Source organism: Enterococcus sp. NPDC086594 (assembly GCF_044746145.1).
Classification (GTDB): domain Bacteria; phylum Bacillota; class Bacilli; order Lactobacillales; family Enterococcaceae; genus Enterococcus_D; species Enterococcus_D entomosocium.
On sequence record NZ_JBIVBP010000002.1, the window covers coordinates 1 to 57671 of the forward strand.

At 40.1% G+C, this 57671-nt stretch carries 52 protein-coding genes and 1 pseudogene (1 of these 53 running past the window's edge); 47 read left to right on the plus strand and 6 right to left on the minus strand.

The window, feature by feature from the left end; all coding sequences use genetic code 11:
• A pseudogene (locus tag ACIPK1_RS04395) lies at window positions 1-296 on the minus strand (ISL3 family transposase); the annotation flags it as partial.
• Window positions 297-802: 506 nt separating this feature from the next.
• Window positions 803-2608 (minus strand): LTA synthase family protein, encoded by a 1806-nt coding sequence (locus tag ACIPK1_RS04400; RefSeq protein WP_225869266.1) that lies wholly within the window; start codon window positions 2606-2608, stop codon window positions 803-805.
• 240 nt (window positions 2609-2848) lie between these two features.
• On the opposite strand from ACIPK1_RS04400, the gene ACIPK1_RS04405 reads away from it, so the two are divergent.
• The 16 genes from ACIPK1_RS04405 (at window position 2849) to ACIPK1_RS04480 (ending at window position 17887) form a co-directional block, all read left to right on the plus strand.
• Entirely contained in the window at window positions 2849-3631 is a 783-nt protein-coding gene (locus tag ACIPK1_RS04405; protein WP_061053940.1) for a glycosyltransferase, read from the plus strand.
• A 20-nt stretch (window positions 3632-3651) separates the two neighbouring features.
• The gene (locus ACIPK1_RS04410) at window positions 3652-4377 is read left to right on the plus strand and encodes a glycosyltransferase family 2 protein (RefSeq protein WP_016621275.1); all 726 of its coding nucleotides are present in this window, start codon (window positions 3652-3654) and stop codon (window positions 4375-4377) included.
• Window positions 4377-4733 carry a DUF2304 domain-containing protein gene (locus ACIPK1_RS04415; RefSeq protein ID WP_005229543.1) on the plus strand — a complete coding sequence of 119 codons (357 nt, stop codon included), beginning with the start codon at window positions 4377-4379 and terminating at the stop codon, window positions 4731-4733. Before ACIPK1_RS04410 ends, ACIPK1_RS04415 begins: the two co-directional genes overlap by 1 nt.
• Window positions 4730-5824 carry a glycosyltransferase gene (locus tag ACIPK1_RS04420; protein ID WP_061053941.1) on the plus strand — a complete coding sequence of 365 codons (1095 nt, stop codon included), beginning with the start codon at window positions 4730-4732 and terminating at the stop codon, window positions 5822-5824. The genes ACIPK1_RS04415 and ACIPK1_RS04420 overlap by 4 nt, the downstream gene beginning before the upstream one ends.
• Window positions 5824-6126, plus strand: a complete 303-nt coding sequence (locus tag ACIPK1_RS04425; protein WP_016621277.1) for a glycosyltransferase family A protein — start codon at window positions 5824-5826, stop codon at window positions 6124-6126. The genes ACIPK1_RS04420 and ACIPK1_RS04425 overlap by 1 nt, the downstream gene beginning before the upstream one ends.
• 365 nt (window positions 6127-6491) lie before the next feature.
• On the plus strand, window positions 6492-7391 hold the full coding sequence (locus ACIPK1_RS04430) for a glycosyltransferase (RefSeq protein ID WP_061053942.1): 900 nt from the start codon (window positions 6492-6494) through the stop codon (window positions 7389-7391).
• Window positions 7392-8813 (plus strand): lipopolysaccharide biosynthesis protein, encoded by a 1422-nt coding sequence (locus ACIPK1_RS04435; RefSeq protein ID WP_061053943.1) that lies wholly within the window; start codon window positions 7392-7394, stop codon window positions 8811-8813.
• Between the two features lie 76 nt (window positions 8814-8889).
• Window positions 8890-11217 carry an N-acetylmuramoyl-L-alanine amidase gene (locus ACIPK1_RS04440; RefSeq protein ID WP_400449997.1) on the plus strand — a complete coding sequence of 776 codons (2328 nt, stop codon included), beginning with the start codon at window positions 8890-8892 and terminating at the stop codon, window positions 11215-11217.
• A gap of 153 nt (window positions 11218-11370) precedes the next feature.
• Entirely contained in the window at window positions 11371-12645 is a 1275-nt protein-coding gene (gene mltG / locus ACIPK1_RS04445) for an endolytic transglycosylase MltG (protein ID WP_400450285.1), read from the plus strand.
• A gap of 115 nt (window positions 12646-12760) precedes the next feature.
• Window positions 12761-13240 carry a transcription elongation factor GreA gene (gene greA, locus ACIPK1_RS04450; protein WP_005229556.1) on the plus strand — a complete coding sequence of 160 codons (480 nt, stop codon included), beginning with the start codon at window positions 12761-12763 and terminating at the stop codon, window positions 13238-13240.
• Window positions 13241-13392: 152 nt separating this feature from the next.
• Window positions 13393-14124 carry a cell wall-active antibiotics response protein LiaF gene (gene liaF / locus ACIPK1_RS04455; protein WP_008379602.1) on the plus strand — a complete coding sequence of 244 codons (732 nt, stop codon included), beginning with the start codon at window positions 13393-13395 and terminating at the stop codon, window positions 14122-14124.
• On the plus strand, window positions 14121-15188 hold the full coding sequence (locus ACIPK1_RS04460; RefSeq protein ID WP_008379604.1) for a sensor histidine kinase: 1068 nt from the start codon (window positions 14121-14123) through the stop codon (window positions 15186-15188). The genes liaF and ACIPK1_RS04460 overlap by 4 nt, the downstream gene beginning before the upstream one ends.
• Window positions 15189-15191: 3 nt before the next feature.
• Entirely contained in the window at window positions 15192-15821 is a 630-nt protein-coding gene (locus ACIPK1_RS04465) for a response regulator transcription factor (RefSeq protein WP_005236913.1), read from the plus strand.
• An 87-nt stretch (window positions 15822-15908) separates the two neighbouring features.
• The gene (locus tag ACIPK1_RS04470; protein ID WP_005229566.1) at window positions 15909-16574 is read left to right on the plus strand and encodes a TrkA family potassium uptake protein; all 666 of its coding nucleotides are present in this window, start codon (window positions 15909-15911) and stop codon (window positions 16572-16574) included.
• A gap of 11 nt (window positions 16575-16585) precedes the next feature.
• Complete coding sequence (locus tag ACIPK1_RS04475; RefSeq protein WP_008379609.1) at window positions 16586-16885, plus strand: HesB/YadR/YfhF family protein; 300 nt, start codon at window positions 16586-16588, stop codon at window positions 16883-16885.
• A 57-nt stretch (window positions 16886-16942) separates the two neighbouring features.
• Window positions 16943-17887, plus strand: a complete 945-nt coding sequence (locus ACIPK1_RS04480; protein ID WP_400450000.1) for a glycosyltransferase family 2 protein — start codon at window positions 16943-16945, stop codon at window positions 17885-17887.
• Between the two features lie 64 nt (window positions 17888-17951).
• Here the strand turns inward: ACIPK1_RS04480 and ACIPK1_RS04485 are convergent, their stop codons facing one another.
• Both ACIPK1_RS04485 and ACIPK1_RS04490 read right to left on the minus strand, forming a co-directional pair.
• Window positions 17952-18947: a phosphoglycerate dehydrogenase gene (locus ACIPK1_RS04485; protein ID WP_400450001.1), complete on the minus strand. Its 996-nt coding sequence runs from the start codon at window positions 18945-18947 to the stop codon at window positions 17952-17954.
• A gap of 26 nt (window positions 18948-18973) precedes the next feature.
• A complete protein-coding gene (locus ACIPK1_RS04490; protein WP_400450002.1) occupies window positions 18974-19783 on the minus strand; it encodes a DUF1189 domain-containing protein in 810 nt (269 codons plus the stop codon).
• A gap of 132 nt (window positions 19784-19915) precedes the next feature.
• On the opposite strand from ACIPK1_RS04490, the gene ACIPK1_RS04495 reads away from it, so the two are divergent.
• The 11 genes from ACIPK1_RS04495 to ACIPK1_RS04545 all read left to right on the plus strand — a co-directional run bounded on the left by ACIPK1_RS04495 (window position 19916) and on the right by ACIPK1_RS04545 (window position 32069).
• Window positions 19916-20359 (plus strand): GtrA family protein, encoded by a 444-nt coding sequence (locus ACIPK1_RS04495; RefSeq protein WP_034872204.1) that lies wholly within the window; start codon window positions 19916-19918, stop codon window positions 20357-20359.
• A 76-nt stretch (window positions 20360-20435) separates the two neighbouring features.
• Window positions 20436-21041, plus strand: a complete 606-nt coding sequence (locus ACIPK1_RS04500; protein WP_005236898.1) for a superoxide dismutase — start codon at window positions 20436-20438, stop codon at window positions 21039-21041.
• A 144-nt stretch (window positions 21042-21185) separates the two neighbouring features.
• A complete protein-coding gene (locus tag ACIPK1_RS04505; RefSeq protein ID WP_005229578.1) occupies window positions 21186-21386 on the plus strand; it encodes a cold-shock protein in 201 nt (66 codons plus the stop codon).
• 257 nt (window positions 21387-21643) lie between these two features.
• The gene (locus ACIPK1_RS04510) at window positions 21644-22669 is read left to right on the plus strand and encodes an LCP family protein (protein ID WP_016621289.1); all 1026 of its coding nucleotides are present in this window, start codon (window positions 21644-21646) and stop codon (window positions 22667-22669) included.
• Between the two features lie 407 nt (window positions 22670-23076).
• Window positions 23077-25197 (plus strand): penicillin-binding protein 2, encoded by a 2121-nt coding sequence (locus ACIPK1_RS04515; RefSeq protein WP_016613209.1) that lies wholly within the window; start codon window positions 23077-23079, stop codon window positions 25195-25197.
• 190 nt (window positions 25198-25387) lie between these two features.
• Window positions 25388-25669, plus strand: a complete 282-nt coding sequence (locus ACIPK1_RS04520; protein ID WP_008379625.1) for a hypothetical protein — start codon at window positions 25388-25390, stop codon at window positions 25667-25669.
• 3 nt (window positions 25670-25672) lie between these two features.
• On the plus strand, window positions 25673-27709 hold the full coding sequence (locus ACIPK1_RS04525) for a sodium:proton antiporter (protein WP_016613210.1): 2037 nt from the start codon (window positions 25673-25675) through the stop codon (window positions 27707-27709).
• A gap of 204 nt (window positions 27710-27913) precedes the next feature.
• Window positions 27914-29821, plus strand: coding sequence for an ABC-F family ATP-binding cassette domain-containing protein (locus ACIPK1_RS04530; RefSeq protein WP_016613211.1), 1908 nt, complete (start codon window positions 27914-27916; stop codon window positions 29819-29821).
• A 16-nt stretch (window positions 29822-29837) separates the two neighbouring features.
• A complete protein-coding gene (locus ACIPK1_RS04535; protein WP_005236877.1) occupies window positions 29838-30785 on the plus strand; it encodes a thymidylate synthase in 948 nt (315 codons plus the stop codon).
• 43 nt (window positions 30786-30828) lie between these two features.
• Window positions 30829-31575, plus strand: coding sequence for a hypothetical protein (locus ACIPK1_RS04540; RefSeq protein WP_016621290.1), 747 nt, complete (start codon window positions 30829-30831; stop codon window positions 31573-31575).
• 5 nt (window positions 31576-31580) lie between these two features.
• Entirely contained in the window at window positions 31581-32069 is a 489-nt protein-coding gene (locus tag ACIPK1_RS04545; RefSeq protein ID WP_008379636.1) for a dihydrofolate reductase, read from the plus strand.
• Between the two features lie 63 nt (window positions 32070-32132).
• Here ACIPK1_RS04545 and ACIPK1_RS04550 read toward each other — a convergent pair whose 3' ends face one another.
• Window positions 32133-32786, minus strand: coding sequence for a hemolysin III family protein (locus ACIPK1_RS04550; RefSeq protein ID WP_005236874.1), 654 nt, complete (start codon window positions 32784-32786; stop codon window positions 32133-32135).
• Window positions 32787-32912: 126 nt separating this feature from the next.
• Here ACIPK1_RS04550 and ACIPK1_RS04555 point away from each other — a divergent pair, with 126 nt between their 5' ends.
• The 7 genes from ACIPK1_RS04555 to lepB all read left to right on the plus strand — a co-directional run bounded on the left by ACIPK1_RS04555 (window position 32913) and on the right by lepB (window position 38425).
• Window positions 32913-33755 carry a DegV family protein gene (locus tag ACIPK1_RS04555; protein ID WP_034872242.1) on the plus strand — a complete coding sequence of 281 codons (843 nt, stop codon included), beginning with the start codon at window positions 32913-32915 and terminating at the stop codon, window positions 33753-33755.
• A 213-nt stretch (window positions 33756-33968) separates the two neighbouring features.
• Window positions 33969-34955, plus strand: a complete 987-nt coding sequence (locus tag ACIPK1_RS04560; RefSeq protein WP_086317054.1) for an SGNH/GDSL hydrolase family protein — start codon at window positions 33969-33971, stop codon at window positions 34953-34955.
• Window positions 34952-35602: a YpmS family protein gene (locus ACIPK1_RS04565; protein ID WP_005236869.1), complete on the plus strand. Its 651-nt coding sequence runs from the start codon at window positions 34952-34954 to the stop codon at window positions 35600-35602. The genes ACIPK1_RS04560 and ACIPK1_RS04565 overlap by 4 nt, the downstream gene beginning before the upstream one ends.
• A complete protein-coding gene (msrA, locus tag ACIPK1_RS04570; RefSeq protein WP_008379644.1) occupies window positions 35602-36123 on the plus strand; it encodes a peptide-methionine (S)-S-oxide reductase MsrA in 522 nt (173 codons plus the stop codon). Before ACIPK1_RS04565 ends, msrA begins: the two co-directional genes overlap by 1 nt.
• On the plus strand, window positions 36116-36337 hold the full coding sequence (locus tag ACIPK1_RS04575) for a YozE family protein (protein WP_005236867.1): 222 nt from the start codon (window positions 36116-36118) through the stop codon (window positions 36335-36337). Before msrA ends, ACIPK1_RS04575 begins: the two co-directional genes overlap by 8 nt.
• Before the next feature lie 76 nt (window positions 36338-36413).
• Window positions 36414-37844 carry a S41 family peptidase gene (locus tag ACIPK1_RS04580; RefSeq protein ID WP_086299603.1) on the plus strand — a complete coding sequence of 477 codons (1431 nt, stop codon included), beginning with the start codon at window positions 36414-36416 and terminating at the stop codon, window positions 37842-37844.
• 32 nt (window positions 37845-37876) lie between these two features.
• Window positions 37877-38425 (plus strand): signal peptidase I, encoded by a 549-nt coding sequence (lepB, locus tag ACIPK1_RS04585; RefSeq protein WP_086299602.1) that lies wholly within the window; start codon window positions 37877-37879, stop codon window positions 38423-38425.
• A 133-nt stretch (window positions 38426-38558) separates the two neighbouring features.
• On the opposite strand, the gene ACIPK1_RS04590 is transcribed toward lepB, so the two are convergent.
• The gene (locus ACIPK1_RS04590; RefSeq protein ID WP_086372724.1) at window positions 38559-40052 is read right to left on the minus strand and encodes a helix-turn-helix domain-containing protein; all 1494 of its coding nucleotides are present in this window, start codon (window positions 40050-40052) and stop codon (window positions 38559-38561) included.
• A gap of 344 nt (window positions 40053-40396) precedes the next feature.
• On the opposite strand from ACIPK1_RS04590, the gene ACIPK1_RS04595 reads away from it, so the two are divergent.
• The 13 genes from ACIPK1_RS04595 to hslU all read left to right on the plus strand — a co-directional run.
• Complete coding sequence (locus ACIPK1_RS04595) at window positions 40397-43972, plus strand: SpaA isopeptide-forming pilin-related protein (protein WP_400450008.1); 3576 nt, start codon at window positions 40397-40399, stop codon at window positions 43970-43972.
• Between the two features lie 54 nt (window positions 43973-44026).
• The gene (locus ACIPK1_RS04600) at window positions 44027-45898 is read left to right on the plus strand and encodes a SpaH/EbpB family LPXTG-anchored major pilin (RefSeq protein ID WP_400450009.1); all 1872 of its coding nucleotides are present in this window, start codon (window positions 44027-44029) and stop codon (window positions 45896-45898) included.
• Between the two features lie 22 nt (window positions 45899-45920).
• A complete protein-coding gene (locus ACIPK1_RS04605) occupies window positions 45921-46826 on the plus strand; it encodes a class C sortase (RefSeq protein ID WP_008379656.1) in 906 nt (301 codons plus the stop codon).
• Window positions 46827-47249: 423 nt separating this feature from the next.
• Window positions 47250-48116 carry a ribosome biogenesis GTPase YlqF gene (gene ylqF, locus ACIPK1_RS04610; protein WP_005229614.1) on the plus strand — a complete coding sequence of 289 codons (867 nt, stop codon included), beginning with the start codon at window positions 47250-47252 and terminating at the stop codon, window positions 48114-48116.
• Window positions 48100-48864, plus strand: a complete 765-nt coding sequence (locus tag ACIPK1_RS04615; RefSeq protein WP_016621295.1) for a ribonuclease HII — start codon at window positions 48100-48102, stop codon at window positions 48862-48864. The genes ylqF and ACIPK1_RS04615 overlap by 17 nt, the downstream gene beginning before the upstream one ends.
• Before the next feature lie 68 nt (window positions 48865-48932).
• A complete protein-coding gene (gene dprA, locus ACIPK1_RS04620; protein WP_400450012.1) occupies window positions 48933-49811 on the plus strand; it encodes a DNA-processing protein DprA in 879 nt (292 codons plus the stop codon).
• A gap of 142 nt (window positions 49812-49953) precedes the next feature.
• The gene (gene topA / locus ACIPK1_RS04625; protein ID WP_400450013.1) at window positions 49954-52032 is read left to right on the plus strand and encodes a type I DNA topoisomerase; all 2079 of its coding nucleotides are present in this window, start codon (window positions 49954-49956) and stop codon (window positions 52030-52032) included.
• Window positions 52033-52184: 152 nt separating this feature from the next.
• Window positions 52185-53486: an FADH(2)-oxidizing methylenetetrahydrofolate--tRNA-(uracil(54)-C(5))-methyltransferase TrmFO gene (gene trmFO / locus ACIPK1_RS04630; protein ID WP_008379665.1), complete on the plus strand. Its 1302-nt coding sequence runs from the start codon at window positions 52185-52187 to the stop codon at window positions 53484-53486.
• 119 nt (window positions 53487-53605) lie between these two features.
• A complete protein-coding gene (locus ACIPK1_RS04635; protein WP_008379668.1) occupies window positions 53606-54031 on the plus strand; it encodes a hypothetical protein in 426 nt (141 codons plus the stop codon).
• Window positions 54032-54044: 13 nt separating this feature from the next.
• Window positions 54045-55481, plus strand: coding sequence for a flotillin family protein (locus ACIPK1_RS04640; protein WP_005236824.1), 1437 nt, complete (start codon window positions 54045-54047; stop codon window positions 55479-55481).
• 196 nt (window positions 55482-55677) lie between these two features.
• Window positions 55678-56616, plus strand: coding sequence for a tyrosine recombinase XerC (gene xerC, locus ACIPK1_RS04645; protein WP_086299594.1), 939 nt, complete (start codon window positions 55678-55680; stop codon window positions 56614-56616).
• Window positions 56617-56638: 22 nt separating this feature from the next.
• Window positions 56639-57181 carry an ATP-dependent protease subunit HslV gene (hslV, locus tag ACIPK1_RS04650; RefSeq protein ID WP_005229630.1) on the plus strand — a complete coding sequence of 181 codons (543 nt, stop codon included), beginning with the start codon at window positions 56639-56641 and terminating at the stop codon, window positions 57179-57181.
• 14 nt (window positions 57182-57195) lie between these two features.
• A protein-coding gene (gene hslU, locus ACIPK1_RS04655; RefSeq protein WP_005236820.1) for an ATP-dependent protease ATPase subunit HslU crosses the window boundary here: on the plus strand, window positions 57196-57671 show its 5' end (the start). Its footprint extends 922 nt past the window's final position; only the first 476 of its 1398 coding nucleotides appear in the window; the start codon lies at window positions 57196-57198; the stop codon falls past the right edge of the window.

The following is a 57671-nucleotide window of genomic DNA, read 5'->3' on the forward strand; positions in this document are numbered from 1 at the left end:
CAATGGGTTCGGCAGTTTTTACAGGTATAGCGCTGCTTTTTTAGGCGCATAACCAAAGGCATCTGATTGTATTGTTCAAAACGGACAATCGTTTCCTTCTTCCCATTTTTCACTATAATTGTTTTCCCGTTTCCATCTACCACAGTAGAACCACAACTTCTACAAGCACGAGGAGTAGGCGAGAGAACAGCATCGACGACCAACGTCTTTTTCTTCTGAAGGGTCTCGTAAGAGACCTCTGTAATCATCAAATCTTTCTCTGTTATTCTCAACATTTTTTTGATAGAATCATTCATATAGCATATCGTCCTCTCAGTTGTTTATTTTGTGGTGATTTAATCATACTAGAGAACGATATGTTTTTTAATACCTAAAATGAAAATGGGACTGAAGAATCAATTCTGATTCATCAGTCCCATAAATTATAGAGCCCGACAACAAAGGCAACCTTGTCTTTTTTACTTTTTCAGTTAAAAGTTTACTATTTCACGGACCGCTTACTCCTAGAAATAGTAGGGATCGAGTATTAAAGCAAAACATACAAACAAGGCTTTAAAAAAGCTGTTTAATTCTATTAGCAATAAAAATTGCTTGATAGGTGAATATGTCAGAGATTTAATGCTATCATAAACAAAATGATCAGATTTTACGATATCTTTATTGTAGAGTTGTTTCCTCGACCATATCAAATAGTGTCAGTAAAAAATAATTGAGTTTTTACTGACACTACTAAAAGACTGGTTAGTATATTCAATTATATAGTAAAAATTTATCGTAGTAATTGGTGTGATTTAGCAATTCATTATTTAACTTCAAGGTCTGATCCTTGCATAATCTGCTGATTGTAAAAGCTTGATGTCTTACTAAGTTCATTAGAGAATTCATCAAACCCTAATTTTTCCATTAGAGTCATTTCTTCTGAAAATAGATTTGTTCCTAAGCCTAATCGATTTCCCTCAATGGAAACACCTAATGCAGATAAAGTGGTCGGAAACAAATCCAATGTACTGAAAGAACGATTGGTATTATTCAAGGTTGTTACCGGTGAGTTAATAAAGAGATTGAAGACAGTTCGCTCATAGTCTTCAGGGATACCATTAAAAAAAGAGGGATCCATGCTTAGGTGGTCACCGGCAATTACGATAGTGGTATTATCATAAAAAGACTGTTGCTGAACCCATCGTATAAAATTACCTAACATATAATCTGAATAGTGGATGACATTACTATATTGCTGTTCAAAAAATTTAGGTGTATTTTCGGTCATCAAACCATCTGGGAAGTGCATATCAGCTGTTAGAAGCGTTAAATTAAAGGGCTCTTCTGACTGAGAATCTTCTATAAGTATGTTTTTAGCAAACTCAAAAAGTTTCTCATCCTCATATCCCCACCAGACTTTATAGTCAGACGGTATCCATTGATTATCGATGGCATATTGATAATCTTTTATTTGGTAATTTCCATGTTGAGAGTAAAATTTATCTCTGCCACCAAAGCTTGCATCGGAACCGATTAACAGTGTTTGATTGTATCCTTCTTGATCTAAAATGGTACCGATTGTGGTGACACCAGGCATAAAAGATGAAGTATTGCCATATTCATTTTCGTTATAGCCACCAGAGACTCTCAGAGGAACCCCAGAACTTTGAGCAACCATTCCTCCTACTGTAAAACCAACACCAGGAACTTGACGAGCACCGCCGAAAGTACTTTGGTGCGAAAAATTTAGTCCATCTGCATAAGCTGATTCTGTGAGATTTGGTAATAGATTGACTTCTTGCATTCCGCCAAGGTCAATGGATAAGTACGTTGATTCTAATGATTCGACGTAAATATAGATAAGGTTTCTTTTTTGTTCTGGAAAGGTAAGCGCAACATCATTCGGGTCCACATAAAAATCTTCGTAAATCGTTGATTTCTCAAAAAAATATGCTTTTAGTTCTGCATAGCCCAATGTTTGTATACCAAAGAAAAAACCGTATATAGTGAGGCTTACACTAATGAAGGCAAAAAAGAAACTCGTCTTTTTGGTTAACTTAATTTGCTGAAACTTTTTGTAAGATAGAGCATAGAGTAGCAAGTATAGGATTACTAGAAAACTAAGAGTGAGAATAATAGAATTTAATAAAGGACCCAAAATGAACGTATAAATTTGGCCCGCATCTGTTCCTGTCAAGGGTTGAGACAAAGTGTATAGAATTTCACTAATGCCTACATTACCAAAAAAACTTTTCGTCCAAACGGCACTGTTTCCCGCAAGTGCTCCAATGAATACTAGTAATGAAAAAATAAAAAAAGAAAGTTGAAGACGCCAGGTCAAGGATTGAAATATTCTGTCAATCAGACCTGTTTTTTTGATAATCAGCACCGTTGATAAGAGAAAAAGAAAAACAAGGATACTTACACCAGTGACAGCGGACTTGGTTGAAAGGAAACTAAAAGATAAGAGATTTTTTCTTAATTCAGTTAAGCCGAGTGATCGTGCAATAAATGCCGTGAATGACAGATGAGAAACGGCACAAAATAGAGAAAACGAAAATCGGCGATAAAAGCTTCTATGTGCTGTTAAAAAGAGTATGAGAATAAAAAGTAAGATTGAAAAAAGCATCCTGTACCTCCAAATACATATTATATATAGTATACTAGAATAATGACAAGTCTCCAAAAGAAAAACTTAAAAAAAGGCGTGGAATCCTTATTTTTTTTCATTTTTTGCCAATTAATGCGAGTTTGTCTTCTTTAAGTTTTTTAGGGATTTTAATTTTTGTTGAGAATTACTAAAAAGTCGAGTATAATTTTTTAGAATTGGATATTTAAAACTCTTAACAATTCATGGAAAGGGATATTCATGCATACATTTGTTATTTGCGCTTATAAAGAGTCTTCTTTTTTAGAAGAATGTATACTTTCTTGTTTAAATCAGACGAGTCTGAAAAAAGGAAAGTCCAAGCTGATTTTGTACACAAGTACACCAAATACTTATATAACAGAGATTGCCAACTCTTATGAGATACCTATGTTTACTAGTTCAGGCGGAAGTATCGGACGAGATTGGAACAATGCATTGTCTTTTGTTGATACGCCATATGCGACGATCGTTCATCAAGACGACATCTATTTAAAAGAGTATGGTGAAAGCGTCATTGATGCGTTCGAAAATAATAATCAAACAAGTATTGTGTTTACGGATTATAAGGAAATCGATCAAGAAAGTCAAATCAGAAAAAGATCAATAAATCTTAAAATTAAAACGTTCGGTTTAAAAACAATGGGGTTATTAAAATCAAAGTGGTATCAAAGGCGAATATATGCGTTTGGGAACTTTATTTGTTGTCCAGCTGTTTCATATAATTTGCGGGTGCTCAATGACTTCAAATTTAATGAACAGATGCGAATGGCAGTAGATTGGGATGCATGGGAACGAATCATGAAGCGGCCGGAAAACATTTGTTACATCTCAAAAAATGCAATGTATCATAGAATTCACGAAGAATCTGAAACAACTGCAACAACCCTGGATAAAACGAGAGAAGCAGAAGAATTGGAAATGTACAAACGTTATTGGGGAAAAACCATTGCTTCTTTTCTCATGAAATTTTACGTGAAAAATCAAGAAAGCAATCAATTATAAGAAAAGTTAGGGTGTAAATCGTGAATCCAAGAATTTTACTTATTATTCCAGCATATAATGAAGCAGAAGGTATTGTCCAAGTAATCGACAAGGTACTCGAGTATAGAAAAAAAACACCATATAATTTAGATTATCTTGTTATCAATGATGGGTCTACAGACAATGAGGAAGCGGTATTATTAGAAAACAATATTCATCATGTCGAGTTGGTGAACAATTTAGGTATTGGAGGAGCTGTGCAGACGGGATATCTGTATGCATTAGAACACGATTATGATATCGCGATTCAATATGATGGCGATGGACAGCACGATATTGAAAGTTTAAGTCAGTTGGTTGAACCGATTATCAATAATAAGGCTGATTTTACCGTCGGATCCAGATTTGTAGAAGACAGCACGTCGACGTTTAAATCTACTGGTGCAAGACAATTAGGAATCAGGCTTCTTTCAGGACTTATTTACCTTCTGACAAAAATGCGCGTCAAAGATGTAACGAGTGGTTTCAGAGCAGGAAACCGGCAAGTAATCAGACAATTTGCCCATCGATATCCGAGCCAGTATCCGGAACCTGAAAGCTACATGCATTTAGTAGCCAAAAACATCCGGGTGAAAGAGATTGGGGTAAACATGTTCGAAAGAACAACTGGTCGCTCAAGTATTCATTTTTTCGACTCGGCAGCGTATATGGTTAATGTCTCTTTGGCTATTCTGATTGCATCTTTGATTAAAAAGGAGGAATCCTAATGCCGGTTCAATTACAAATTATTGCTATTTTTTTAGCATTTGCTTTTTTTGTCTTAACTGTTTATTTGATTCGTAAAGATCATGCAGAAGTACGTCAAATGAACAAATGGCTTTTACTGGGAATAATAATGTTGATCGGTGCATTATTTCCCAAAGTAGGGACGACAATCGCCCACTTCTTAGGGATCACTACACTCACTTCTTTAGCATTATATAGTTTAACAGCCTTTTTATTGTTTATCACTTTAACAACTAGTATTGCATTGATAAATACGCAAAGACAAGTCAAAACATTAACACAAGAGTTATCTTTCTTGAAAAAGGAAATTAGAGAAATGAAAGAAGGAGAAAAATGAAGGGTATTTATTTTTCCCAAGACTTGACCCATGCTGGTGGAATTCAAAAGAAGATCAATCGACAAATTGAAGAGTTTGAAAAAAATGGTTTTTCCATGAAACCCTTAATAAACCCAAAAAGGAATATAGGTCATCTGTTTCTAAACCTAGTTCCTTTTTTTTCAAGACAGTTTTTTTTAAAAGAGAAAATAAATTGGCAAGAGTACGACTTTGTTTACATTAGAAAAAGTGCGGTTTTTGATAAAAGTGTTATCGATTTATTAAAGAAAATCAAGACAATGAATCCATCAATTATTGTCTTATTAGAAATTCCAACATATCCTTATATGAACGAATTTAAAGGAATTGTAAAATGGGACATTCAAGCCAAAGAACATCTCTGGACACCATATTTAAAACACTACGTTGATCGAGTTCTGACTTTTTCGGATGATGAAAAAATTTTTGATATACCATGTATCAATCTTTCGAATGCGTACGACTTTGCTAGTCCGATTGAAGGTAGTAATGAGGGAGATGGTGCAATCCGATTACTAGGGGTCGCAGCACTTTGTTTCTACCATGGATATGATCGCGTCATACAAGGACTGCACGAATACTATAATTTATCTGACGCTAAGAGAAACGTCATGTTCACTTTAGTCGGTGATGGTCCTGTCTTAAAGGACTATAAAAAGCTGGTCTCTGATTACCACTTAGAAGAAAAAGTGAAGTTATTAGGCAGAATAGAATTTTCTCAATTGGATCAGTTTTATCAGAATGCAGATATTGGGATTGACTCTTTAGCCCGTCATCGATCTGGAGTAACTTATAATAGTAGTCTAAAAGGAAAAGAGTATTTGGCGAAAGGGTTGCCGATTGTTTCTGGAGTGAAAACTGATTTGGATAATTGTGATCTTCCGTTTTATTATCGTGTACCGAGCGATGATACACCAATCAATATTCCAAGCTTAATTGAGTGGTACGATTCGATGCTTGAAAATTCTTCAAAAAAGGAATTAAGCGCAGCTATTTTTCAATATGGTCTTAGTCATTTTACTTTTGAAAAAACCTTTAAGCCTGTAATTGACTATTTGAGGAGTACAAAATAATGGATGAGAAAATCAGTATAATAATTCCAATGTATAACGGAGAGAAATATATAGGTGAATGTCTCACTAGTCTTATGAATCAAACCTATAAAAACATAGAGATCATCGTTGTTGATGATGGCTCAACAGACGATTCAATAGAGGTAGTTAATGAAGTCATAAAGAAAAACACCTCCAGAGTTATTCGATTAGTCAACAAGAGTAACGGTGGCCAATCAAGCGCTAGAAACGCAGGGATTTCGTATGCCAGTGGCAAATTGATTGCATTCATTGATTGCGATGATTTTGTTACACCGATTTAAACTGAAGGAATTATTTATGAGGACGGGCTGTTTTTCTATGAAATGATTGATAAGATAACGAAGATTTCATTGATTGATAGTAAAAGCTATTATTATTGAACAACAGAAAACTCAACTTTAACGAGTAAAATAAGCAAGAAGAATTTAGATGTTTTAAAGAAAAACAGATTAACTGAGAACTTTTTAGAGAAATATCCAGAAGCATTAGGGCAATTCTATCAAGAACACGCAATCTGAATGATTGTATTGCTGTAAAATGTATTTATGATAAAGCCCCATTTTTTGTCAATTGATAAGAGAAATCTTATCAATTTATCAAGAATATTAAAACATCGTATAGTAGCTTAGGAAGTAGGATCAGTGATATGAAGAAAACAATAGGAATCTTAATTCTAAATTATTTAGCTTTTGAAGATACAATTGAATGTGTGGGATCTTTAATGAATCAAACCTTTAAAGAGATAGATATCCTAATCGTAGATAATGATTCACCAAATGATTCATTCAAACGTTTATCAGATAACTTTGAAGATTCAGAGCAGGTTACCGTTGTAAAGATGAAAGAAAATCTTGGTTTTGCAAGAGGAAATAATTTTGGTCTATCACTTTTTAGAAAGAAAGGAATTGAAAGGGTCCTGGTTATAAATGGGGACACTCTCCTTGAAGATAGAACTTATTTAGAAAAACTAGCTTCAATATCGTACAATGAGGATATTGGCATGATTGGTACAAAAATTATCACCAGAGACGGAAAGAACCAAAATACACTAAATGTCAATCTAAAAAAGAAAGCAGATTTGGTTTTCCATAGAATGATATTGTTATTGTTGGAAAGCTCATTGCGTTTAAATATCTATCCGCACCTTAAGAAATTGATGACGCTTCGGGACAACGCGTATCAATCAGCTTCTTTTTCGGATGAAACCCAGGAAATACTTGATCCTTACGAGAAGACACTGCATGGTGCAGCAATCTTTTTTACCGAAAATTATTTGAGATATTACATTGGATTTTATCCGGAAACATTTCTTTATAATGAAGAAGATTATTTGGCAATCCTTTGTCAGCGGCTTGGATACAAACAACTGTATATACCATCGTTGAGCATTTATCACAAAGAAGATGCTTCGAGTGACTTATTATATAATGACAATCTGAAGAAGTCATATCTTTTTAAGTTAAAAAATGTAAAAAAGAACTTATCATTAATGAGCGGATTTTTTTCGTTATCAAATGAAGACTTAAAGAGAAGGATGAGTATCTAGATGAGAAATGCTTTTAGATCAGGTATGATTTTTACAGCAATCGGACAGTACAGCAATGTTTTGATCCAATTGCTGATAAACGTTGTACTGTCAAGATTAATACCAGTTGAAGAATTTGGGGTGGTAGCGAATGTTCAAGTTTTCCTAGTATTTTTCCAAATGTTTGTGACAGCTGGTCTAGGTCCGGCGATCATTCAGAACAAAGAGATGAAGGAAGAAGATTATGGGATTGTTTTTAACTATACAGTTCTGTTTGCTTTTCTGTTAGCTGTCGGTTTTGGGATATTCGGCCATTTTGTTGCGATTATCTATAATAATCCTATCTATAAATCGCTATTTTGGTTTATGTCGATCATTGTATTTTCAGAAGGAATGAACGTTGTACCAACAGCAATTTTAAATAAAGAATTGAAATTTCGAACCCTTAATTTGAGGCTCTTGTTTTGTAATCTTTTTGGTGCAATCTTTGGTATTGCCTCAGCTTTTGCTGGCTTTGGCGTTTATGCATTGATTTTAAGTGCCGCTATTCCTGCAATTGCTACGCTGTTTGCTAATTTTGCTGTAGTTAAGATCAAGTACACAAAAAGTTTAGACCCGCAACCTTTTAAAGTACTATGGTCATTCGCAAAAAACCAATTAGGTTTTACAATATTAAATTATTTTTCCCGTAATTCAGATAATTTACTAATTGGACGATTTTTAGGTCCCGTGCCCTTAGCAAATTATCAAAAGAGTTATCAAATGATTACTATGCCCAATACGGTATTTTTAGGTATTATTTCCCCAGTTCTGCAACCTGTTTTGTCACATCATCAAGATGATGTGAAGTTGATACGAGAAACGTTTTTAAAAATTGTCCATGTCCTAGGATTAATCGCATTTCCATTAACTATTTTTATGGTAATGAATGCTGAGGAAATTATCCTATTTCTCTTTGGTTCTCGCTGGTATGCCGCTGTCGTTCCTTTTTCAATATTGGCATTTAGTATATGGGCGCAGATGCTCACTTCTGCAACTGGAAGCATATTTATGGCAAGAAACCATTCAAAAACATTATTGAAAACGGGAATGATTTCAACTTTTTTGATTCTTAGTTTAACATTGGTTGGAATCAATTTCTCGAAGATAACTTACGTGGCTGCCTTTGTTTGTGTAGCGTACATCTTAAATTTTTTCACCTCCTACTGGATTTTGATGACAAAAGTCTTGGAAGGAAAACTTTCAGATGTTTTGAAGCAGCTGATCAGTCCAGTATGTATCAGTGTCGTTTTAGCAGCTGCTCTCTTTTTGTTCGATCATCTCATCACGATCAACACGAACTATTTTGTCTTACTGGTAATCAAAGGTATTTTATGGTTAATTCTATTGGTTTCATGTTTGTTGATTACAGGGGAAGTCAAAAAAATAAAATCTGTCTTCTAGATTTGCTATACTCAAGAAAAACTTGTGGTATTCAAATAAAAAACCGCATCTAATTAAAAAGGAGTGAGTAATTCATATGAAAAAAAGGTTGGCTAATTTCTTTCTGGTTCTAGTAATCCTTGCGAGCAGTTTCAGTCCAATCATTGGACTTGCTGAAACGAACGTTGTAAGACAAGAAATGACAAGTAACGCTTCAGAGAGTTTGACAAATGAGCAAACCAGCAGTACTGATTCAAATTATCAAAGCGGATCTACAGAAACGACGGAAATGTCGGATAGTACTTCTACAACAAATAGCGAAAGTACAAGTTCAACTTCAGTAAGTGACTCAAGTACGCAAGATATAACAGAATCATCTTCAAGTACGTTTGATTCTACGACAGAGCAGACAACGTCTTCTTCCAGTGAAGAGGATGATATTGAATTAAAATCCGCAAAAGGTTTACCGAACTTGAAACTAATGGTACATATACAAACAGATGGGGAAACAGAAGTACCGCCAGCTAGTAATGTTACTGGTGGTACAGTTGGACAGGCGAAGCGTTTGGAGGGAATGTCGCTCGCTATTGATCCAGACAGCACAGAACTGAAAGGTAGTATCGTTTATTCCACACATGTTCAAACTTATGGTTGGGATTTAGGCGAAAAAAGAGATGGCGAATTTTCTGGAACGATTGGTGAAGCTAAGCGCCTTGAGGCAGTCAAAATTAATTTGACCGATGAGTTAGCGGAGGGCTATGATATTTATTACCGCGTCCATTCACAAACGTTTGGTTGGCTTGGATGGGCGAAAAACGGGAATGAAGCGGGTACTTCTGGATTTGCTAAAAGACTAGAATCTATCCAAATTCAGTTAGTGGAAAAAGGTAGTCCAGCACCCGGGAGCACTGATAAACCTTATGTTTCAACTGACAATGTAACCCAACCTTCGCTTCATTTATCTTCGCATGTTCAAACTTACGGATGGCAAGAGTCCCAATCGAGCGGTCTTGTTTCTGGAGGTGTTACTGGAGAAGCAAAGAGATTAGAAGCGATTCAGCTTCGTTTAGATAATAATATTTATGATGGAGATATCGAATACCGTGCACATGTTCAGAGTTATGGTTGGCAATCCTACCAAACGAATGGTGCAATTGCAGGTACAGCAAATGAAGCTAAACGGATAGAAGCGATTCAGATCCGCTTGACAGGAACCTTGTCTCAATTATTTGATGTTTATTATCGGGTTCACATTCAATCGTTTGGCTGGTTAGGATGGGCGAAAAACGATCAAATGTCGGGAAGTGTCGCGCTCTCACGAAGAGTAGAAGCAATTGAAGTTCAACTTGTGCAAAAAGGAACGGCGCCGCCAGGAGATAGTACGATGCCGTTTATCTCCTACGAAACAATTGAAACACCAAGTATTCATTTGAGTGCACATGTTCAGACTTTTGGATGGTCGACGACGATTAATCCGGGCCAAGCAAGTATTGGAACAGTTGGTCAGGCAAAACGACTGGAAGCAATCCAGCTAAGTTTAGAAAACTCTCCAGTTACAGGTGGAATAGAATATCGTACGCATGTTCAAACCTATGGTTGGCAAGGGTATCAATCTAATGGGAGCACAGCCGGTACAACAGGTGAGGCGAAACGGATCGAAGCACTCCAAATTCGATTGACCGGCAATATTTCATTGCTTTATGATATTTATTATCGAGTGCATTCCCAGACTTATGGTTGGCTTGATTGGGCTCGAAATGATCAGCGGGCTGGAACGAGTTCGTTAGCAAAACGTGTTGAGTCGCTCGAAATAAAACTTGTGCCTAAAAATCAACCGGCACCAGGGTCGACAGCCAAACCGTATATCGAAATGCAAGAGTTTCTATTTGTAATGGGACACGGGGGAATCGACCCGGGAGCAGTGGGAAGCGGGACGAATGAGCGAGACTTTACAAGAAATGAATTGCTTCCATATTTGCGTAAGTATGCCAATCAATTGAAAGAAAGCAGAATTAATTTTTATGATGTGTCACGCGACATGTTTACTGACACTCGAAACGGACAAGGAGCACACCTTGTAAGTAACGCAATCACTTCAGTTACAGAATTTCATCTAGATAGCGGAGGTATCGGAGCTTCTGGGGGGCACGTCATAGTGAGACCAGGGGGATCCAATTCAATTAATATCGGGCTAGCGAATACCATTCGGACCTATGTCGGCTGGCATCCTTCATTTGTTAATTCGAATGGGTTGAGTTTTAGACAAGACTTATTGAATTTAAATATTTTCAGATCTAGAGGGATTGAGTATCGCTTAATGGAACTTGGCTTTATCTCCAATCCTTCAGATGTTGCGAGAATAAGAAACAATTTGGACAATATCGCAAAAAATATTGTGCAAAACGTGACCGGTGAAAAATTATAAAAGTTTTAAATGAGCAGAATACTTAAGTAAAAAAAAGAATGTCATTTCTTTCTGATGAGTTTTCATGTATAATGATACAAGTCAAAAAGAAGATATTAAGGAGGAGTTGTTTTGTCTAAACAACATCCAGAAGATTCTTTTAAGGAGAAAGTTATGGAGTCTTTAAAAGAATCAAGTTCAAAAAAAGAATCGATATCTGAACACAGCTTGTTGGATGACGATTCTGTGGGATCTCGTAGTAATCATCTAAATAAAAGTAAACATATAGAAGAAAAACAAAATCATTCAGCTTCTTCAGAAAGTTTGCGAGAAACTGTTTCTGAAAAAAACCAACGCAGATTGCAGCGCAGCAAGGAAGACAAAATAGTTAATAAGATCGTGTTGATTGTTGTTCTTGTTTTCTTAGTAATCGGCGGAATATTAGGTTTCTCAGCTTATCGATATGTTACTTCAAGTTTGCAGCCATTAGATCCAGATGATACTGAGAAGGTGACGATTGTTATTCCAAGCGGTTCATCGAATAAAGCAATTGGTGAGATCCTAGAGGATGAGAACATTATCAAAAGTGGAATGATTTTTAATTATTACACAAAATTTAATAATCTGACGGGCTTTCAAGCAGGAACATATCATTTTTCACCAAATATGACACTGGAAGCGATAAGTGAGCAGTTGCAAAATGGCGAAGGTTCGGTCACCTCTGATGCAAAAGTGACGATTCCAGAAGGGTTTGATGTGGATCAAATCGGTGATGCTCTAGCGGAAGCAACAAATATCTCGAAAGACGATTTCTTAGCTTTGATGGAAAGCGATGAGTTCTTTGAAAAAATGAAAGAAACCTATCCTGAGCTTTTAGCAAGTGCCGGCGATGCGCAAGGCGTGCGTTACCGACTAGAAGGATACTTGTTCCCAGCGACGTATGACTACTATACAGGGAATACCCTAGAAGAAGTCGTTACCCAAATGGTGGATAAATCAAATTCAGTCTTGTCCAAATATTTCGATCAAATTGCTCAAAAAGAAATGACGGTCCAAGAAGTCCTTACATTGGCTTCACTTGTTGAAAAAGAGGGTAGTAAGCTAGAAGATCGTAAAAATATCGCACAGGTATTCTTCAATCGTTTAGCGATTGATATGCCGCTGCAATCGGATATTTCGATTCTATACGCGTTAGGTGAGCACAAAGAGCTAGTCACTTATGAGGACACTCAAGTTGACTCTCCTTATAATCTCTATGTGCATACTGGCTACGGACCTGGACCATTCAACAATCCAAGCGAAGCAGCGATCCAAGCGGTCTTAGATCCAACACCGAACAACTACTATTATTTCGTTGCTGACATTCAAACCCAAGAAGTTTACTTTGCGGAAACCTATGAACAGCATATGCAATTAGTGGAACAATATGTAAACAATACCTCAAATTAAATTTTCATAGGTTTATAGTTTACATTTAAAAAAAAGCATGGTAATCTTTTGTGGACTCATCGCAAAAGATTACCTTTTGCGATTTATTAGAAGTTACTAAAAGGAGAAAAGAACTATGGTAGAAAAAGTTTACCCAATGACACTTGAAGGAAAAGAAAAGCTAGAACAAGAATTAGAAGAATTGAAAACGGTAAAACGCGGCGAGATCATTGAACGTATCAAGGTAGCCCGCAGTTTTGGCGATTTATCCGAAAACTCCGAGTATGAGTCTGCTAAAGATGAACAAGCGTTTGTCGAAGGCCGAATCACTACTTTAGAAAATATGATTCGTTTTGCAGAGATCATTGATAATGAGGGTGTAGACTCTGATGAAGTTTCCATCGGAAAAACTGTGATTTTTGTTGAGTTGCCTGATGGTGACGAAGAAGAGTACATGATCGTTGGTAGTGCTGAAGCAGATCCGTTTTCTGGTAAAATTTCCAATGATTCACCAATCGCTCGTGCTTTGATTGGGAAAAAAGTCAATGATGAAGTGACGATCTCAACGCCAGGCGGAGATATGCAAGTAAGAATCACAGAAGTAAAGAAAAGCTAGTCGCTTGATCACTAGGTAGATTTAGGTGACCCTGTTGTTCATTCTCCTTTAGGGAAATTGATCAAACAGGGTCTTTTTTCGGACCAGCGACGGATGGACAAACCATTTTTTTCAGGTATGATAAAGTAGAATTACTAGGAGGAGGAGCTTGAATGAAAAGTCCTTGGCGTTTTTTCTTTATTGTTGAAGCGCTCTTACTGCTTTTTGCGGTATGGCAAATTTTATCTAATCCGCCATTATTATTTTTATTAATACTTGGTGTGACGTGCTTGGTCCTTGTGAACCGAAGTGAGCGCAAGAGCAATTTTAAAAATTTCTTGATGGTCTCAAGTTCTATTGCTATTTTGATCAGTTTGTTAAATAGTCCAGCACTGTGGCTGATGCTGATTTTTGCGATTTTATTTATTGGTTTAAAAGGAGTCGAGATTACCGGAATCGACTTAACTAAAAATTCATTCTGGCGCAAAAAACAAATGATTATCGTTGAAACTGAAGAACCCAAAGTGGATCATCCGCTGAAACAAAAGCAGCAATGGTTAGGCAATGAACGGATCGGCAGTCAAGTCTATGAATGGGACGATATCAATTTAGATATCTTGACGGGAGACACTTTCATCGATCTAGGCAACACTTTATTGCCTAAGAAAGAAAACGTCGTGATCGTACGAAAAGGCTTTGGTAGAACTCGTATTTTAGTGCCTGCTGGCATAGCGATCAAATTAGAGCACAGTACTTTTATTGGCTCCGTTATCTTTGAAGGCGAAGAAACGAGCTTGAAAAATGAAAAAGTGACGATTTACAGCCCGGATTATGGCGAAAATAGTCGGCGTTTGAAAATCTTAACGAATACCCTTGTTGGTGATGTTGAGGTGATTCGGGTATGATTGGGAAATTTTCAAGAGGCATGATCGCTTTTTACGCAGGATTAGCAAGTTTTTTCACCATGATATTGATGCTGTTTTCCTATTTGTATGCCAGTGGGAAAAATAATTGGCTGATAGAAGTCTTTCAAATCAAACTCTTTTTTATCCCAATCGTCTTTCACTTACTTGTAATATCTGCATTGATTGCTTTAGCTGTCTTTTTACTGATTTCTTTTTTTCGCAACCGTCAATACGGTCCGGTGGAAGAAAAGCTAAGACTGTTAGCCAGCGGCTATATCGATAGCCCTTTATTGGAAACAAAGATCCCACATGCGTCTGAAAACCATTTGATTGCGAATGTGGATCGTGATATTGCCAGTATCCAATCGAAGATGAAACAGATGTCGATGGAATTACAGCAATTGAATGCGAAACCGCAGTTTGTTGATGGTCAGACGAAAGAAGAGATTTTAGAAGCAGAAAGGCAGCGTCTGGCTCGTGAACTGCACGACTCTGTTTCTCAACAGCTGTTTGCCGCCATGATGATGATGTCTGCACTGAATGAGCAAGCGATTCGAACAGATGCTCCAGAAAGCCAAAAGAAACAGTTAGCTATGGTCACAGACATTATCAATGCTTCGCAATCTGAAATGCGGGCGCTCTTGCTTCATCTACGACCTGTAACTTTGGAAGGGAAGAGTCTAAAGCAAGGAATCGAGCAATTGTTAAAGGAATTAGAGACCAAAATCAAAATTCTATTGACTTGGGATATTGAAGACTTTACGATGCCTAGTTCGATTGAAGATCAACTCTTTCGTGTGATCCAAGAACTCTTGTCTAATACCCTGCGTCACGCGAAAGCTGATGAGTTAGAAGTATACTTGCATCGCATCGATAATAACGTGTTATTGCGGGTGATCGATGACGGAGTTGGCTTTGATCCCCAAGATCAAAAGGCCGGCAGCTATGGCTTGATGAATATCCGAGAACGGGTAAGTGCTGTTGGCGGAACGTTGAAAATTATTAGTTTTAAAAATCAAGGAACCAGTATTGAAATCAAAGTTCCACTGTTGAAGGAGGCATAACGTATGATTAAAGTGTTGTTAGTTGATGACCATGAAATGGTTCGTCTGGGGGTCTCTTCTTATCTATCAATTCAAGACGATATAGAAGTAATTGGGGAAGCGGAAAATGGTCGAGTCGGGTATGAAAAGGCATTGGAATTACGTCCAGATGTGATTTTGATGGATTTGGTGATGGATGAAATGGATGGGATCGAATCTACGAAATTGATTTTAAATGATTGGCCAGAAGCAAAAATCATCATTGTCACTAGTTTTATTGATGACGAGAAAGTCTATCCTGCAATTGAAGCGGGTGCGGCCGGTTACCTGTTAAAGACGTCTACTGCTCATGAGATTGCGGAAGCCATTCGTGCAACCCAGCGAGGAGAGCGGGTCTTAGAACCCGAAGTCACCACGAAAATGATGGATCGTTTGACGAATCGGACACCAATCCTACATGAAGATTTGACCAATCGGGAACAAGAAGTGTTACTGTTGATCGCTGAAGGAAAGAGCAACCAAGAGATTGCGGATTCACTCTTCATTACGCTGAAAACAGTGAAGACACATGTGTCAAATATCTTATCAAAATTAGAAGTAGAAGATCGTACGCAAGCTACGATATATGCTTTTAAACATGGCTTGATAAAATAAAATCTTAATAATCATACCTCCTCATGGCAAGCAGGGGAGGTTTTTGTTATACTAAATAATGATCTGGCAAACAAAGGAGCGTTTGTGGTGAAGCAAAATTATGCAATTATTGGATTAGGTCGTTTCGGTGGAAGTATTTGTCGTACGTTGATTGAATCAGGTCAAGAAGTGTTGGCAATCGATAGCAACGAAGATCGTGTCAATGAATATATGAATATCGCCACCCATGCGGTGGTCGGCAACGCACAAGATGAGATGACGTTGCGTTCATTGGGTATCCGTAACTTTGACCATGTCATTGTTGCGATAGGTGAGGATATTCAAGCTAGTATTTTGGTGACCTTGATGGTAAAAGAAATGGGTGTTCCTAATATCTTAGCGAAAGCCCAAAACGAATACCATGCCCGTGTACTGGAAAAACTCGGCGCAGACCGTGTTGTCCATCCTGAACGTGACATGGGGATTCGCATCGCTCATAATCTAGTTTCCAAAAATATCTTAGATTATATTGAACTATCTGATGAATTTTCTTTAGCAGAGATTCGCGTGTCCAATCCACGCTTTTTCAATAAATCCCTGATTGAGCTGAATTTTCGACAAAAGTATGGTCTGACAGTCGTTGCGATTCGTCGGGGACCAGGACAAGTGATCGTTTCGCCTGATGCAGAGGCGATCGTGCGTGAAAATGACAATTTACTCGTGATCGGCAATACAGATGATGTAGATATACTCGATGAACATATGAATGATTAGGAGTGAAGAAAATGAACTTAACAATAAGTCCTGAAGCAATGCAATGGTTCAAAAAAGAGTTGGTGGTAGACCAAGGAAGCGGGATTCGTTTTTTTGGAAAAATTTATGGAAAGACACAAGTGCATGACGGATTTTCCGTGGGGATGTCAGTGGACAAACCAGAACGTCCGATCGTTGAACAAACCATTGACGGATTGCTTTTTTTTATTGATGAAGCGGATGAGTGGTTTTTCAAAGGCTATAATCTGACAGTTGATTATGATCAAACGTTGGATGAACCGAAGTACGATTTTAGTGAAGATAAAAAATAATGTGGATTCGGTCATAGCTGACCGGCCTCCCACGATTGGCTCTAGGAGATGAAACCGATGTTATCAATTGTTGTACCTTGTTTTAATGAAGAGGCGAGCTTGCCGATATTCTTTGAGGAAACAGAAAAGGTGAAGAAGTATTTAAACATGCCTTTTGAATATATTTTTGTTAATGACGGCTCTTCAGATCAAACACTACCTGTTTTAAGAGAGTTATATCGTGCCCATCCTGAAAGTGTTCGCTATTTATCTTTTTCGAGAAACTTTGGTAAAGAAGCTGCACTTTATGCAGGCTTACAAGCGGCGAAAGGCGATTTTGTCACTGTGATGGATGCAGATCTACAAGATCCGCCGACATTACTGCCAGAAATGTTTGCGATGCTGGAAGCAAAACCAGAGCTTGATTGTGTTGGGACCAGACGAGCAGATCGCAAAGGAGAACCGAAAATCCGTAGTTTTTTCTCAGATGCCTTCTATAATATTATCAACAAGATTGCCGATACCGAAATGGTAAATGGTGCCCGAGATTTTCGCTTGATGCGTCGTAATATGGTGGATGCCGTTTTACAACTGTCAGAGTACAATCGCTTTTCAAAAGGGATCTTCAGCTGGGTCGGCTTTGATACAGAATACATCGCCTATGAGAACCGGGAACGAGTCGCTGGCGAAACTTCGTGGTCATTTTGGAAACTGTTTCAATATTCGATCGACGGGATTGTTAACTTTTCAGATACGCCTTTGAATATTGCTTCGTTTATTGGGGCGCTTTCCTGTTTTGGCTCTCTGATTGCGTTGATATTTATTGTGATCAGAACTTTTATTTTTGGTGATCCAACGACTGGTTGGCCATCGATGGTCAGCATTTTCTTATTTGTGGGCGGCTTGCAATTGCTTTGTTTGGGAATCATCGGGAAATATATTGGAAAAATTTTCTTAGAAACCAAAAATAGACCGTTATATTTCTTGAAAGAAACCGAAAAAGACCAAGAAAAACAACGATAATATAGAAGTGTACAATCTGAAGGTTTCGCCTCCGACTGTACACTTTTTTTGCGGAAAGAATATGTTAGTAGCCTTTATCCAAGTTTATCTCATTTTTTACAAGTTCTTGTTTTGCCAAAAAATGTTGGAAGTTCGCTAAGAAAATGGCCATAAATGCCTTTTGAAAATGGGGCGTATGCCCTGAGATATGGGGGGTTATCAAAAGGTTTTCGATGTGCCATAACGGATCATTCTCGGGCAATGGCTCTTCTTCAAAAACATCCAGAGCGGCAAATGCTATCTGCTTTTTTTCTAGGGCTTTTGCTAATGCATCGGTATCCACACTAGGCCCACGGCCGACATTATAAAAGGAAGCACTAGGTTTCATTTGGGCAAAAAAAGCTGCATCATACAAGTGAGTGGTTTCTTCCGTCAGAGGAAGGATGTTGATGACGCAATCGGCGGTTTTTGCGCAAGCGTGTAAGTCAGATAACGCAAACGTTTTTTCAAAACCTGTCACGTCATGCCCGCTAGTATTGATACCAATGGGACTTACACCAAAAAAGGTCAATGCTTGAGCTAACTTTTGGCCAATTTGTCCTGTACCAACGATCAAAATCTCTTGGTCCGACAATTTTGTATAGTGAATTGTATTCGGTGACCATTGCTGTTTTCTCTGTTGCTGAATTGCTTGGAAAATCCCGCGGTTTTCCATAAATAGTAGAGCCAACAAATGGTCTGTGATCGATTCGGCATGGATGCCGCTGCCATTAGATAAGCGAATATTGTATTTCGCAAACTCTTTTAATGGTAAGGTGTCTACGCCAGCTGAAATCGCTTGGACCCATTTCAAATTTGTTTTCTCCGTTAGCAGGTAGTCCTTCCATTCCGACTTCCAACCAATGGTGATTTCTACTTGTGACCAATCAATTGCTTGGTCCTTTGTGTACACAAGAAATTGATAGTCTTTTTCGATTTGTTTCACATATGTGTCGCGAAACTCTCGAGTGGCTAAGATTATTTTTTTCATTGCCAAGCCTCCTTTTAACTTAAGTGTAGCAAAGAATGAGAAAAAAACCATGTTCAAGGAATTGAACATGGCCTAGATTAGGTTTTAAACTGAATTTTTGGAGAATGTTTGACCCCTTGTGTGAATAAGAATAAAGAACCAAACAAAATAAAGGTGGTTGCATCGAAGGAAGGCAATAGTAGTTGTACGATTACACTAATAAGCGTAGGCAATGCAGCACTTACGATCAGAATCTTTAAATTTTCAAAGAAAGTATAGGAGAATCGTTTTAATCTTGTATAGATCGTTGCAATAAAGGTCCCCATCACTAAGGTGATCAGCAAGCTGACAAATGATGGATACAATGCAACAAAAAAGACAATGAGTTTGATTAGCCATGGAATTGCTTGGTTTGATAGCGCTTCTCGAATCGCCTGACCGTTAAGATTGCGCAGCGCAGGCTCACTGTAATCAAATTCTAATTGATTAGAATCTAACATTGACGTCGATAAGCCAGAAGAGGGGATACGGATGACCAGCTGATCTTTTAACAAGCCAACAGCGATGACAGAGCCAGTAACATCAGATGCAATATCTGCTGGCGTACGGTTGCCATCTGGATCGAAAGTAAAGATGATCGAATCGGTTTGATAAATGAAACCTTGCGTATCCGGCGCTGTAGCAAGCTGCCCATTTTCGATCGTAAAATCTGGAATCGATTCGCCAATTTTTTGTCCGTCTGCTTGCACATCGCTAAAGACACCTAATACATTGATGGTCATCGGTACCGCGATAAGCACGGAGGCGCTTAATAGAAAAACGATTACTTTGGAAAATTCTGCTTTTTTGACAAATTTTAAATCAGGTATTCGGAAAAAAGCAATTTTAAATAGTTGGACGATAGTCATTTGCTGATGAACTCCTTTGTGGTATAACTAGAGTAATTGTAACGAAGGGTTCTTTGAATTACAAGGAATTCACAAAAAAAGAACCAATTATCGTAGGAATGAATAAATAAAGAAATGAAAGTAGGCAAAAGAATGCAAAAGTACAACGAATACAAACAGTTCTTGCAGCAAAAAAAGTTGTGGGAGCCGATTACGTATTTATTTTTTGGTGGATTAACGACTGTAGTCAACATTGTCGTCTATCTCATTTTTCGTGAAGGATTTGGTCTTTATTACCAGACAGCGAATGTGATTTCCTGGATTGCTTCTGTTTTGTTCGCCTACTTTACAAATAAGTTATGGGTCTTTGAAGCAAAAACCGAGACAAAGCAAGAGTCATGGGCGGCATTTGGGAAGTTCATTTTCTTTCGCGTCTTATCATTAGGCTTAGATATGCTTTGTATGTATCTATTTATTTCAATTTTGGCAACCGGCGATCTAGTTGCCAAGCTGGTCACCCAAGTTGTTGTTGTTTTGGCAAACTATGTGTTTAGTAAATTTTTGATTTTCAATACGAAAAAAAGTGAGAAAAAGTAAGCATATTTTTTGAACAAAGTCTGATAGTCTGATAATGTTACTTATGTAAACATTATCATTGAGGAGGAATTTTTTTATGACTTACACATTACCAGATTTACCTTACGCATACGATGCATTAGAACCATACATTGATGAAGAAACGATGCATTTGCATCATGATAAACACCATAACACTTATGTAACAAACTTAAACGCAGCGATTGAAAAACATCCTGAATTAGGTGAAAAAACAGTTGAAGAATTATTAGCTGACTTTTCTTCTGTACCAGAAGATATTCAAACAGCAGTTCGTAACAATGGTGGCGGCCATGCCAACCATACGTTCTTCTGGGAAATCTTAGGCCCAAATGCTGGTGGCGAACCTACTGGAGCCATCAAAGAAGCAATTGACGAAGCTTTCGGTAGCTTTGAAGACTTTAAAGAAGAATTCAAAACGGCTGCAACCGGACGTTTTGGTTCAGGTTGGGCATGGTTAGTCGTGAAAGATGGCAAATTAGCAATCACATCAACAGCGAATCAAGATTCACCATTGATGGATGGCCAAACGCCTGTTTTAGGTTTAGATGTTTGGGAACATGCGTATTACTTGAAATACAAAAATGTTCGTCCAGATTACATCAATGCTTTCTGGAGTGTTGTTAATTGGGACAAAGTAAACGAATATTTCGCAAAAGCTTAAACAATTTACTAGAAAGAAGCCTGCTAAAAGGCTTCTTTTTTTGTGAGTAGAAAGAGTCGTTTTGATATTGCTAACGCTTACATAATCCGCTATAATAAAGGCGACGGAATCGTCGGATTATAATTATTGGAGGCTTTACACACTATGGAACATGGGAAAGTAAAATGGTTCAACAACGAAAAAGGGTTTGGTTTTATTACAGTTGACGGTGGCGATGATGTATTTGTTCACTTTTCTGCCATTCAAGGAGACGGTTTTAAGTCACTTGAAGAAGGTCAAGAAGTTGAATTTACGATCGTTGAAGGTGCCCGCGGGCCGCAGGCAGCGGAAGTAACCAAAGTCTAATTACCTAATTAAAGAATCGACTGAAAAGCCTTGCAGCTAAGCAAGGTTTTTTTTCGGTCTAGATAGTTTCTGGCAAAACCATGAAAGAAAAGAATGAGAAAACTGTTTCTTTCCTTCAAGGGAGGAATCCTTGCATTTTGTTTCATTTACATTACATTTTTATTAAAACAAATGTTTTATAACAAATGAGATTGCTCTATGATATAAATTATGCGAAAATTTAGTCGATTGTTATTTTTTATCGGACGAGGTGCAAGATGCGAAAATATCAAAGAATAGTAATAGGAATATTAGGGATTTTGGTCCTGGGAATTATCGGATTAACTGTGTACGGTTTGCAAGTTTATAATGATACAAGTTCAACTTTTGAACATATTTCTAAACCAGTTGATCGAAACACAAAAAGGCGTTCAGAAACTGTCAACATTGAAAAAAGAGAACCTTTTTCTATCTTGTTACTAGGAATTGATACCGGAGCTTTAGGAAGGACCGAGCAAGGTCGTTCAGATAGTATGATGGTTGTTACAGTAAATCCAGAAAAAAAGCAATCTACGATCGTTAGCTTGGACAGGGATATATTTACTCAAATCATCGGGTATGGAACTTTAGACAAGTTAAATCATGCATACGCTTTTGGGGGAGAAGCCATGGCAATGGATTCTGTGGAAAATCTTTTGGATATACCGATCGATCATTATGTGACAATCAACATGCAAGGGATGAGAGATTTGATTGATGCAGTTGGTGGAATCGAAGTAACGAATGATATCGACTTTACGCTCGAGGGAGTCCATGTTCCGAAAGGAAAAATCACTTTAAATGGGAAAACTGGTCTAGCTTATGCACGTATGCGTAAAGAAGACCCAGAAGGAGATATTGGTAGGCAGAAAAGACAACGAGAAGTTGTAACAAAAATTTTAAAAAAAGTGATGAGTTTGGATGGAATCAATAATTATCAGAAAATATTAAAAGCTGTTGAAAAAAATTCAAAGACAGATCTAACATGGGACGATATGCTGGATGTCGCAAAGAACTATTTACCTGCTTTTACGACGATTCATCAAGAGCAGCTTCAAGGGGAGGGGCAAATGTTGAATGATGTCTACTATCAGCTTTTAGGGGTCAATCAGCTCTTACACATGCAAAATACACTCAGAGAACAACTGGCCCTCCCTCAAAACAATCAGCTCTCACAAGGAGATGAACATACACAAGGCTATGTCAACTATCAGTTCTACGATGACAGTGCAGTCTTTTCCGATGGCGAGGGTGCGAGTGAATAGATCCATATAGCTGTCTTTCGATCAATTGAGGGTGTGTCGGTTTGTACGTCTCCTTCAACTGTTTGATAGGATAGCGGAATCGATACATGGGCAACTGCTTGTGTGTCGATTTTTCGTTTATATGAAAGCTCCTCTCGCTTCAATCGATCTAGTTTTCCACAAAAAAAGAAATGTAAATCTTGTTTCACGAAACCATCAAATGAAAAAACATAAGAAAGCTTAAAAAAACAATTTTTTCATGAAAGAATGAAAATGAAACAATCAAACTGTGAAACATTTACTCGGATTCACGCCAATTTTTATAGTTTTTTCTAAGGATTAATGGATATTTTTTGTTTTTTCTGTTTCGAATCGAATTTTTTGGTAAAATAGGACAGTAGTCATTATAGATTGGAAGGATAGATGAGATGAAGAATTTGAAAGATAAAGTTGTCCAAGGGATACGCAAGGGGCCAGAAGAACCAAAGGCTAAATCGTATCGCAAATCTCATGTTCCATTTCGATTGAACTTTTTGTTTTTTATTATTTTTGCTTTGTTTGTGTCCTTGATCGTTCAATTAGGCTATCTACAGATCGTCAATGGCGACAATATTGAGCAGCAGTTGAAAGCTTCATCTGTAGTGGAAGTCAAAGGAAGCGCCCCTCGGGGAATGATCTATGACGCTTCTGGAAAAGCGCTGGTGGAAAATCAAGCCAATGCAGCAATCACATTTACCCGCGGAAACAAAATGACCGCTCAAGATTTATTAGAAACGGCCAAAAAATTGAGCGAGTTGATCGAAGTACCTGTGGACAAAAACTTGTCTGATCGTGATCTTAAGGACTTTTGGCTGGCCGATGAAGAAAATCTTGAAGCAGCAACTGACCGATTGAGTGATGAAGAGCGTTCTTTAGGTACTTCTGAACAATATGCGGCAACCGTTGATAAAGTGACAGAAGATGAAATCAATTTCTCTGATGCAGAATTAGAAGCAGCCACGATTTTTAAGCGGATGAATAGCGCCCAATCTTTGAGTACGGTCTTTATTAAGACGTCGGATGTGTCTGACCGTGAATTAGCTGTTGTCGCTGAAAATATGGTTGATTTACCGGGAATCTCCACGGGGACTGATTGGACGAGAAACATCGTTGAAGGAAGTTCTCTGGCTAGTTTGATCGGAACGGTGACTAGTGAAGAACAAGGGATTCCGGAAGAAGTTTTGGATGAATTTTTAGAAAAAGGCTATGCTCGTAATGATCGCGTTGGACGTAGTTATTTAGAGCAGCAGTATGAAGAAGTCTTACAAGGCACAAAATCCATTTCCGAGATTTCCCTTGATAACAATAATAATATTGAAAGTCAAAAAGAAACCTTTGCTGGGGCAAAAGGGGATAACCTTGTATTAACATTAGATGCTGAGTTTCAAGCGAGAGTTGATAAAATCTTGCAAGACAATTTCCAAAAACTGATTGATTCTGGGGCAGCAGAATATTCTCCAGGGGTTTACGCAGTGGCGTTAAATCCAAAAACCGGCGGCGTTTTGTCAATGTCCGGCTATCATCATGATACAGGTTCAAATGAATTGCAGGAAAATGCCATTGGTACCTTCATTAATTCCTTTGTACCAGGGTCCGTTGTCAAAGCAGGGACTTTGGCTGCCGGCTGGGAAAATGGGGTCTTAAACGGCAATGAAGTGTTATTGGATCAACCAATCAGAATTGGCTCCGATGTAAAAGCCTCAATTTTCAACCCAACTGGGGCAAATAATCGTAACCTTTCTGCGGAGCAGGCGTTGGAAGTTTCTTCTAACTCCTATATGATGCAAGTCGCTTTACGTTTGATGGGCATCAATTATCAGTCAGGTATCTCGATTCCAACAGTGGATCGTCAAGGGGATGTCTATGAAAAACTACGTTCGTCTTTTGCCTCTTTTGGTATGGGAACTGAAACTGGGATCGATTTACCTGGAGAAGCGACTGGTATCAGCACATCGATCGATAATATGGACCCCGTCAGTGATGGTGGGAAGATCCTTGACTTGGCTTTTGGTCAGTTTGATACCTATACCACGTTGCAGCTGGCACAATATGCAGCAACCGTTGCTAATGGTGGCAAAAGATTGCAGCCTCATATCGTCGACGGTATTTACGGCAATGATGAAACTGGCGGTCTTGGCTCACTGATCGAAGAGATCGAACCAACGGTATTGAATGAAGTTGGTTTAACAGATGCTCAAATGCAAATTGTTCAAAATGGATTTTATGATGCAGTTCATGGAACGGATGCTTGGGCAACTGCCAAAGGCTTGGCTTCTGCGAAAATGGAGGTCTCTGCCAAAACAGGTACTGCCGAAACACCAATTGTGGATAGTAATGGCAATACCATCAGCTTAGTTAACCTAAACATCGTTGCCTACGGGCCAAGCAGTGATGCGGATATTGCGATTGCGATCGTAATGCCTCAATTAAAAGGCGACACAGATACCCATCCAAATATTCAAATCGCCAAAGAGATCATGGATGCTTACTACGACTTATATATGAAATAAGCATAAAAAATCGCAGTGAAGACTGCGGTTTTTTTGTTTTATAAGAAAACTGATAGAAAACCAACATTTAGTGAGAAAGACTTGCTATTTTTGAATGATTGGCTTAGAATACTAGCGGTCAAGAGATAATTTTGATTTGCACGTTAAATAAAAAGATAAACTGATGATAAAAGGGGTAAAAAACGTAATTATGAACAAGGAATGTTTAAGTAAGCAAGAACTAATGAAGCAGTTGGGACAATTTACACCAGCTGAAAAAAAGGAGATTCGGGATTATTTACAACGGAAAAATCCATTGCTTTTCCGAAAATTTGAACGAATGAAACACGATTTATATCGCTTGGAATCACGGCGTGTCCAATGCGAGATTGAAAATAACGAAAAGGAGTTAGGTCTTCTAAACGACAAGATCCTTTTAAAAAAAGAAGATTTTCTTGAGCTGTTATTAGCCATTCGAAAGAAAAGAGGGTAATGGATGGAATTTATTGAACTCGTCATTATCATTGCAATTCTTGTCACATTATCAAATGTGGCGAGCAAAATATTGCCCTCAGTACCGATCTTTTTTATTCAAATCATCTTAGGAATTTTATTAGGTCTTACAGAAATGGGTCAAGAGATCGCCTTTGAACCGGAAATGTTTTTAGTAATGATCATTGGTCCATTGCTATTTCGAGAAGGGGAACGAGCAGATGTACCTGAGATCCTAAAAAACAGCAAGATCGTGCTGTTTTTGGCTTTTGGTGGCGTGTTAATGACGCTGTTTGCGGTCGGCGGAACCCTCCATTGGTTGATGCCGACGATACCTCTGGCTGCTTGCTTCGCTTTCGGGGCTGCGTTAGGACCAACTGATGCGGTGGCAGTCTCCTCATTAGCAAAGCGTTTGAAAATTTCCAAAAACATTATGCATATTCTTGAAGGCGAGGGCTTACTGAACGATGCTTCGGGGGTTACCGCATTACAGTTTGCTATCGTGGCTTTGACTACCGGGAGTTTTTCAGCAGCCAACGCAGGCTTCCAACTTCTTTTCTCTAGTATCGGTGGCGGGCTTGTCGGTTACTTGATAGTATGGCTGAAACGCCGGATTTTACGTTTTATTGAAAAAATCTCGGCACAAGATGTCACAGTATACTTATTGATTGAACTGCTCTTGCCATTTGCTGCCTATTTGCTGGCAGAAATGATTGGCGTCTCAGGGATTATCGCAGCAGTTGTGGCAGGTGTAGCCCAAGCCCAAAGAAAACGCCGGATCTCGTTGTTTGATGCAGAATTAGCGAACATTTCGGAAAGCACATGGTCGACCATTGTCTTTACATTGAACGCATTAGTGTTTCTCTTTCTAGGGATCGAGTTGTCACAAGTCTTTTCACCGATCTGGGAAAGCAAAAACTATGCAAACTGGCATCTAGTCATCACGATTTTAGTCGTCACAGCGGTGATTTTCCTCGTACGTTTTATCTTTTTGCTATTTTATTATTGGTTCTTACAGTCAAAAAAACAAGTATCCATGAATCAAGTCGCCTTGTTGACCTTTGGTGGCGTCAAGGGAACAGTCAGTTTGGCAGCCATCTTCATTTTACCGGTGATGGTGCATGAGACACCGTTTCAGGAACGGAGCTTGCTCCTGTTTTTGACCGCCTGTGTAATTTTGCTGACATTGATCATCAGCGTGATGGTCTTACCTTATTTGGCAGATGGTGAAGCTGCCGAAAGTGTCGACTTCAATCACTTGCTGATCTTAGAAGACGTCATCGAACAATTGGAAGCAGAAGAAAAACAAGAGCTTTCTGATAAAGGTCGCTTAGCGATCGATGCTGTCATCAATTCCTATGAAAATCGTCGTTGGGAATTGTATCGCAATAGTTTGACTGATTCAGAAAAACAAGAAATCCAAGAAATTCAAGGATTGATCTTATCGATCGAACAAGACGGCTTGGATGAAGCTTATCGAAATGGGAAAGTCAGCCTAAATGGCTATCGTTTTTATTCACGCTTTATTTCTCAGCAGCAGCATTCCCTCGCAAAACAAATTCTCTCATTCTTTAGTTTTTGGCTCTTCTTTATTCAGCGTTTTATTCGTGTACTGATCCATCCACGTTTGTTTTTACAGCGGCAGCAGCAACTGAAAGATGCCTTGAAACAACGAGACATTTCTGAAGTACAAAAAATCTACTTAAAAAACAGCGAATACATTTTTCACAGTTTGAGCAATTTAGAAGATGTTTATGATTCCTCGCTGATCAATTTCTTTATTCGTCAACGAGAAATGAGCATCAAACGGTTTGAACATAGCAATTTCATTGAAACGATCATGATTGAGCAAGACCCGATTTTTGTTAAGAAAGTCCTTTGGGGCTATTATCTTGAGCGCAAGACGATCGATGAATATGAAGTGGCTGAGAAAATTTCAACGATTTCTGCAAATGAGTACCGACGCAATGTCAATCTGTTAGAATCGTATGCGATGTCTCGAGCGGAAGAACAACCGAAACAGCGGATGTTCCGCCGATAATATGTCTCTAAAGGCGCGCAACTTGATGCACGTTTTATGGAGTGTCTCCGTCAGGTTATTCCTAAAAGATGATCAACATCGATGATCAGAGGGAATAAACTGACGAAGGCATTCTTTTTTATTGCAAAAACTGCTCCTTTCTCTCATCGTTTCCTCGGATGAAATGTGGTACAATGAGCGAAGAAAAAACTCAGGAGGGATTCTGTGAAAGAATTAAAAGTAAGTGAATTAACCAAAACTTACGGTGAAAAAACACTGTTTGATCAGCTTTCTTTTCTGATACATGAAAAAGATCGGATCGGTTTGATCGGTGTCAATGGCACGGGGAAATCAAGTTTGCTGCGAATCTTAGCAGGTTTGGATCGTGGAGATGGTGATCGCCAAACTGTTTTTGCTAGTCAAGATTATCGAATTGGCTTTTTAGCGCAAGACAATCAGCTACAAGAAGAATTATCCGTTGTAGATGCTGTTTTTCAAGGGACCAGTCCGCTGATCCGCGTTGTTCGCGACTATGAAAAAGCGCTGATTGCTTTAGAAAATAATGGTATGGATCAACAAACGCAGCGCAATTATCAATTGGCAGAAGAAGCGATGAATAAAGCGGATGCTTGGAACACAGATACAACAGCCAAAATTATCCTCCAAAAACTTGGGATCAGTGATTTAAAGAAAAAGGTCAGTGAGTTATCTGGAGGTCAAAAGAAACGAGTGGCTATGGCTCAAGTATTGATCGATGAACCAGACCTGTTGTTATTGGATGAACCGACTAACCACTTAGATTATGATGCGATCCAATGGTTGGAAGGCTATCTAAAAAATTATCGGGGTGCGTTATTGATGGTGACCCACGATCGCTACTTTTTGGATCGAGTCGTTAACCGAATCTTTGAATTGTCCTTTGGCAAGCTGCATGAATATCAAGGCAATTACGAGACGTATCTTCATGCTCGATCAGAACGAGAACGAGTGGAGGAGACGCAAGAAGACAAGCGCAAGCAGTTATACAAACATGAGTTGGCTTGGATTCGCACCGGAGCAAAGGCCCGTACAACGAAACAACAGGCACGGATCGATCGTTTCGATGATTTAAAAGAAAACCTACATCAAGTAAAACGTAACGGCGAAGTGGCCATTGATGTTGCTACGACACGCTTAGGCAAACAAGTCTTAGAGCTAAAAGATGCGAGTTTCCAGATTGAAAACAAAACGATTTTGTCTCACTTTGATTTGTTGATTCAATCAAGAGAACGCTTAGGGATCACAGGAGAAAACGGTGCGGGCAAATCAACGTTGCTCAATATTTTAGCTGGTCACCTGCCTTTAGAAGAAGGGGAGCGTACGATTGGCGTGACTGTGAAAATGGCTTATTATACGCAAACGATTGAAGCGATGAACCCTGATCAGCGAATGATTGCTTATTTGCAAGAAGCAGCCGAGGAAGTGCAAAAAGTGGATGGCTCACAAGTCAGTGTCGCAGAAATGCTGGAACAGTTTTTGTTTCCGCGATCCATGCACGGCACTAAGATCGGCAAGCTATCTGGCGGAGAAAAACGACGACTATTTTTACTCAAGCTATTGATTGGACAGCCAAATGTTCTCTTGTTAGATGAACCGACCAACGATTTGGATATTGATACCCTGACGATTTTGGAAAATTATTTGGAAACATTCCCAGGTGCAGTGATCACTGTTTCCCATGACCGCTACTTTTTAGATAAAGTTGCCCAAAAATTGCTGATCTTCGAAGGAGACGGCAGGATTAAGTCCTACTTTGGTTCCATTAATGAGTACTTAGCAGCCAATACCAATAAAGCTAGTTCAAGTGTACTAGAGCCAAAAGAATCAAAAAACGATTCGCTTTCTGCTGATAGTGAGGAGTCTGCTGCAGCGCCTGTCAAAAAGAAACTGAGTTATATGGAACAAAAAGAGTGGGCGACAATTGAAGATGATATCGCGGTGTTAGAAGAAAAAGCTGCCACTTTGACTGAAGAGATGAATCATCAAGGAGCTGACTTTACCAAGCTCCAAAAATTACAGCAAGAAATCAGCGAGGTTGAAACGCAACTTGCAGAAAAAATGGATCGTTGGGAATATTTGAGCGAATTTGTGTAGAGTAAAGGAGAGAACGATGGAACAAGCATATTTAGATCTAGGAAGAAAAATATTAGCAGAAGGCAATGATAAAAGTGATCGTACCGGAACGGGAACACGCAGTGTCTTTGGTCACCAAATGCGTTTTGATCTGTCCCAAGGCTTTCCATTGTTGACAACCAAGAGAGTTCCTTTTGGCTTGATCAAAAGCGAATTATTGTGGTTTCTAAAAGGAGATACCAACATTCGTTATCTCCTAGAACATAATAACCACATTTGGGATGAATGGGCGTTTGAACGCTATATTAAAAGTGATGCTTACACAGGTCCTGACATGACGGACTTTGGCCGTCGTTCCTTAGTGGATGAAGCTTTCAATGAACAGTACCAACATGAGTTGAAACAGTTTTGTGAAAAAATCTTATCTGATGATACATTCGCTGAAACCTTCGGCGATTTGGGTCATGTTTATGGGTACCAATGGCGCCATTGGGAAAAAAGTACGGGTGGGTTTATCGATCAAATCAAAGAAGTGATCGAGATGATCAAAACAACGCCAGACTCTCGTCGTTTGATCGTCTCTGCTTGGAATCCAGAAGATGTACCGACGATGGCGTTGCCCCCTTGTCACACGATGTTTCAATTTTATGTTCATGATGGTCGCTTAAGCTGTCAGTTATATCAACGCAGTGCCGATGTCTTTTTAGGCGTTCCCTTTAATATTGCTAGTTATGCGCTATTAACGCACCTGATTGCTCATGAAACTGGACTAGAAGTCGGAGATTTTATCCATACATTAGGTGATGCTCATCTGTACAGTAATCATATAGAACAGATGAAGGAACAGTTGACTCGTTCAGTACGTCCGGCGCCAAGCTTACAGTTAAATCCTGAAAAACAGTCAATCTTTGATTTTGAAATGGAAGATATTACCCTGGCAGGGTATGATCCGCATCCAACAATCAAAGCACCGATCGCAGTTTAAGTGGTTGTTTGGTTTCATTTCATAAAGAAAGGAATGAGGCGTAATAGAAAATACCCACAAACGAGGCTTTGCGGCGACCTTTCATCAGAGACATGCTGGATCGATTCATGCATTGCTCATTGATCAATGCATTGATTTCTTGCATCAGCACTATGATGCAGTTTGGCTATCCGTATCCGAGGAAACAGTGCCGGAGCTAAAAGAAGCCATTCGATCAAATCAGCAGTGCACTGCCATTTTTATACCAGCAAAAGGGGCGGCGGATGCCCGCAGAAGACTTGTTTTTGCTGCACAGCATAATTTACCAATGCTGGATTCATTGCATATTTGTGATTTTGATCGCGTAGTGACTTGGATCGAGACGTATCCAGAAGAACTTGTGGCAATAAGCAAACAGCCGTTACCAGAGAATACGTATTGTATCCTAGGACGAACTGCAAGGGCGTTTGCGAGTCATCCGCAAACGTGGCAAAGAACGGAGCGCTTGATCAACGAGATCGCAGCTGACTTTTTTCAAATACAAGAAATTGATGTCGCAGCTGGTAGTGCTCTCTTTCCTATCTCCCTGATACCGACCTTACTGAAAAACAACAACGCGCGTTTAAACGATGGGGAATGGCCGAGAAATGTCCAAAGAAGCGGCGGCACAATTGTTTACCAAGCCTGTGATGGCTTGCGCTTTGATGAGCGCAACAAAGATTCATTTGAGCATGAATCAGCTTTTCAGCTGATGCAGCGGCTGCAGGTTGCTGCTACTATTTCGGAATCATTTTATACAGAAGGGATGTAATTTTTATGTTGATCGCACTTTGGGCACAAGATCAAAAGGGTTTGATCGGAGCGGATGGCACACTGCCGTGGCATTTGCCGAATGATTTGAAATTTTTTAAAGAGCAAACCATCAATAATACGATTATAATGGGGCGCAAAACCTTTGAAGGCATGGGAAAAAGATTACTGCCGCAGCGTACGACGATCGTTTTGACAAGTGATCCACACTATCAAGCCAACGGCGCGTTAGTGATGCATGACCGAGAGGAAATCTTAGCGTATGTGAAGCAACAAGAGCATCCCGTTTTTTTAACTGGTGGAGCGGGTGTTTTTGAAGCGATGATTGACGATTGCGATCAATTGTACCGTACAGTGATCGCTGCGGAATTTAACGGAGATGTGTATTTCCCAGAGATTGATTGGGCGCAATGGAAACTTGATCATGTGATCGATGGGATCGTCGATGAAAAGAACCGTTATCCCCATCAATTTGAATTTTATCATAGAAAATAAAAGAACAGGAAGCTTTCTGCAGCGAAAGTTTCCTGTTCTTTGTTTGTAAGCAATGCTTCATTTTTAGGTATACAACAAGACGGAGAAGTACATCAGTCCAGCACCTAACATAACGAATAAGTGCCAAACCACATGCATGAATCGAACGGATTTTAAACTATAGAATAGCGCACCTACAGTATAAGAAACACCACCGCTTGCTAGTAAAAATGTTCCCCAGTAGCCTAAATGTTCGATCAGAGGTTTAAAGGCGACGACACATAGCCAGCCCATGATGATGTAGATCAGGGTGGAGATTTTTGAGACAGTCTCTTTTTTATGAAGAGTCAGTGACTTATAAACGATGCCGCTAATTGCTAGTAGCCAAATCAAGACAAAGAGTGACCAGCCAAGCCAGCCTTGGATACTAAGCAAGCAAAAAGGTGTATAGCTTCCGGCGATCAGCAAGAAAATGGAGGCATGATCAAAGACTTGGAAGACCTTTTTTGCTTTGGTAAAAATCAAACTGTGAAATAAGGTAGAAAAGAGGAAGAGCAAAATCATCATCGACCCATAAATGGCATAGGAAACGATATGGATAGGTGACCCTAGATTTGCCCCCTTGATTAAGAGGATGACCAGTCCTGCGATACTCAGTCCTAATCCGATCCCGTGGGTTACTGCATTTAATACTTCATTGACGATCAAATATCTGCGACTAAACTTCATGTGCTGCATTCGGCACCGTCCTTTCGAATCGAAATTAGATGAAAAAAAATTTTCTCTCTGTTATACTTAGTATAAATGGTCTGTGGTTATTTTACCACGAAAAAAGACTTGATTTAAAGAGAGAGTGAATATATGATGGCAAATCTTAAAATTGTGACAGATTCTTCCAGTACGATGGAACCAAGTGTCCGTGATGCTTTGGCTATCCATGTCGTGCCTTTATCTGTAATGATCGATGGTGTCGTTTATCCAGATGATGAAACGCTGCCGGGAGAAAAATTTATGCAAATGATGGCGCAAGCCAAAGAATTACCTAAAACTAGCCAGCCGCCGATCGGTCATTTTGTAGAACTATATGATGAATTAGGCAAAGATGGCAGTGAAATACTATCGATTCATATGACCAAAGGGCTTAGCGGAACCGTGGAAGCGGCTCGTCAAGCCAGTCATTTATCAAAAGCTAAAGTCACCGTGATCGATAGTGACACTACAGACCAAGCGTTGGCTTTTCAAGTGATTCGGGCAGCAGAATTGGCTAAAGCCGGTAAGACACTAGAAGAAGTTTTACCAGAGGTGGATTTGGTGCGGGAGCATACGAAATTATTTATCGGCGTTTCAACGTTAGAAAACTTAGTAAAAGGCGGTCGTATCAGTCGTGCCAAAGGTCTTTTATCGAGTTTGCTGAACATGAAGGTGATTATGGATTTTGATCATTCAGAACTGATTCCAGTCGTCAAAGGACGTGGTGTCAAGACCTTCAATAAATGGTTTGAAGAGTTAAAAGCTGAACTGAAGAGTATGCCTAAAGTGACGAAAATTGGTATTTCTCATGCTGAAGGGTTAGAAATCACAGAACGTTTCCAAAAGGAATTAGCGGAACTATTCCCCGAGTTGGATATCCCCTTGTTGCACACGACACCGATCATCGCCACTCACACAGGTAAAGGTGCCTTTGCGATTACTTATAGTACGGAATAAAAAAGCATGTTTTCTTTCAGCGATTCGTTTAATGACGAATCGCTTTTTGGCGTATGACAAGCTGTCAGGAAGAAAAAACAAAAAAAGAAGCTGCTGTTGCTTGTCGACTCTTTGACAGGTAGCTGTTTTCTTTCTTAAGTTTGAAGGATTGCGACTAGGAATTTTATGAGAATTTTGTTAAAATAGCAAAGATTACAAAGGAGTTTGAATACCTTGAAATGGAAGAAATTAGTAACTTATCTACTCGTTGTGGGATTGATAGCTATTGGAACTGGCTTACTGTTTCATTTTACTGTTCCCAAAGCCCAACCATTGCTGACCCCTGTGGACAAGCTGGCGGCCAATGATTCGAAAAAATCCGCCATTGAATATCTCGCTCTTGGGGATTCCTTGACAGAAGGGGTTGGTGATGAAACAGCTCGTGGTGGCTTTGTGCCCATTTTGGCTGGGGATCTAGAGGATCGCTATGATTTGAGCAATTTGGTAACTAAAAATTATGGGGTCGCTGGTGAAAGAAGCGATCAGATTTTAAAGCGAGTGAAAAACGATGAAGACTTACGCCAAGATCTTAGTCAAGCGGATTTGATTACCTTGACTGTCGGCGGTAACGATGTACTAAAAGTGATCCAGAGCAATTTCTTCGGCTTGAGCATTGAGACGTTTACGGAACCGATGGAAGATTACCAGGAACGTTTAAAAGACTTGTTTGCTCAAATCCGCGATTTGAATAGTGATGCACCAATCTATGTCTTGGGCATCTACAATCCATTTTATCTGAATTTCCCAGAAATCACGGATATGCAGACGATCATTGATAACTGGAATAAACAAACGGAAACGTTCGTCAATCAGCAAGACAATGCCTTTTTTATTCCTATCAACGATTTGCTCTATAAAGGGTTAAGTGATGAGGTCGGTATTGCTGATACAGAAGAAGGGGAATCAGAGAAAACTGCCGAATCATCGGACACAGAACGCTTATCTGATTCATCGACGACAGCTTCGGACGAATCACAAAGCAGTACTTCAACGACAACTGATTCATCGCAAACTGTCGGGAATAATATCACAAACAATGTTTTGTATGAAGGCGATCGCTTCCATCCCAATAATCTTGGGTATCAACTGATGGCGAATGCCGTTCGCGATGAAGTGATCAAAACGCAAAATTATTGGTTGCTAGAGGAGGAAGCAAAATGAAACCAAGCGAATCAACGAAGCAGCCGGAAAAAACAGCTGCAACGAAAAAAAAATCGATTAACTACTGGAAAATTGCTTTTCTAGTGTTGGTCGGCATCCTTTTAGGCACAACGGTTTTCTTTGCTTCAAGAATTTTTCAACAGCGAGAAACCGGCTTAAATGAAAGTGCTGAACTTGTTCAACGGGAGGGCAGTCCTGTTCTGACCGTTAACAGCAACAAAAGCCAAGTCAATCAATTGATTGATTTTTATCTATCTGATTTTCAAAAGGATCAAGAGGTCAAGTATAATTTTGAGCTGAGAAACGAAGCACTCTTAACAGGCGAGTTTCAAGTATTAGGGTTTCCTATCACGTTTTATCTCTATTTTGATCCTTATGTGACAGAAGAAGGAAATGTCCAATTAAAAGCCAAAAGTTTATCGATTGGCACCTTGGATCTGCCCACCAGTGAAGTAATGAAAATGATCAAACGTAGTTTTAAATTTCCTGACTGGATCGATGTCAATGCCGATGAACAAATCATTTTGATACGTTTGGATCAATTCCGTATGCAAAATGGCTTGTTTATCAAAGCCAACAAAATCAATCTTGTGGATGATGAAATTCAAATGAGTTTATATTTACCAGCTGAAACGGAGGATGAATAATGGAACGAGCAATTTTTGCCGGTGGGTGCTTTTGGTGTATGATCCAACCCTTTGATGAATTAGAAGGGGTGCATTCAATTTTTTCCGGCTATACCGCAGGACATACCGAAAATCCAACCTATGAAGAAGTCAAAAGCCATCAAACCGGGCATACTGAAGCAGTGGAAATCATTTTTGATCCTGAAAAAATCAGTTATGAAGACCTTTTGACGATCTATTGGCAGCAAACGGATCCGACAGATGCTTTTGGTCAATTTGAAGATCGCGGCGACAATTATCGTCCGGCTATCTTCTATTTTAATGAAGAGCAGCGGAAAAAAGCCGAAGCCAGCAAAGAGGCGCTTCAGGCTTCCGGTCGATTTACCGATCCGATCGTGACCACGATCGAACCAGCCCAACCTTTTTATTTAGCGGAAGAAGAGCACCAAGAGTATTACAAAAAGAATCCTGAGAATTTTGCTCGCAATCATGCCCGTAGAGCAGCCTTTTTAGAAAATCATTGGGAGCAAGAACATGCGTAAAAGTTTTTATACCTATTTAATGGCAGTCAAAGGACCGAGTCATACAGATGAGGCCCAGATCTTTGCTACTCATGCAAGTCATGATATCCAGTTTCCGAAGCACAGCGATGACTATGATGAAGTCTCTTCTTATCTGGAACTAAATGTTGATTATTTGCCATCCATGGATATTTTTGATCGTATCTGGGCAGAGTATCTCGAAAATAACAAATAAAAAAACGATTCTTCGTTTTGTATGGTTGCATAAAATCCGCAGAACGGAGCTGTTTTTTCTCAGAGAGGTGTTGTGAATGAAAGGTTTAACGACGAGCCGATATATCGTTTCTCTCGTTTGTGTCGCAATTTTGTCAGGAGGCGGTGTCTATTTATGGCAAACGGCTCAGCAAAATCAGCAGACGACGCAACCGGTGACAGAAACGACCACAGAAGCCAGCGGAATGGAGAAAATCCAGTCGCTATATGACCAAATCCTTGCGAATTATTACCAAGAAGTTGATGAGGATGCCTTGATAGAAGGTGCCCTTCAAGGGATGACTGATGCGCTAGATGATCCTTATACGACGTATTTGAACCAATCAGATGCGGATAACTTAGAACAATCACTTTCTGGAAGTTTTGAAGGGATTGGTGCTACCTTGTCAATCGTTGAAGACTATCCAGAAGTCGCACAAGCGCCGATAAAAAATACGCCTGCTGAAAAAAGTGGTCTGCGGATCAATGACCGAATCGTCAAGGTAGACGGTGAAGATACGCAAGGACAGGAATTATCTGAAGTTGTGGGAAAGATTCGTGGTGAAAAAGGGACGAAAGTCACCTTAACGATTCAACGTGATCAGGACACCTTTGATGTGGAGATCACTCGTGATGTGATCCCAATCGAAACAGTCCATGGAGAAATTGCTGAAAATAATGACACAATCGGTCGTATCGATATTACTTCCTTTGGTGAAAACACAGCAGCTGAGTTGAAAGAAACCATCACCGAACTGCGAGAAGCCGGCGCAAAGTCGTTTGTTTTGGATTTAAGACAAAATCCTGGCGGATTGCTGGACCAAGTACAGATCATGGCAAGTATGTTTTTAGAAAACGGCCAAACGATCGTGAAGTTTGCCAACAATCAAGGGGTGGTCAGTGAGACCAAAGCGAGCGAAGCATTGGATGAAGGATTCAAAGTCACAGAACCGGTCGTTGTTTTAGTCGACGGCGGCAGTGCCTCTGCATCGGAAATTTTTGCCGCAGCCTTGCAAGAATCAGCGGATATCCCAGTTGTTGGTACAGAAACCTTCGGCAAGGGAACCGTTCAGAACGTGAAGGATCTGGGGGATAATAGTGAATTAAAAATGACGGTCATGAAATGGCTGACACCGGATGAAAATTGGGTCAATGATCAAGGTGTGATGCCGGATTATGAAGAGGACTATCCAGAGTATGCGTATTTCCCGCCATTACCACGGGACAATGCCTTAAAAGCTGGACAATCATCAACGGCAGTCAATAACCTAAATCAATTTCTTAAAGCGTTAGGGTATGCCACTAGTGGTGATACCTTCAATGATGAGACGACAGCAGCAGTGAAGACTTTTCAAGAGGCTCATGATTTAAAAGTGACTGGGGAAGTCGATGCAGACACTGCCCAAGCGATCGAAAAAGAAGTAACGGAGAAACTCAAAGCAGAGGACCCAGCATATTTAAAAGCACTGTCCTTGCTTTCTGAAGAATAAACTAAGTGAAAAATTGGAGAGGAGGCAGACGTGTGGAGGCGAAAAAATTCTGGGTTGATCGTTTTTGGCTAGTAGTGAAATATGCGTTAATTGCTTTTGCAACAGCATTCTTGATTCGGGCATTCTTGTTGATCCCAGTTCCTGTTGAAGGAAATTCGATGGAAGGAACCTTAAAACAAGGAGACATGGTGGTCATTGAGAAGATTTCGCCAATCCAACGTTTTGATGTCGTTGTTTTCCAGTTGCCGGATGGTTCGACCTATATCAAGCGGGTGATTGGCTTACCGGGTGAGTCAGTGAAATATGTCAATGATCAGCTTTACATTGATGATGAACCGGTAGATGAAGATTTTCTAGTGAAGAACCGCAGCAATGATCACGAGTCTGTCTCTTACACCAATGACTTTGATTTGGAATCTTTATTAGGTGTTGAGAAATTAGGGAAAGATAGTTACTTTGTCATTGGAGACAATCGACGTGCCTCCAAAGATAGCCGTTCCTTTGGACCAATATCAGGAGAGGCCATTTTAGGCAATGCTCGTTTTGTTTATTATCCATTGACTCATATTCGATTGATTTAGTCTGTGTAAAATCAATAAATAATTAAATAATGAATCCCCCCTTGGAATTATCCGTTGATTCCAAGGGGGGATTTTGTCTAGCTTTTTATTCTTTTTCCAAAGGGAAATGGTTAGCATCGAAAGAAGCGTTTGTTTAGTCACTAATTGCTGTTAATTTTTTTATTTTTTCATTAAAAGCATTCGATAGTTTCTGACATAAATTCGTTTCAAAATCACGATAGCGACAAAAATCAATGATTGCTGAGTTTTCTTCGGTTGTAAAAGGGGGTAAAAGCTGTGGTGAGCTCAAAATATAAAAGTCAAAAGGTTCTTCAGTTGGCAGCGTGATCCGTTCAATTTCAACGTAGGGCAACCGTTCACATATATTAAAAACTTCCATGGAAACCAAGTAGTTAGATACATAGACAAAAGCAACTTTAAGTTTATATTTTTGTTCCTTTTCAATGTAAATGGGATAAAGCAAACAGGCTTGATAAAAAGCAAGATCGGTATAACAGGTTTTTAACCACTCATAACCTTTACGATTTGCTATTTTACGCCAAAAACTTTGAATGGTATTTGTCAAAATCGTATGTAATGGGTATTTATCCTTAATGACATTTGCTTCGAAAAAATTCGAAAGGGGGACTTTTTGCTTAAATATACAGAACTTCAACAACGTAAGATATGTATTCATATAAAGGAACGACTGATGGTCGAAGTCAAAATCACAGAGAAATTTTTGGCAATGTTCTTCAAACTCAGTCATCAGCTCTTTTAATTCTAGCTTTTCGTGATTGTAACAATCCGTTACAATCGGAAGACGCACATCTTTGGCAGAAGTCAGCATCGGCCAGTAATAAAAAAGAAAGAACAAAGAATTGATCTCAAGAATGTCTATTGCTGAATCAATGATCATAAAGAAAGCAGAGAAGAAATCAAGCTTTTCACCACTGGGGATAAATGATCGGTTCGTTAACTGATAAAGATTTGTCTTGTGACCATCCTTTAAACGAAACAGACAAATCTTGCAATGAAGTAAGGCTTCTTTTTTGCCAATTTCATACTTGCTTTTGTATTTCGTTCCTTCATAGGTAACAAAAAGCTCTTCGATCTCTTGGTCAAAGGCCTTCACCAAACTATCCCCTAAAGAAATGTGCCAGATAAAATTAAACAATAAGATGCGAATCACCATCTCTGAACCGATAAGCGTCATGGCGGATTGATTTAAGGTTACGTTGAATTCCTTTAAATGATCCTGAAGCTTTTTAGTTTGTCGGAAACAAGTCGAACGACTGATATAGTTTCTTTGGCAAAATGCCAGCAAACTTTCATCTTGATTGGTCAAGATACTTAACAACATTTTATAAGAAATACTTTCTTGGGCTAAAAACTGCTGATATTGATTGTATTCAATCAAATTTTTAGGGAGACTAAGGGTGTTTTTATGTAATGAAAGATTTACTGGGGAGAGGTTTTGCAGGTCCTCTTGGATCGAGGAAAGTAAACTTTTCAATCTCGTTGCACTTAAATGGGTCAGATTTTTCACGAACTCTATGTTGTATTCACCCGGAGCAATTGATAGTAGTTTTCCGTAGAGTCCGATTTTGTCTAATGCTCGGGTATCTAAGAGTATTTTTTCAATCAAATGATCACCTTCTTATTTTATTAATAACTTATTTATATTACTGTGTAAAGACACGTCTCAAAACTTTTGCTTTTTTTTAGAAAAACTGAGACAAATTTTTGCCAGAGCTGTCTCATAAAGAACAAAAATAGAAATCGCATGTGAAAAACGCTAGTTTTTTTTAGTTATTAAATAACGTTGGTTAATTGGTTCCGCTTTGAAATAAAAAACTTTGTTTTATTTATGGATAACTACAGATGCGTAAATTTTTCCTGTTTTTCAGAAAATAAAAAAAAGAGGTGTCTTTCGCTTCTTTCTTGTATCATCAGCTTGTAATTTTTGATTCTTTGAAAGGAGGTCTTTTTATGTTTTTGACAAAGAGACACCACTGGTTCTCTTTCATTTTCTGTATGTTAGGGGGGATATTATTTTTCATTTATTCGAGTTTGCAAACAAATGGGATAGCAAGTGCACAAGAAGAAAATACGATCGCTATTACCGAAACGGAGCAGATCAAGTTGACAGGTCAACGGGAGGGTAATCAATTTACTTTACGATATCAGCTATCACAAAAAAACAAACAGCAACGCATCTGGCTGCAATTATATGCACTTGATGAAACGAAAGAACAACCGCTAACGAAAACGAGCAACAAAGAGGTGGTTTTTATTGAGGATGAATCTGCGCAGTCTTGGCTAACAACACAAGACTTCTTGAAAACACCCTGTGAACAAGAAGTAACGTTTCAACTACCTAATGAAACAAAAAAACTGAAGTTGGCGATTCAGATTGAAGAATATGATCACGAAAATCAAGAATCGCACAAACTGGTGTCTTTGGATGATTTGATAGTTGACATTCCGCTTGCGACGGAATCTGCTTCCTCAGATAGGGTGGAAGACAACTCAACTGATTCACAAGCTGCAGAAACCGGCACGGAGTCAACTTCGGAACAAGTGTCGAATGAAGACTCAAAAGGTGTTTCGAACGAAGAAACGCAAGAAGAGACTAAGGAAACAGGAACGACGACAAGTTCTTCTGAAGGCGAAACACTCGTTGAACCGTTTAAACAAGAACGTTTTTATCAAAAAAACACCGTTTCACAGGCTTTTGCTTCGATTGAACCAGATTATACGACTGACCAGAATGGAACCTATCCCACAGCAAGTTGGAAAACCGATGAAAAGAGTAACGTCTTAAATCATCAGGGGAACAAGGATGCAGGTGAAACGTGGGACGGCATAACTACATGGAATGGCGATCCAGCAAATTTGACCCAGTCATATATTGAGTATGGTGGTGTGGGAGATGAAGCGGATTTTGCTTTACGGAAATTTGCAAAAGAGACGAATACTCCAGGACTGTTTGATGTCTACCTAAATGTACGAGGGAATGTTCAACGCCAAATTGATCCGATCGATGTTGTGTTGGTAGTGGATTGGTCAGGGAGTATGAATGAGATGGGACGCATCACTGAAGTAAAAAAAGGCGTGGATCGCTTTTTGAATCAAATTGAAGGAAGCGGCATTCAAGACAGTGTTTACATGGGCTATGTCGGTTATTCCAGTGATGGTAACAATTACCAAAACAAAACCTGCCAGTTAGGAAAATTTTCTGAAGTCAAAGAGACGATCCGAACGATGACGCCAGAAACAGCAGCTGGGGGGACCTTTACCCAAAGAGGGCTGCGCCAAGCTGGGGATATGCTATCAACGCAAAATGGACATAAGAAAGTCATCGTTTTGCTAACAGATGGCGTGCCGACCTACAGTTATCATGTGTCCAAAGTGCATACACAAGCAGATGGTAGTTATTATGGAACCGCCTTTTCTCTTTCTCAAGACCAGCCGATGAATACTTCACATCTCTACAACGGGTATTTTGCATCTGATCAGTACGGTAACTCTAAATGGATCAACAATACGTTTGTCGCCACGATCGGTGAGGCGATGGCGTTAAAAGAGCGCGGGATTGAGATTCACGGATTGGGGATTCAACTGCAAGGGGATCAAACAGCTGGGTATACAAAGGCCGATGTTGAGAACAAAATGAGACAGATGGTTTCTGCTGATGAAGAGGGGCATCTTTATTATGAGTCAGCCAATGAAGCAGCGGATATTGCCGACTATCTCGAGAAAAAAGCCCTTCATATTTCGGCGACAGTCACTGATGGAGAGATTACTGACCCCATTTCGCAGCCATTTTTATACGAAGAAAATAGCTTGTCCATCAAAAGTGTCGGTTCTGCTGCTCTAACGGTGCAGCCTGAGGTCACGATATCTGACAATACACTCAATGCTTCTGGTCTTTATTTAGGCGAAGGACAGGAACTGCAAATTCATTATCAAGTGCGGATTCAAACGGAAGCAGCGGATTTTAAACCAGATACTTGGTATCAAATGAATGGAGAAACGGTGTTTTATCCGAATCATCAGTCCGATCAAAAGGCATTGTTTGGTGTGCCTTCTGCCAAAGCACCTGGGAAAGAGTTGACGATCAAAAAAGTCTGGGAGGAATACGATGGCGATACGTCAAGTCGCCCAGAATCTGTCTATTTTGAAATAAGCAGAAGCCCAGTTACTAGCAAGGAGAGCTGGCAAACAGGATATCTCAAACTTACTGAGACCGATGCACAAGATCAGACAAGTTGGGAACGAAGCAAGGTTTCCGCGGTTTCTGAAAAGGATGGAACGGATTACGAAGAAACCCGGCTACTGCCGCTTTATAACAATCAAGGAGAAACGTTTAATTATCAAGTCACAAATGAACTGGCAGTATCAGGCTACGAGTCGACAAGAGTGGACGTTTCTACATGGAAAAACACAAAGACGTTTGTGCCCCTCGCATTAAATCTGATCAAAAAATCCGCTGTAGGAGAGGTGAAGCTGACAGGTGCTGTTTTTGAATTGACGGGCGCTGGAAAGACAGTAACCCTTGTGGATCAAGGGGATGGAACGTACGGGCTGCCAGCAGATACTACGTTGCAAAAAAGTCAGACGTATCGTTTAAAGGAAGTCACTGCACCGGCGGGACATCATTTGGCTAAGCAAACAGAGTGGCTGATCCATATTGATGAGCAAGGGCATGCGACGATTGATGGACAACCTGTCACACTGGTCGAGCATACGATTATCCTGGAGATTACCAATCCGTTTACAGAAATTCCAGTCGCTATTCGAAAATATACGTTGCAAAATGAGCAGCAAGTATTGTTAGCAGGCGCTGTCTTTTCTCTGCAACAAAAAACAGCAGGAGGGGATTATCAAGAAATCGCCTCAGAAACGTCGGATGATGTTGGGATGGCTGAATTTACGATCCTTGAGCCTGGCGCTTATCGTATCTCAGAAACAGCCGGTCCGCTCGGATATGATACGGTTGCCGGTGACTATGAATTTGTCGTTGGTACAGACGGAAAAATCCAGTATCAAGGGGAAAATGTCGACGGGGATGCCAACTGTTGGACCCTTACCCATGGCAATCAGTTAAAACCTTTTGATTTGGTGGTCAATAAACAGGATGAACTGGGACAAGCACTTGAGGGGGCAAAATTCCGGCTAAGTGGAAACGGACGGACTGTCGAACTGCCTGAAAACGGAGAAGCACTAGCGGTATTTCACTTCCAAGATCTCACACCCGGCAGCTATACCTTGGAAGAAACTGGTACACCCGCAGGCTATGCAGGTTTAACAGCACCTGTCCAAATCAAGATTGAAGAGGATGGTCAGGTCTTTATCGATGAAGAACGACTACCGAATCTTCTTGTTTCTGGAGAAAAGAACAATCAAATAGAATTGATCGTAACCAATCAAGTGAAAGTGTCTCTTCCTGAAACCGGAGGGAATTGGCATGGATGGATGGTCATTCTTTCAGCAAGTCTGCTAGTCCTTTTAGCTGGTAGCTATTTGCACGTTAAGCGCAAAGATAAGCCTTCATTAAAGTAATTTTTCCATTAGCGAATGAAAAACGAAAAAAAATTTAGAAGAGAGGAAAGAACAATGAAAAAGATTTTTAATCATACGAAAATGGTTTGTCTCCTATTTTTACTTTTGCCATTTGTCTTTTTTGGAACAAAAAATCAGCAAGTGTCTGCAGAGAGCAATTTGGCACAGATCCATCTCCATAAAAAGAAAATGGTCAATCTGCCAGGTTCATTGATTCAAAATAGTGGGACTGAGATGGAAGAGTTTGATCAATACCAAGGCTTAGCCGATGTCACTTTTTCTGTCTATGATGTGACAGCAGCATTTTATGAAAAACGATCTGCAGGGGCATCCGTTGAAGAAGCCAAGCGTCAAGTTCAAACCTTGACGTCTGGTTCCCCTATAGCTAGCGGGAAAACAGATGCAGCCGGTGATTTGGTTTTTGAATTGCCGAAAAAACAAGCCGATCGGGATGCAGTTTACACCATTGTAGAAGCCCCTAAAGACGGCGTTACAACTGCTGAGAATATGGTGATCGCCTTTCCCGTATATGAAATGATCCAACAAGCTGATGGCTCATATGTTTATGGAGAAGAAGAGCTAGACACGATCCATCTTTATCCGAAGAATATCGTCACAAATGAAGGAACGCTCCTTGTGAATAAGCGAGGAACGGGGGAAAACGAACCACTGAATGATGCGGAATTTGTTGTTTCAAAGCAAGAAGGACGCGAAAATACCAAGAAATACATTTTAAGTGCAGCCGATGGACTTTATACATGGACAACTGACAAACAGGCAGCGTACCGTTTTTTGACAGGCAAACAATATGCTGCTGGAGACGCTGGTATCGATGTGAGTGAGAACCAAAAAGGACAGCTAAAGATTGCGCAACTAGAAACAGGCGCCTATCAATTAGAGGAAACGAAAGCCCCAAGTCAAGCCGCCTTAATCGAGGAAGAAAGAATCAAGGATTTCTCGATTGATTCAGGAAGTAACGTTACTGTTGAGCTAACAATCAAGAATGACACAACAAATGTTACAAAAACAACACCACAATTAGACGGCAAAGACGTGGAGATCGGCGAAAGAATCCAATATCACCTAACGGTCAATATCCCATCAGGTATTCAAGATAAAGTAGGATCAGAAAACAAATACAAACATTTTCAATTGATCGATGCCCATGATCCAGCATTAACTTTTGAAAATACAGCTGAAGGAGAAACGGGCTATGCGTTGTATGATGGAGAGCAGAAAATCGATGCGACGAATTACCAAGTAACGGAAAAAGAGCATGGCTTTACGGTAACTATCAATCCAGAATTCGTGCCGCAATTAACGCCGGGAAATCAATTGCGCTTTGTGTATTATATGTATTTAAATGAACAGGCTATGCCTATCAATGGCTTTACGAATAAAGCAAATGTAGAAACGGATTTCATGACGGATCAAACGCCTCCAAGCGTGGAAGTTTTGACAGGGGGCAAACGGTTCTTAAAAGTCGATGGGGCTGTGACCGCTACCGAAGCATTGGCAGGTGCAGTTTTTGTTGTACGGGATCAAGACCGTGATGATGCCAACTACCTGAAAATCGAAGAAGGAACCAAACAGGTATCTTGGGTGCAAACAGCGGATGAAGCGACGAAATTTACCACAGGGACAGATGGATTAGTTGATATCATCGGGTTAAAATTTGGCACCTACTATTTGGAAGAAGTAAAAGCACCAAAAAATTATGTACTGCTAACAAATCGCATCGCTTTTGAAGTACATGAAACGTCTTATGGAACGAAAGAGCAATTGGGAGATCCAGAAAAAGTCCCTAACCGCCGCAAAGGAACCTTACCGGCAACTGGTGGTGCCGGCACGTATTTAATGGGCGCCATCGGAGTGGTGATCGTTGGTTTAGCTGGGTGTTATTTTGTTAAACGGAAAAAAGGGTAAGTAAATGAGATGAAAATGCACGATGACAATCAAAAGGAAAAGAAATGGCACGAAAGTACCTACTCAAAAAGTGACTTTGTTGGATGTTCTAATGGGTATTCTGCTGCTGCTAGGTGTTCTGATCATCAGTTATCCTTTTGTAAGTAATCAGCTCAACACCTTTTTGGATCAACAGTTGATCAGCTACTACCAAAGCCAAGCTAAAAAAATGAGTGAAATAGAAAAACAACAAAAAAGGAACCAGTTGGAACGAGTAAATCAAGAGCTGGCACAGCATCCCAGCAATCCTGGAATCAAAGAAACGCAAGATTTATCAGAAACAAGGGACTCAGAATCAGGCGATACACCTGATTATTATGAACGACATACGATCGGCGTTTTAAAGATCCCCGTGATTGGTGTCGCTCTCCCGATTTTTGATCAAACCACCGATACGTTGTTAAAAAGAGGAGCAACATTATTGGAGGGCGCTTCGTATCCAATAGGTGGTGAAGATACCCATGCAGTTCTGTGCGGACACCGTGGGTTAACGAGTGCAACCCTCTTTACGGATCTGCCTAAGCTGCAGATCGGCGATGAGTTTTATATCGAAACGTTTGATGATACGTTGGCGTATCAAATAGATCAGATTAAAACGGTCGCCCCTGATGATACCGAAGCACTAAAAATTGTCAAAGGCAGTGATTATGTCACCTTACTAACCTGCACACCCTATATGGTCAATAGCCATCGTTTATTGGTTCGCGGCAAAAGGGTTCCTTACAATGAAGAAAATGAAACAAGTGCCGCAAAAAAAGCAAACCAGCAGGATTTGTGGGTGCTGCTAGTTGTAAGCACCATACTATTACTACTCCTGCTGGTGATTAGCAGAATCAAAAGAAAAAAACAGCATGATTTGATCACTCCCAGTGATAAGAAGAAAAGATAGCAGGTTTTCCTCTAGATCCACTAGAAAATGACTTGTTAACCTTACTCAGAACGAAACATGTCGTGTGAAATATGGTACAATAACGAAGATAAAAGGTAGTAAAAAGCAGTCGGTCTAATGGTAAAGGTGTCAGAAAAAAGGAAGAATGAGTGGATAGACAAGCTTTTTCCAACCACTTCCCCAAAATTAAAAAGCGAGAAAGCGCGTATGACGCATGAGAATCGCGCTGAAAGCTTTACCTATGCACGAGGTTGGAACAAGAACATTGTCCTAAAGCAATTTTAGCAAAATGCCCAGTGTGACTAGTTTCTCTGATGGTTTTAGAGCAAATAGTCCTCGTTCTTGTCAGATATATACTGCATGGATTTAGACACTACTGTCTTTTTACCAATTCGAAGAAGTACCAAGGAGGAAAACGTTCAAATGACCATTCAATGGTTTCCAGGCCATATGGCGAAAGCCAGACGTGAAGTAAGTGAAAAATTAAAATTCGTGGATATCGTTTTTGAACTCGTGGACGCACGCTTGCCGATCTCATCCCGCAACCCCATGCTGGACCAATTATTACAGCAAAAACCACGATTGATTTTGATCAATAAAGCGGATTTAGCAGATCCCGTTCAAACCAAAAAATGGGAGCATTATTTCCAAGCACAAGGCTATTTAGCCTTGGCGATCAACGCCCAAGACAATCAAGGCGTCAAAGCCATTGTCCCGACGGCTAAGCAAGTCTTGAAGGAAAAAATCGCTCGTGACAAAGCCAGAGGATTGAAGCCCCGTGCGATTCGAGCGATGGTGATTGGCATTCCGAATGTCGGAAAATCAACCTTGATGAACCGTTTAGTAGGGAAGAAAATTGCTCAGACGGGTAATAAACCCGGCGTGACCAAAGGACAGCAATGGCTGCGTTTTGGGACTGATCTAGAGCTGCTAGATACGCCTGGGATCTTATGGCCAAAATTTGAAGATCCTGAGATTGGTAAAAAATTGGCATTGACGGGGGCTATTAAAGATCAGCTGATCCATTTGGATGATATCGCATTGTATGGACTTGATTTTTTTGCCCGCTATTATCCTGAAAGAATCGCCAATCGTTACCAACTAAAGGCGGAGGAAGAGGCGTTGTTAGCGCCGGACCTGTTGATGAAAATCACTGAAAAACGTGGGTATAAAGATAACTATGATCGAGGAAGCGAGCTTGTTGTCTTTGACATTCGGCAAGGAAAATTAGGCCGTTATACACTAGATCGAGTGGAGGAAATGGAAAGCCAAGATGAAACAACCGATTAAGACAATCAAAGAGCGATTATTTGATCCAACCTTTAATGACCCGGCATTTTTGCAGGAATTGCTAGCAGATGAACGCGCAGGGGTCCAAAAGCTGTTGCAACGATATGAGAAACAATTAGTCAAACAGCAGCTATTGCAGGAAAAATACGAAGAAATGATGCGTTTTGAAAACGAAGCATTTCAACAAGGCGCCCGTTTTATCGCCGGTTTAGATGAAGTGGGGCGCGGACCTTTAGCAGGACCCGTGGTGTCAGCTGCGGTGATTCTGCCTAAAGAATGCCAGATTTTGGGGTTAAATGATTCAAAACAGCTTTCTGCGAAGAAAAGAGAAGAACTGTTTATCGAAATTCAAAATAAAGCCGTTGCTGTCGGTATCGGTGTGGTTAGTCCTGAAGAAATCGATCGGATAAATATCTATCAAGCGAGCCGCCTGGCGATGAAAGAAGCTTTGATCGACTTAGCGGTCAAGCCGGAACATTTGCTCATTGATGCGATGACCATCGAGACCGACATCCCTCAACAAAGCTTGATCAAAGGCGATGCCCGCTCCATTTCGATTGCCGCAGCAAGTATCATTGCCAAAGTCTATCGTGACAATTTAATGAAAGATTTTCATGATGTGTATCCTTTTTATGGGTTTGATCAAAATGCTGGGTATGGGACCAAAGTTCATTTAGAAGGGTTAGCTGCCCATGGAATTTGCCCTATTCATCGAAAAACCTTTGCCCCAGTTAAACAATACTTATAAATTTCATCCATCCCTCTTTTTTTAGCGAATCTTATAAGTAAGATCACTAAGAAAAGAGGGCTTTGTTTATGAAATATCAACAAGCAACAGATTTTGAAAAACAGTTGATAAAACTGTACTACTGTCAGGGAATCGGTCTGCAAGGTTGCTGGAAGATTATTTGGCATTGGCTGGAAACAAAAGAAATGCGTTGTTCGTTGGAAGAGATGATTGCTATCAGCGTCCTTCCACAGCATAGGACGGTCTTTCGCCGATCGTGGGAGCAAATGACAGAAGAGCATATCACACAAAAGATGGGGGGACAAAACTACCTCACCTTCTTTTCAGCGGAGTATCCGATGCTTTTAAGACAAATTGCGGACCCACCATTATTACTATTTTACGAAGGAAATCTGCAATTGTTGCAAACGCCCATGATTGGATTTGTCGGCGCAAGAACAGCTTCTCGCTACGCGCGTAAAGTTTGCGAAAAGCTGATCCCGCCTTTAGTGACAGAAAACTATACGATCGTCAGTGGATTAGCAAATGGCGTCGACAGTTTTGCCCATGAATCAGCCATCAGAAATCGGGGACAAACCATTGCCGTGATTGCTTCTGGTTTGGAACATTGTTATCCTACTTCTGCGTATCCGTTGTTCCAGCAGATTCGTCAAGAACATCTAGTACTGAGTGAATATTCTCACGACACCAAACCGCAAAGACATCACTTCCCCTTACGCAATCGCATCATTGCCGGTATTTCAAAAGCAATCTGTGTGATTGAAGCTAAAGAAAGAAGCGGTTCTTTGATTACGGCACAATTAGCAATGGAAGATGGCCGAGAAGTTTTTGCAGTGCCTGGTGAAATGATTTCCGATCAGTCAAAAGGTTGTCACCACTTGATTCAAGATGGCGCAAAATGTACGATTAGTGTGTCAGATATTTTACAGGAGTTAGCCTTTTTTTGATTTTTCCAATCAACCTTCCTTGACAAACCTTTTCTTGAAAGCTATGATAAGCTACGATTTGTATGTTTCATCTGCATACGATAGGTTCACTGATTGATAGAATATAATAGTAGGAAAAATTCAGGAAGGAGCCATTCTTTATATGGCATATAAATATTTAGTAATCGTGGAATCGCCGGCAAAGGCGAAAACCATTGAAAAATACCTTGGACGAAATTACAAAGTCGTCGCAAGTGTCGGTCATATTCGTGATCTTCCTAAAAGTAAAATGGGAATTGATGTCGAAAATGACTACGAACCGCATTACATTTCGATCCGTGGCAAGGGCGATGTGATCAAAAGTCTCCGCTCAGCTGCGAAAAAAGCCGAAAAAGTCTACCTCGCAAGTGACCCGGATAGAGAAGGAGAAGCTATTGCGTGGCATTTAGCTTTTCTACTAGGGTTAGATTTAAAAGATAAAAACCGAGTCGTCTTTAATGAGATCACTAAAGATGCGGTCAAAGCAGCCTTCAAAGAGCCAAGAACGATCGATGTAGATCTTGTTGACGCTCAACAAGCGCGCCGGATTTTAGACCGATTAGTCGGGTATTCATTGAGCCCGATCCTTTGGCGTAAAGTGAAAAAAGGATTGAGTGCTGGCCGTGTTCAATCGGTGGCGCTTAAGATCATTATTGATCGTGAAAAAGAGATCCGTGATTTTGTGCCTGAAGAATACTGGAGCATCGATGGGAACTTTAAAAAAGCCACGAAGAAATTTAAAGCCAATTTTTGGGGCCTAGATGGCAAAAAGAAAAAATTACCGAATGCTGAAAGTATTAAAGAAGTCACTGATCGCCTTTCTGGTAAAGACTTTCAAGTGACGAAGGTTGAAAAGAAAGAACGCAAACGCAACCCGGCGGCACCTTTTACCACCAGTAGCTTGCAACAAGAAGCAGCCCGTAAACTGAACTTTCGAACGCGGAAAACCATGATGGTTGCACAGCAGCTCTATGAAGGGATCGCCCTTGGCAAACAAGGCACCGTCGGTTTGATCACCTATATGCGTACCGATTCGACCCGAATCGCAGACACAGCCAAAGGCGAAGCGGCAGAATTTATTGAAAGTACTTATGGTTCAGAGTTCTCGGCGCACGGTGGCAAAAAACGCGCGAATGCACAAGGGGCACAAGATGCCCATGAAGCGGTAAGACCAACAAGTGTGATGCGTACGCCAGAAGCCATGGAGAAATTCTTAGACAAAGACCAACTGAAACTGTATCGCTTGATCTGGTCTCGCTTTGTGGCTAGTCAAATGACGCCGGCGATTTTGGATACAATGAAAGTTACCTTGGATCAAAATGGTGTCATCTTTATTGCCAATGGTTCAAAGATCAAATTTAAAGGGTTTATGCAGGTCTATGTGGAAGGGCGCGATGATGGCAAAGAAGACAAAGAGAACATTTTGCCAGAGTTAGTTGAAGGAGATGTGGTCCAATCCGTATCGATCGAACCAAAACAGCATTTCACTCAACCACCTGCCCGCTACAGTGAGGCCACCTTGATCAAAACCCTTGAAGAGAACGGTGTGGGTCGTCCTTCAACTTATGCACCAACGTTGGAAACAATCCAACGACGTTATTATGTGAAATTGACACAAAAACGTTTTGAGCCAACTGAACTTGGTGAGATCGTCAATTCATTGATCGAGGAATTCTTCCCGCAAATCGTTGATATGCATTTTACTGCTGAAATGGAAAATAGCTTGGATAGCATTGAAGCTGGGAAAGAAGAATGGGTCAAAGTCGTCGATCAATTCTACCGTCCCTTTGAAAAAGAATTGACGACCGCAGAAGAAAGTATCGAAAAAATCCAAATCAAAGACGAACCTGCAGGCTTTGACTGTGACCTTTGTGGCCATCCAATGGTGATCAAATTAGGTCGCTACGGAAAATTTTATGCCTGCAGCAATTTCCCTGACTGTCGCAACACGAAACCAATCGTCAAAGAAATCGGCGTTGAGTGCCCGGTCTGTCACCAAGGCCAAGTTGTTGAACGCAAATCGAAAAAAAATCGGTTGTTTTATGGATGTACCCGCTATCCGGACTGTGACTTTACTTCTTGGGACAAACCTGTAGGCCGTAATTGTCCGAAATGTGATAATTACTTAGTCGAGAAGAAAGTCAAAGGCGGCAAGCAAGTCGTGTGTATCAATGGGGACTATGAAGAAAATGTGCAAAAATAACTAACAGGATTCCCTGTTAAAAAAAGAATCGGCGCATTCTTTTGAACGGTCAGCCTCGATGTTGGCTGACAAAAGAAAGTGCCGGTCCTTTTGATTAATACAAGCAGTTTCTTATGAGAAGAGGCGAGCTTTTGAAATAAAAGGAGAGCACTATGAAAGAAATCAATGTTATTGGTGCCGGTTTAGCCGGAAGCGAAGCTGCTTGGCAAGCAGCGCAAGCAGGTGTCGCAGTAAAGCTTTATGAAATGCGTCCTAAGAAATCGACAGAAGCCCATCATACAAATAATTTTGCTGAACTTGTTTGTACGAATTCACTTCGGGGCAACAACTTAACGAATGCGGTCGGTGTTTTGAAAGAAGAAATGCGCCGCTTAGATTCAGTCATTATTACCTCTGCAGACAAAACAGCTGTTCCAGCAGGTGGTGCTTTAGCTGTGGATCGTGATGATTTTTCAGAGTTAGTCACCAAACGTGTCAAAGAACATCCTTTAGTCACTGTCATCGAAGAGGAGATCACTGAAATTCCAGAAGGGATTACCGTGATTGCAACTGGACCTTTGACTTCTGAACCTTTATCAAAAGCGATCCAAGCTTTTAACGGATCAGAAGGATTTTATTTCTATGACGCAGCAGCACCGATTATCGATAAATCCACCATCAATATGGATAAAGTTTATTTGAAATCACGCTACGACAAAGGCGAAGCAGCCTATCTGAACTGTCCAATGAACGAAGAGGAGTTTTATGCGTTTCGTGAAGCTTTAGTCAATGCGGAAGTGGCCCCTTTGAAAGAATTCGAAAAAGAAAAATTTTTTGAAGGATGTATGCCAATCGAAGTTATGGCTGGCCGTGGACCGAAAACCATGTTGTTTGGTCCGATGAAACCAGTTGGATTGGAAGATCCGAAAACCGGCAAACGTCCCTACGCAGTGATTCAGTTGCGTCAAGACAATGCGGCTGCTTCTCTTTACAACATCGTTGGTTTTCAAACACATTTAAAATGGGGCGAGCAAAAACGGGTTTTCCGTATGATCCCTGGTTTGGAAGAGGCAGAATTTGTGCGCTACGGCGTGATGCATCGGAATAGTTTTATGAATTCACCAGAGTTGTTACAACAAACGTACCAATCGAAAAAACGTGAAGACCTCTTTTTTGCTGGTCAGATGACAGGCGTTGAAGGGTATGTTGAAAGTGCAGCCAGTGGATTGATGGCCGGGATCAACGCTGCCAAACTTGCAAAAGGGGAAGCGCCGATCATTATGCCACAAGAGACGACAATTGGCAGTATGGCGTATTATATCACTCATGCAGAAGGCAAACACTTCCAACCAATGAATGCCAACTTTGGTTTGCTGCCAGAACTTCCAGAACGAATCAGAGATAAAAAATCTCGTTATGAAGCATTGGCAAACCGGGCATTAGCTGCCTTAGAAGAAGCCAAAGAACAACTATAAGAGCGATGAGTCATCACCTTCTTACTAATAAATGGTAAGAAAGTTTTTTTTTAATTTGTCTTGAAACTTTAATCAAGGTGACTTATGATAGACAGTAACAATGACAGAAGGTGGTGAAGATGGTGATTGGAGAATGGATTCATTTGATTCAAAACTATTTACAGCGTTTTCCTACAGTAATTCAATTTTTAGGATGGCTGATCCTGTTGGTCGGGGTCATTTTCGTTGTCTTTGTTTTATTTAGTTTGCTGTTAGGTCCCATTATGTGGCTTTACAATCGCATCACAGACAAAAACCGCAGCAATGTCATTAGTCGCAATGATTTTGTAATCGGTGAACTGACGGAAAAGATTGTCGGAGATACAATCGGCGAAGTCATGGAGATAGGGAGTCAAGGTGCACGTTCTGTTTATCCTGCACGTTTTTTTCGGGAAGAAGATCGTGAAAACAATGTTCGATTGCCAGTCGGAACCAAAGTCATCATTGTCGATTTTGATAAAAAAGGGATCGCGTTGGTGGTGGAAAGTAAAAATTTTATAGAATAGGAAGTGTTACGTTATGGTGGATACAGGATCAGCAGTAGATTTTTTAAGTAATCCGATTTTATGGGGTGTTGTCCTCGTTGTTTTATTGATCGCTTTTTTGATGATACGCTATCGCATTGGGAAACCCGATGAAGCATTGATCGTTACGGGGTCGTTTTTAGGAAAAGAAGGCATCAAAATCTTAAAAAACAGTGGGACGTTTGTGATTCCTATTGTTCAAAAAGCCCATAAATTAAGTTTATTGACCCACAAGTTAGAGATTGGGACACCAGAAGTTTATACGGAACAAGGCGTACCGATCAAAGCCAGTGCGACGGTGCTTGTAAAGGTCGGCAACAGTACCGAGTCGATCAAGACAGCTGCTGAGCAATACTTAGGCAAATCCACAGGTGAATTGGAAGATGAAGCCCAAGAAGTCTTAGAAGGTCACTTACGGGCGATTCTAGGAACGATGACGGTAGAAGCCATCTATAAAAACCGCGATGATTTTGCGGAACAAGTGCAAGAAGTTGCCTCTACGGACTTGAAGAAAATGGGGTTGGAGATCGTTTCGTTTACGATCAAAGATGTCAGCGACAGCAATGGCTACTTGGATGCGTTAGGACGCCCTCAGATTGCTGAAGTGAAAAAAAATGCCGAAGTAGCGGAATCCAATGCCTTAAGAGAAACTCGAATCAAGCAAGCTGAGAATGAGCAATTGGCACAGCATGAAGAGATCCGTCGCCAAACAGAAATCGCAGAAGCGACAAAAGATATGGCATTGAAACAAGCACAATACAAACAAGAACGCGAAGTTGCGGATGCGAAAGCGGAACAGATCGCGGTCGGCGAACAAATGAAAGTTCAATTGATCGAACAAGAAAAAAATATCGAGATTCAAGAAAAACAAGCGGAATTGACGGAAAAAGAATTGAATGCAACTGTCCGTAAAAAAGCCGAAGCGGATAAATATGTGGTTGAACAAAACGCTTTAGCAGACAAAGCAAGAGAAATCGCACGAGCACAAGCGGAAGCGGAAAAAGTCAAATTAGCTGCCCAAGCAGAAGCCGAACGAATTGAAAAACTAGGTAGTGCCGACGCGGAACGGATCGCAAAAGTCGGTCAAGCCGAAGCGGAAAGCCGTGAAAAGATGGCGATTGCTTTGACCAAACTGAACGAAGCTGGTATTTTGATGGAGTTCATCAAAGTGCTGCCTGAAATCGCGAAAGAGGTCAATGCACCACTGAGCAATATTGATAAAGTGGTTAGCTTTGGCGGCAATGATGGTCTTCAATCAATGGGGGAAGCTGGTTTAGCGCGAACCTTTGATACGATCAAAGAGACAACCGGATTAGACTTAGTTGGGTTAATCAATGACACGATGTCCACAAAACAAGGAAACAAAGAGCTAGTTCAGGCTGTATCTGAAAGCACTGGTTCGCATCAGCCAACAACTGATCCAATCGAATAAAAGCAAATAAGTGGAAACGTATCAGTCCCTCTTTCTTTTGAGGAGAGGGACTGGTACGTTTTTCTGGCGCATTTAACGGATCTTTCTGAACAAAGATAAGAATCTTACGTAGATTCTTAGAAAGTTTTCACAATTATGTCTAAACTTTGAAATATTGATTAAATTCTGACAATTCATTTGTTTTTTTTTGTGGTCTATGCTAAAGTTATTTCGAATCATGAAAAGGGGGGTTAATTTGCAAACAGATCAGTTTCAAGAAGAGTTTTTTCGTTATCTTATTGTTGAAAGAGGGTATTCGGAAAAGACAAAAAAAGCGTATAAAGAAGATATGGGCGATTTTTTTCACTTCTTAAAAGAGTCTGGCAATGAAGACCCATTAGCAGTGGAATACCGCGATGTTCGCGTCTATTTAAGCTATTTGACGGAACGAGAGTACAGCCGTAATTCCATCAGTCGTAAAATGGCTAGTTTGCGATCTTTTTATCAGTTTCTAACCAAGCATGAGATCGTCAAAGAGAATCCTTTCGCCTACATTCATTTAAAAAAGAAAAACGCCAAATTGCCGCGTTTTTTTTATGAGAAGGAAATGGATGCTCTCTTTCAAAGTGTTGCTGGCGATGAGCCACTACAACAGCGCAATCAAGCATTGTTAGAAGTCCTTTATGGTTCAGGTTTGCGGGTCAGTGAGTGCAGCAGTCTCACACTGGGGGCAATCGATTGGGAAAGCGGCGTATTACTGATCCATGGGAAGGGGAATAAGGATCGCTATGTTCCTTTCGGTAGTTACGCACAAGCAGCAGTCAAACGCTATCTTTCCTCAGGACGCAAACAGCTGATGGAAAAGCAGAACAAGGAACACGAGATCCTTTTCGTGAATCATCTTGGTGACGGGATCACTGCAACTGGGATCGAATATGTTTTGAATCAAATCATTCGAAAAAGCAGTTTAGACAGTAAAATCCATCCTCATATGCTTCGGCATACGTTTGCAACCCATTTATTAAACAACGGCGCCGATATGCGGACCGTTCAAGAACTGTTGGGGCATGCCAATCTATCGACGACACAGATTTATGCGCATGTCACCAAAGACAGTTTACAAAAAAATTATCGCCAATTTCATCCACGCGCGTAAAATTGGTACAGGAGGAACATAAATGAAGTCAGAATTTCATTCAACCACCATCTGTGCGGTTGAAAAAGATGGAAAATTTGCCATGGCCGGTGACGGACAAGTAACGATGGGAGAACAGGTCGTTATGAAAGGAACCGCTCGGAAAGTCCGTCGAATTTACAATGGTGAAGTGATCGTTGGTTTTGCCGGCAGTGTGGCAGATGCCTTTACCTTGGAAGAAAAATTTGAAGGAAAACTAAATGAATACAACGGAAATTTGCAGCGAGCTGCAGTAGAATTGGCACAAGAATGGCGGACTCAGCAATCGATGCAAAAATTAGAGGCGATGCTGATCGTCATGAATGATAAGGAGATGCTTTTGGTCTCTGGGACAGGTGAAGTCATTTCGCCAGATGAAGGGATCTTAGCCATCGGTTCAGGTGGAAACTATGCCTTGGCAGCAGCCCGCGCGATGAAACGTTATGGCGGTGAACTATCTGCCAAAGAAATTGCTGAAGGTGCCTTGAATATTGCCGCAGACATTTGTGTCTTTACGAATCACAATATCATTGTAGAAGAGTTTTAAAGAGGGATGACGATATGACAAACCAAAACAAATCACCACGAGAAATCGTGAAAGAATTAGATGAATACATCGTTGGACAAACCAACGCCAAAAAATCAGTGGCTGTTGCTTTGAGAAATCGCTACCGCCGGCTGCAATTAGATGAAAAGATGCAACAAGATGTCACACCAAAAAATATTTTGATGATCGGACCAACAGGGGTTGGTAAAACGGAAATTGCGCGACGCTTAGCAAAGATCGTTGATGCACCTTTCGTTAAGTTAGAAGCGACGAAATTCACGGAAGTCGGCTATGTCGGTCGAGACGTAGAATCGATGGTACGTGACCTCGTTGAGAATGCGATCCAAATCGTGAAAAAAGAACAATATAAAAACGTGCGGATCCAAGCAGAGAAAAAAGCCAACCGTCGTTTAGTAAAAGTCTTAGTTCCTGGTATTAAAAAGGAACAGAAAAAGAATACCAATCCTTATGAACAAATGATGAATATGTT

What these genes read in the sequence shown, in the direction of transcription:
- ACIPK1_RS04520 (WP_008379625.1), top strand. Translation starts at nt 25,388, where the DNA reads ATGAACAAGGAATGTTTAAGTAAGCAAGAACTAATGAAGCAGTTGGGA.
- mltG (WP_400450285.1), top strand. Translation starts at nt 11,371, where the DNA reads ATGGAGTCTTTAAAAGAATCAAGTTCAAAAAAAGAATCGATATCTGAA.
- ACIPK1_RS04640 (WP_005236824.1), top strand. Translation starts at nt 54,045, where the DNA reads ATGGTGGATACAGGATCAGCAGTAGATTTTTTAAGTAATCCGATTTTA.
- ACIPK1_RS04465 (WP_005236913.1), top strand. Translation starts at nt 15,192, where the DNA reads ATGATTAAAGTGTTGTTAGTTGATGACCATGAAATGGTTCGTCTGGGG.
- ACIPK1_RS04440 (WP_400449997.1), top strand. Translation starts at nt 8,890, where the DNA reads ATGAAAAAAAGGTTGGCTAATTTCTTTCTGGTTCTAGTAATCCTTGCG.
- greA (WP_005229556.1), top strand. Translation starts at nt 12,761, where the DNA reads ATGGTAGAAAAAGTTTACCCAATGACACTTGAAGGAAAAGAAAAGCTA.
- ACIPK1_RS04555 (WP_034872242.1), top strand. Translation starts at nt 32,913, where the DNA reads ATGGCAAATCTTAAAATTGTGACAGATTCTTCCAGTACGATGGAACCA.
- ACIPK1_RS04405 (WP_061053940.1), top strand. Translation starts at nt 2,849, where the DNA reads ATGCATACATTTGTTATTTGCGCTTATAAAGAGTCTTCTTTTTTAGAA.
- topA (WP_400450013.1), top strand. Translation starts at nt 49,954, where the DNA reads ATGGCATATAAATATTTAGTAATCGTGGAATCGCCGGCAAAGGCGAAA.
- hslV (WP_005229630.1), top strand. Translation starts at nt 56,639, where the DNA reads ATGAAGTCAGAATTTCATTCAACCACCATCTGTGCGGTTGAAAAAGAT.
- ACIPK1_RS04575 (WP_005236867.1), top strand. Translation starts at nt 36,116, where the DNA reads ATGCGTAAAAGTTTTTATACCTATTTAATGGCAGTCAAAGGACCGAGT.
- xerC (WP_086299594.1), top strand. Translation starts at nt 55,678, where the DNA reads ATGCTAAAGTTATTTCGAATCATGAAAAGGGGGGTTAATTTGCAAACA.
- ACIPK1_RS04420 (WP_061053941.1), top strand. Translation starts at nt 4,730, where the DNA reads ATGAAGGGTATTTATTTTTCCCAAGACTTGACCCATGCTGGTGGAATT.
- ACIPK1_RS04580 (WP_086299603.1), top strand. Translation starts at nt 36,414, where the DNA reads ATGAAAGGTTTAACGACGAGCCGATATATCGTTTCTCTCGTTTGTGTC.
- ACIPK1_RS04435 (WP_061053943.1), top strand. Translation starts at nt 7,392, where the DNA reads ATGAGAAATGCTTTTAGATCAGGTATGATTTTTACAGCAATCGGACAG.
- ACIPK1_RS04535 (WP_005236877.1), top strand. Translation starts at nt 29,838, where the DNA reads ATGGAACAAGCATATTTAGATCTAGGAAGAAAAATATTAGCAGAAGGC.
- dprA (WP_400450012.1), top strand. Translation starts at nt 48,933, where the DNA reads ATGAAATATCAACAAGCAACAGATTTTGAAAAACAGTTGATAAAACTG.
- ACIPK1_RS04500 (WP_005236898.1), top strand. Translation starts at nt 20,436, where the DNA reads ATGACTTACACATTACCAGATTTACCTTACGCATACGATGCATTAGAA.
- ACIPK1_RS04475 (WP_008379609.1), top strand. Translation starts at nt 16,586, where the DNA reads ATGAACTTAACAATAAGTCCTGAAGCAATGCAATGGTTCAAAAAAGAG.
- ACIPK1_RS04460 (WP_008379604.1), top strand. Translation starts at nt 14,121, where the DNA reads ATGATTGGGAAATTTTCAAGAGGCATGATCGCTTTTTACGCAGGATTA.
- ACIPK1_RS04595 (WP_400450008.1), top strand. Translation starts at nt 40,397, where the DNA reads ATGTTTTTGACAAAGAGACACCACTGGTTCTCTTTCATTTTCTGTATG.
- ylqF (WP_005229614.1), top strand. Translation starts at nt 47,250, where the DNA reads ATGACCATTCAATGGTTTCCAGGCCATATGGCGAAAGCCAGACGTGAA.
- ACIPK1_RS04565 (WP_005236869.1), top strand. Translation starts at nt 34,952, where the DNA reads ATGAAACCAAGCGAATCAACGAAGCAGCCGGAAAAAACAGCTGCAACG.
- ACIPK1_RS04425 (WP_016621277.1), top strand. Translation starts at nt 5,824, where the DNA reads ATGGATGAGAAAATCAGTATAATAATTCCAATGTATAACGGAGAGAAA.
- ACIPK1_RS04400 (WP_225869266.1), bottom strand. Translation starts at nt 2,608, where the DNA reads ATGCTTTTTTCAATCTTACTTTTTATTCTCATACTCTTTTTAACAGCA.
- ACIPK1_RS04615 (WP_016621295.1), top strand. Translation starts at nt 48,100, where the DNA reads ATGAAACAACCGATTAAGACAATCAAAGAGCGATTATTTGATCCAACC.
- ACIPK1_RS04605 (WP_008379656.1), top strand. Translation starts at nt 45,921, where the DNA reads ATGACAATCAAAAGGAAAAGAAATGGCACGAAAGTACCTACTCAAAAA.
- ACIPK1_RS04635 (WP_008379668.1), top strand. Translation starts at nt 53,606, where the DNA reads ATGGTGATTGGAGAATGGATTCATTTGATTCAAAACTATTTACAGCGT.
- ACIPK1_RS04485 (WP_400450001.1), bottom strand. Translation starts at nt 18,947, where the DNA reads ATGGTTTTTTTCTCATTCTTTGCTACACTTAAGTTAAAAGGAGGCTTG.
- ACIPK1_RS04515 (WP_016613209.1), top strand. Translation starts at nt 23,077, where the DNA reads ATGAAGAATTTGAAAGATAAAGTTGTCCAAGGGATACGCAAGGGGCCA.
- liaF (WP_008379602.1), top strand. Translation starts at nt 13,393, where the DNA reads ATGAAAAGTCCTTGGCGTTTTTTCTTTATTGTTGAAGCGCTCTTACTG.
- ACIPK1_RS04430 (WP_061053942.1), top strand. Translation starts at nt 6,492, where the DNA reads ATGAAGAAAACAATAGGAATCTTAATTCTAAATTATTTAGCTTTTGAA.
- msrA (WP_008379644.1), top strand. Translation starts at nt 35,602, where the DNA reads ATGGAACGAGCAATTTTTGCCGGTGGGTGCTTTTGGTGTATGATCCAA.
- ACIPK1_RS04550 (WP_005236874.1), bottom strand. Translation starts at nt 32,786, where the DNA reads ATGCAGCACATGAAGTTTAGTCGCAGATATTTGATCGTCAATGAAGTA.
- ACIPK1_RS04480 (WP_400450000.1), top strand. Translation starts at nt 16,943, where the DNA reads ATGTTATCAATTGTTGTACCTTGTTTTAATGAAGAGGCGAGCTTGCCG.
- ACIPK1_RS04545 (WP_008379636.1), top strand. Translation starts at nt 31,581, where the DNA reads ATGTTGATCGCACTTTGGGCACAAGATCAAAAGGGTTTGATCGGAGCG.
- ACIPK1_RS04510 (WP_016621289.1), top strand. Translation starts at nt 21,644, where the DNA reads ATGCGAAAATATCAAAGAATAGTAATAGGAATATTAGGGATTTTGGTC.
- ACIPK1_RS04600 (WP_400450009.1), top strand. Translation starts at nt 44,027, where the DNA reads ATGAAAAAGATTTTTAATCATACGAAAATGGTTTGTCTCCTATTTTTA.
- ACIPK1_RS04415 (WP_005229543.1), top strand. Translation starts at nt 4,377, where the DNA reads ATGCCGGTTCAATTACAAATTATTGCTATTTTTTTAGCATTTGCTTTT.
- trmFO (WP_008379665.1), top strand. Translation starts at nt 52,185, where the DNA reads ATGAAAGAAATCAATGTTATTGGTGCCGGTTTAGCCGGAAGCGAAGCT.
- ACIPK1_RS04525 (WP_016613210.1), top strand. Translation starts at nt 25,673, where the DNA reads ATGGAATTTATTGAACTCGTCATTATCATTGCAATTCTTGTCACATTA.
- ACIPK1_RS04490 (WP_400450002.1), bottom strand. Translation starts at nt 19,783, where the DNA reads ATGACTATCGTCCAACTATTTAAAATTGCTTTTTTCCGAATACCTGAT.
- ACIPK1_RS04505 (WP_005229578.1), top strand. Translation starts at nt 21,186, where the DNA reads ATGGAACATGGGAAAGTAAAATGGTTCAACAACGAAAAAGGGTTTGGT.
- ACIPK1_RS04495 (WP_034872204.1), top strand. Translation starts at nt 19,916, where the DNA reads ATGCAAAAGTACAACGAATACAAACAGTTCTTGCAGCAAAAAAAGTTG.